General features: G+C 69.7%; 47 protein-coding genes and 5 pseudogenes (1 of these 52 running past the window's edge). 27 read left to right on the plus strand and 25 right to left on the minus strand.

Annotation, left to right across the window (positions count from 1 at the left end):
* Positions 1-978 precede the first annotated feature (978 nt).
* Positions 979-1,554: a TetR family transcriptional regulator gene (locus ACF1DX_RS35330; RefSeq protein ID WP_391795241.1), complete on the minus strand. Its 576-nt coding sequence runs from the start codon at positions 1,552-1,554 to the stop codon at positions 979-981.
* Positions 1,555-1,660: 106 nt separating this feature from the next.
* Between ACF1DX_RS35330 and ACF1DX_RS35335 the strand changes: the two genes are divergently transcribed.
* Complete coding sequence (locus tag ACF1DX_RS35335) at positions 1,661-2,527, plus strand: enoyl-CoA hydratase/isomerase family protein (RefSeq protein WP_391795242.1); 867 nt, start codon at positions 1,661-1,663, stop codon at positions 2,525-2,527.
* Between the two features lie 563 nt (positions 2,528-3,090).
* A pseudogene (locus ACF1DX_RS35340) lies at positions 3,091-3,445 on the plus strand (IS5/IS1182 family transposase); the annotation flags it as partial.
* A 14-nt stretch (positions 3,446-3,459) separates the two neighbouring features.
* On the opposite strand, the gene ACF1DX_RS35345 reads toward ACF1DX_RS35340, so the two are convergent.
* Positions 3,460-3,681 carry a hypothetical protein gene (locus ACF1DX_RS35345; RefSeq protein ID WP_391795243.1) on the minus strand — a complete coding sequence of 74 codons (222 nt, stop codon included), beginning with the start codon at positions 3,679-3,681 and terminating at the stop codon, positions 3,460-3,462.
* A 599-nt stretch (positions 3,682-4,280) separates the two neighbouring features.
* On the opposite strand from ACF1DX_RS35345, the gene ACF1DX_RS35350 reads away from it, so the two are divergent.
* From ACF1DX_RS35350 to ACF1DX_RS35360, 3 genes are all read left to right on the plus strand, one after another.
* The gene (locus tag ACF1DX_RS35350) at positions 4,281-5,087 is read left to right on the plus strand and encodes an alpha/beta fold hydrolase (protein ID WP_391795244.1); all 807 of its coding nucleotides are present in this window, start codon (positions 4,281-4,283) and stop codon (positions 5,085-5,087) included.
* Between the two features lie 61 nt (positions 5,088-5,148).
* On the plus strand, positions 5,149-5,904 hold the full coding sequence (locus ACF1DX_RS35355) for an MBL fold metallo-hydrolase (RefSeq protein ID WP_391795245.1): 756 nt from the start codon (positions 5,149-5,151) through the stop codon (positions 5,902-5,904).
* A 291-nt stretch (positions 5,905-6,195) separates the two neighbouring features.
* Positions 6,196-6,618 carry a MarR family winged helix-turn-helix transcriptional regulator gene (locus ACF1DX_RS35360; RefSeq protein WP_391795246.1) on the plus strand — a complete coding sequence of 141 codons (423 nt, stop codon included), beginning with the start codon at positions 6,196-6,198 and terminating at the stop codon, positions 6,616-6,618.
* Here the strand turns inward: ACF1DX_RS35360 and ACF1DX_RS35365 are convergent.
* Both ACF1DX_RS35365 and ACF1DX_RS35370 read right to left on the minus strand, forming a co-directional pair.
* Positions 6,590-7,426 carry an SDR family oxidoreductase gene (locus ACF1DX_RS35365; RefSeq protein ID WP_391795247.1) on the minus strand — a complete coding sequence of 279 codons (837 nt, stop codon included), beginning with the start codon at positions 7,424-7,426 and terminating at the stop codon, positions 6,590-6,592. The genes ACF1DX_RS35360 and ACF1DX_RS35365 overlap by 29 nt on opposite strands.
* Positions 7,427-7,930: 504 nt before the next feature.
* Positions 7,931-8,653, minus strand: coding sequence for a TetR/AcrR family transcriptional regulator (locus ACF1DX_RS35370; RefSeq protein WP_391795248.1), 723 nt, complete (start codon positions 8,651-8,653; stop codon positions 7,931-7,933).
* On the opposite strand from ACF1DX_RS35370, the gene ACF1DX_RS35375 reads away from it, so the two are divergent.
* The 4 genes and pseudogenes from ACF1DX_RS35375 to ACF1DX_RS35390 form a co-directional block, all read left to right on the plus strand.
* Complete coding sequence (locus ACF1DX_RS35375) at positions 8,637-9,362, plus strand: SDR family oxidoreductase (protein WP_391795249.1); 726 nt, start codon at positions 8,637-8,639, stop codon at positions 9,360-9,362. The two genes, ACF1DX_RS35370 and ACF1DX_RS35375, sit on opposite strands and share 17 nt — an antisense overlap.
* 51 nt (positions 9,363-9,413) lie before the next feature.
* On the plus strand, positions 9,414-10,481 hold the full coding sequence (locus tag ACF1DX_RS35380; RefSeq protein ID WP_391795250.1) for an aldo/keto reductase: 1,068 nt from the start codon (positions 9,414-9,416) through the stop codon (positions 10,479-10,481).
* 66 nt (positions 10,482-10,547) lie between these two features.
* Entirely contained in the window at positions 10,548-11,294 is a 747-nt protein-coding gene (locus tag ACF1DX_RS35385) for an SDR family oxidoreductase (protein ID WP_391795251.1), read from the plus strand.
* A 223-nt stretch (positions 11,295-11,517) separates the two neighbouring features.
* A pseudogene (locus tag ACF1DX_RS35390) lies at positions 11,518-11,676 on the plus strand (transposase); the annotation flags it as partial.
* 171 nt (positions 11,677-11,847) lie between these two features.
* Here the strand turns inward: ACF1DX_RS35390 and ACF1DX_RS35395 are convergent.
* The 13 genes from ACF1DX_RS35395 to ACF1DX_RS35455 all read right to left on the minus strand — a co-directional run bounded on the left by ACF1DX_RS35395 (position 11,848) and on the right by ACF1DX_RS35455 (position 28,656).
* The gene (locus ACF1DX_RS35395) at positions 11,848-12,552 is read right to left on the minus strand and encodes a carbamoyltransferase C-terminal domain-containing protein (RefSeq protein WP_391795252.1); all 705 of its coding nucleotides are present in this window, start codon (positions 12,550-12,552) and stop codon (positions 11,848-11,850) included.
* A 139-nt stretch (positions 12,553-12,691) separates the two neighbouring features.
* Positions 12,692-14,284: a GMC family oxidoreductase gene (locus tag ACF1DX_RS35400; protein WP_391795253.1), complete on the minus strand. Its 1,593-nt coding sequence runs from the start codon at positions 14,282-14,284 to the stop codon at positions 12,692-12,694.
* A 133-nt stretch (positions 14,285-14,417) separates the two neighbouring features.
* On the minus strand, positions 14,418-15,314 hold the full coding sequence (locus ACF1DX_RS35405) for an alpha/beta fold hydrolase (protein WP_391795254.1): 897 nt from the start codon (positions 15,312-15,314) through the stop codon (positions 14,418-14,420).
* 167 nt (positions 15,315-15,481) lie between these two features.
* Positions 15,482-16,921, minus strand: coding sequence for a dihydrolipoyl dehydrogenase family protein (locus ACF1DX_RS35410; protein ID WP_391795255.1), 1,440 nt, complete (start codon positions 16,919-16,921; stop codon positions 15,482-15,484).
* 3 nt (positions 16,922-16,924) lie between these two features.
* Positions 16,925-17,485 carry a hypothetical protein gene (locus ACF1DX_RS35415; RefSeq protein ID WP_391795256.1) on the minus strand — a complete coding sequence of 187 codons (561 nt, stop codon included), beginning with the start codon at positions 17,483-17,485 and terminating at the stop codon, positions 16,925-16,927.
* A 911-nt stretch (positions 17,486-18,396) separates the two neighbouring features.
* Positions 18,397-19,884: an MFS transporter gene (locus ACF1DX_RS35420; protein ID WP_391795257.1), complete on the minus strand. Its 1,488-nt coding sequence runs from the start codon at positions 19,882-19,884 to the stop codon at positions 18,397-18,399.
* Positions 19,881-20,537, minus strand: coding sequence for a TetR/AcrR family transcriptional regulator (locus ACF1DX_RS35425; RefSeq protein WP_391795258.1), 657 nt, complete (start codon positions 20,535-20,537; stop codon positions 19,881-19,883). Before ACF1DX_RS35425 ends, ACF1DX_RS35420 begins: the two co-directional genes overlap by 4 nt.
* Positions 20,538-20,717: 180 nt before the next feature.
* Positions 20,718-21,038 carry an EthD family reductase gene (locus ACF1DX_RS35430; protein ID WP_391795259.1) on the minus strand — a complete coding sequence of 107 codons (321 nt, stop codon included), beginning with the start codon at positions 21,036-21,038 and terminating at the stop codon, positions 20,718-20,720.
* A 45-nt stretch (positions 21,039-21,083) separates the two neighbouring features.
* Positions 21,084-21,857 (minus strand): alpha/beta fold hydrolase, encoded by a 774-nt coding sequence (locus ACF1DX_RS35435; RefSeq protein WP_391795260.1) that lies wholly within the window; start codon positions 21,855-21,857, stop codon positions 21,084-21,086.
* 219 nt (positions 21,858-22,076) lie between these two features.
* The gene (locus ACF1DX_RS35440) at positions 22,077-22,976 is read right to left on the minus strand and encodes an aldo/keto reductase (RefSeq protein ID WP_391795261.1); all 900 of its coding nucleotides are present in this window, start codon (positions 22,974-22,976) and stop codon (positions 22,077-22,079) included.
* A complete protein-coding gene (locus ACF1DX_RS35445) occupies positions 22,973-23,851 on the minus strand; it encodes a helix-turn-helix domain-containing protein (protein WP_391795262.1) in 879 nt (292 codons plus the stop codon). Before ACF1DX_RS35445 ends, ACF1DX_RS35440 begins: the two co-directional genes overlap by 4 nt.
* 86 nt (positions 23,852-23,937) lie before the next feature.
* On the minus strand, positions 23,938-24,669 hold the full coding sequence (locus ACF1DX_RS35450) for an SDR family NAD(P)-dependent oxidoreductase (protein ID WP_391795263.1): 732 nt from the start codon (positions 24,667-24,669) through the stop codon (positions 23,938-23,940).
* Between the two features lie 906 nt (positions 24,670-25,575).
* Complete coding sequence (locus ACF1DX_RS35455; RefSeq protein ID WP_391795264.1) at positions 25,576-28,656, minus strand: alpha-mannosidase; 3,081 nt, start codon at positions 28,654-28,656, stop codon at positions 25,576-25,578.
* A 93-nt stretch (positions 28,657-28,749) separates the two neighbouring features.
* On the opposite strand from ACF1DX_RS35455, the gene ACF1DX_RS35460 reads away from it, so the two are divergent.
* The 3 genes from ACF1DX_RS35460 (at position 28,750) to ACF1DX_RS35470 (ending at position 31,192) form a co-directional block, all read left to right on the plus strand.
* Positions 28,750-29,391, plus strand: coding sequence for a TetR/AcrR family transcriptional regulator (locus ACF1DX_RS35460; protein WP_391795265.1), 642 nt, complete (start codon positions 28,750-28,752; stop codon positions 29,389-29,391).
* Between the two features lie 153 nt (positions 29,392-29,544).
* Positions 29,545-30,834: an MFS transporter gene (locus tag ACF1DX_RS35465; protein ID WP_391795266.1), complete on the plus strand. Its 1,290-nt coding sequence runs from the start codon at positions 29,545-29,547 to the stop codon at positions 30,832-30,834.
* Positions 30,835-31,003: 169 nt separating this feature from the next.
* The gene (locus ACF1DX_RS35470) at positions 31,004-31,192 is read left to right on the plus strand and encodes a hypothetical protein (protein ID WP_391795267.1); all 189 of its coding nucleotides are present in this window, start codon (positions 31,004-31,006) and stop codon (positions 31,190-31,192) included.
* Positions 31,193-31,218: 26 nt separating this feature from the next.
* Here ACF1DX_RS35470 and ACF1DX_RS35475 read toward each other — a convergent pair whose 3' ends face one another.
* Positions 31,219-32,136 (minus strand): LysR family transcriptional regulator, encoded by a 918-nt coding sequence (locus ACF1DX_RS35475; RefSeq protein ID WP_391795268.1) that lies wholly within the window; start codon positions 32,134-32,136, stop codon positions 31,219-31,221.
* 89 nt (positions 32,137-32,225) lie between these two features.
* Here ACF1DX_RS35475 and hisD point away from each other — a divergent pair, with 89 nt between their 5' ends.
* From hisD to ACF1DX_RS35505, 6 genes are all read left to right on the plus strand, one after another.
* Positions 32,226-33,545, plus strand: a complete 1,320-nt coding sequence (gene hisD / locus ACF1DX_RS35480; RefSeq protein WP_391795269.1) for a histidinol dehydrogenase — start codon at positions 32,226-32,228, stop codon at positions 33,543-33,545.
* A gap of 239 nt (positions 33,546-33,784) precedes the next feature.
* Entirely contained in the window at positions 33,785-35,146 is a 1,362-nt protein-coding gene (locus tag ACF1DX_RS35485) for an ABC transporter substrate-binding protein (RefSeq protein WP_391795270.1), read from the plus strand.
* The gene (locus tag ACF1DX_RS35490) at positions 35,143-36,168 is read left to right on the plus strand and encodes a carbohydrate ABC transporter permease (protein WP_391795271.1); all 1,026 of its coding nucleotides are present in this window, start codon (positions 35,143-35,145) and stop codon (positions 36,166-36,168) included. Before ACF1DX_RS35485 ends, ACF1DX_RS35490 begins: the two co-directional genes overlap by 4 nt.
* A complete protein-coding gene (locus ACF1DX_RS35495; RefSeq protein ID WP_391795272.1) occupies positions 36,165-36,974 on the plus strand; it encodes a carbohydrate ABC transporter permease in 810 nt (269 codons plus the stop codon). The genes ACF1DX_RS35490 and ACF1DX_RS35495 overlap by 4 nt, the downstream gene beginning before the upstream one ends.
* A complete protein-coding gene (locus tag ACF1DX_RS35500) occupies positions 36,971-37,828 on the plus strand; it encodes a nitrilase-related carbon-nitrogen hydrolase (RefSeq protein ID WP_391795273.1) in 858 nt (285 codons plus the stop codon). The genes ACF1DX_RS35495 and ACF1DX_RS35500 overlap by 4 nt, the downstream gene beginning before the upstream one ends.
* A complete protein-coding gene (locus ACF1DX_RS35505; protein ID WP_391795274.1) occupies positions 37,825-39,498 on the plus strand; it encodes a glycoside hydrolase family 13 protein in 1,674 nt (557 codons plus the stop codon). Before ACF1DX_RS35500 ends, ACF1DX_RS35505 begins: the two co-directional genes overlap by 4 nt.
* A gap of 330 nt (positions 39,499-39,828) precedes the next feature.
* On the opposite strand, the gene ACF1DX_RS35510 is transcribed toward ACF1DX_RS35505, so the two are convergent.
* Positions 39,829-40,590: an SDR family oxidoreductase gene (locus tag ACF1DX_RS35510; protein WP_391795275.1), complete on the minus strand. Its 762-nt coding sequence runs from the start codon at positions 40,588-40,590 to the stop codon at positions 39,829-39,831.
* A gap of 188 nt (positions 40,591-40,778) precedes the next feature.
* On the opposite strand from ACF1DX_RS35510, the gene ACF1DX_RS35515 reads away from it, so the two are divergent.
* From ACF1DX_RS35515 to ACF1DX_RS35525, 3 genes and pseudogenes are all read left to right on the plus strand, one after another.
* Entirely contained in the window at positions 40,779-41,651 is an 873-nt protein-coding gene (locus ACF1DX_RS35515; RefSeq protein ID WP_391795276.1) for a helix-turn-helix transcriptional regulator, read from the plus strand.
* Between the two features lie 129 nt (positions 41,652-41,780).
* The gene (locus ACF1DX_RS35520) at positions 41,781-42,446 is read left to right on the plus strand and encodes a transcriptional regulator (RefSeq protein WP_391795330.1); all 666 of its coding nucleotides are present in this window, start codon (positions 41,781-41,783) and stop codon (positions 42,444-42,446) included.
* Positions 42,447-42,569: 123 nt separating this feature from the next.
* A pseudogene (locus ACF1DX_RS35525) lies at positions 42,570-44,080 on the plus strand (alanine racemase).
* Here ACF1DX_RS35525 and ACF1DX_RS35530 read toward each other — a convergent pair.
* Positions 43,999-44,490: a hypothetical protein gene (locus ACF1DX_RS35530; protein ID WP_391795277.1), complete on the minus strand. Its 492-nt coding sequence runs from the start codon at positions 44,488-44,490 to the stop codon at positions 43,999-44,001. The pseudogene ACF1DX_RS35525 and the gene ACF1DX_RS35530 sit on opposite strands and share 82 nt — an antisense overlap.
* A gap of 562 nt (positions 44,491-45,052) precedes the next feature.
* Between ACF1DX_RS35530 and ACF1DX_RS35535 the strand changes: the two genes are divergently transcribed.
* Entirely contained in the window at positions 45,053-45,721 is a 669-nt protein-coding gene (locus tag ACF1DX_RS35535) for a DJ-1/PfpI family protein (RefSeq protein WP_391795278.1), read from the plus strand.
* 306 nt (positions 45,722-46,027) lie between these two features.
* On the opposite strand, the gene ACF1DX_RS35540 is transcribed toward ACF1DX_RS35535, so the two are convergent.
* Positions 46,028-48,427 carry a SpoIIE family protein phosphatase gene (locus ACF1DX_RS35540; protein ID WP_391795279.1) on the minus strand — a complete coding sequence of 800 codons (2,400 nt, stop codon included), beginning with the start codon at positions 48,425-48,427 and terminating at the stop codon, positions 46,028-46,030.
* A 57-nt stretch (positions 48,428-48,484) separates the two neighbouring features.
* On the minus strand, positions 48,485-48,928 hold the full coding sequence (locus tag ACF1DX_RS35545; RefSeq protein WP_391795280.1) for a hypothetical protein: 444 nt from the start codon (positions 48,926-48,928) through the stop codon (positions 48,485-48,487).
* Between the two features lie 1,145 nt (positions 48,929-50,073).
* On the opposite strand from ACF1DX_RS35545, the gene ACF1DX_RS35550 reads away from it, so the two are divergent.
* The 3 genes and pseudogenes from ACF1DX_RS35550 to ACF1DX_RS35560 form a co-directional block, all read left to right on the plus strand.
* On the plus strand, positions 50,074-50,439 hold the full coding sequence (locus ACF1DX_RS35550; RefSeq protein ID WP_391795281.1) for a hypothetical protein: 366 nt from the start codon (positions 50,074-50,076) through the stop codon (positions 50,437-50,439).
* A pseudogene (locus tag ACF1DX_RS35555) lies at positions 50,436-51,107 on the plus strand (nucleotidyl transferase AbiEii/AbiGii toxin family protein). The gene ACF1DX_RS35550 and the pseudogene ACF1DX_RS35555 overlap by 4 nt, the downstream one beginning before the upstream one ends.
* 485 nt (positions 51,108-51,592) lie before the next feature.
* Positions 51,593-51,922 (plus strand): annotated as a pseudogene (locus ACF1DX_RS35560) (cytochrome P450); the annotation flags it as partial.
* A gap of 196 nt (positions 51,923-52,118) precedes the next feature.
* Here ACF1DX_RS35560 and ACF1DX_RS35565 read toward each other — a convergent pair.
* Positions 52,119-53,297 carry a GDSL-type esterase/lipase family protein gene (locus ACF1DX_RS35565; RefSeq protein WP_391795282.1) on the minus strand — a complete coding sequence of 393 codons (1,179 nt, stop codon included), beginning with the start codon at positions 53,295-53,297 and terminating at the stop codon, positions 52,119-52,121.
* An 87-nt stretch (positions 53,298-53,384) separates the two neighbouring features.
* Complete coding sequence (locus ACF1DX_RS35570; RefSeq protein ID WP_391795283.1) at positions 53,385-53,954, minus strand: TetR/AcrR family transcriptional regulator; 570 nt, start codon at positions 53,952-53,954, stop codon at positions 53,385-53,387.
* 70 nt (positions 53,955-54,024) lie between these two features.
* Between ACF1DX_RS35570 and ACF1DX_RS35575 the strand changes: the two genes are divergently transcribed.
* Positions 54,025-54,516 carry an FBP domain-containing protein gene (locus ACF1DX_RS35575; protein WP_391795284.1) on the plus strand — a complete coding sequence of 164 codons (492 nt, stop codon included), beginning with the start codon at positions 54,025-54,027 and terminating at the stop codon, positions 54,514-54,516.
* Positions 54,517-55,615: 1,099 nt separating this feature from the next.
* Here ACF1DX_RS35575 and ACF1DX_RS35580 read toward each other — a convergent pair.
* Positions 55,616-56,500: a LysR substrate-binding domain-containing protein gene (locus ACF1DX_RS35580; RefSeq protein WP_391795285.1), complete on the minus strand. Its 885-nt coding sequence runs from the start codon at positions 56,498-56,500 to the stop codon at positions 55,616-55,618.
* A gap of 81 nt (positions 56,501-56,581) precedes the next feature.
* On the opposite strand from ACF1DX_RS35580, the gene ACF1DX_RS35585 reads away from it, so the two are divergent.
* Positions 56,582-57,224, plus strand: the 5' portion of a protein-coding gene (locus ACF1DX_RS35585; protein WP_391795286.1) for a thiolase family protein. 560 nt of this gene lie beyond the right edge of the window; 643 of the gene's 1,203 nt are visible here — the first part of the coding sequence; its start codon is at positions 56,582-56,584; its stop codon lies off the right edge, out of view.

The following is a 57,224-nucleotide window of genomic DNA, read 5'->3' on the forward strand; positions in this document are numbered from 1 at the left end:
GGCCCGCGGGTGTGGCCGTGGCGCCCCCCCCGCAGCGCGGGGGCGCGCCCCCCCCCCCCCCCCCCCCCCCCCCGCCCCCCCCCCCCCCCCCCCCCCCGGCAGAGCGTCGGGCAGCCGCAACACGCGTACGGGCGGCATCGGCAGCGCGAACACCTTGGCCGACGGGATCGAGGTTGATCAGCTCGCGGTGCACGCGACGTATCCGCAGTGCCAGATCGACGTGAAGACGGGGACGCTTGTCGCGAACATCGGCGACAGCGCTGGCGCTGACCCCCAGGCGTAAGTCGAGGATGGTGGCGGGCCACCCCGCGCGAGCCAAGTCGGCCAACAGGACCGATACTTCACCGGAGTCGGTCAGGCCCGGAGAGCCGGGTTCGCGGCGGGCAGAGAGGGGGATGCCGAGTACGGCTTCAGCCGTCGTACGGGCGATGTTGCCCACCGGCTGAGGTTGTGCGGCAGTGCGCAGGAGGCGTCGGACCAGGGTCACTGACAAGCCGGCTCTGTCGGCGATGTCCTGCGCGGACATACCGTGTTGGCGCAGTCGGACGGCGCGCCGGGCGGCGGCATACGGTGGGACGCGCGCGGGCAGACCCCTCAGCCGGTCTTGGACGCGTTGTCGACGGGCCCGGCGTGCCGCCGTGAGGCACTCGTCGCGGGTGCAGCCGTACTCAGCACACGAGGCCTGGCCGTGCCGGACGGCGGACCTCCGGGGCCGACGCTGAGCATGGCCCAGCGCACGAGTAGCAGACGGTTCAGTGGAGAACGGCACGGTGATTCCTGCTGCGAGTACGTGACGCCGGCTTACGGTACGCGGTGGCCGCCGGCGGTACCACTGCCCAACGTGATTGCCCGCACGCCCCCTTCGCTGCCGTCGGCGGGTCCGGCTCGACGGCAACGGCACCCTGCGAGAGGCTCCGGAACGGTCACTCAACCGCGACGCTTCGTGGCGTCCGGGTGTTGCGCAGCGTGCGGAAGGCTCTATCCGAGCACCACGGTCCGCAGCAATTCCGTGGTGCGGTCGATGACTTCCTCCGGGCTCATCGTGGCCAGGAGGCCATCGGCGAGCACGTAGCGGCCGAGAGCGACACCGTTGAGGACGGCCACGATCATTTCGACCTTCGCTTCCGCGTCGTCGTCCGGGGACACCTGCCGGTAGGCGGTCACGCTCTGCTCGCGCATCGCCCGCTGCATTTCTCGTGCCACGGTGCGGTCACTGGTCGAGCTGCGCAGCAACGCGGTGAAGGACTCGGCCAGTTCGCCCGCTTCCATCTGCCGGATGAAGGTGCTCGCGACACGTCGTGGCAGCCCTTCCAGGTCGCCGGCCACGTTCTGGACGATCTGCTGGGGAGCCGCCGCGGCGATGAACAGGTTCTCCTTGTTGGAGAAGTGGAGCATGACCAAGCCGTTCGCCACACCAGCCCGCTTGGCGATCTCCCGGATCGTCGCTCTCTCATAGCCCAGTTCCGCGAAGGTCGCGCGGGCCGCATCGAGGATCGCCGCCCTCTTGGCCTCGGGGTTACGGGTCCTCTTCCTGGTCGTTCCCGGCTGCGGCATAAACCTTACTGTACACCCGTCCATTAATGACCTACTGTAATGAACGTTCGTCCATTAGGGCCTCGCGCAGAGGGCCCGGGCAAGCCACATACAGAGAGAAGTCGCCATGTCGTACCAAGAGCTGGCGGGGTTCAGCCTGACCGTCTCCGAGGGTGTCGCGACCGTCACCATCGACAACCCGCCACTGAACCTGGCCGACGGCACCCTGCTGCCGTCGCTGCGCGCCTTCACCGCCCGAGTACGCCATGACAGCGATGTCCGGGTGATCGTCTTCGACAGCGCGGACCCCGACTTCTTCATAGCGCACGGTGACATGGGCTTCATCATCGATCCGCAAACGGCCGCCGAGGCGGCCGGCGCGGCCATCGCTGCCGTTCCCGACGCAGCCGTGCCGCCGACGATGAACCTCATGCAAGTGGTGCACGAGGAACTCCGCTCGCTGCCGCAAGTCACCATCGGCAAGCTCGCCGGCCTCGCCCGCGGCGGCGGCAACGAGTTCCTCATGGCCCTGGACATGCGGTTCGCCGCGATCGGCACGTCCGGACAGGCGCAGCCGGAGACTCTCATGGGCGTCATCCCCGGCGGGGGCGGTACGCAGTACCTCACCAAGCTCACCGGGCGTGCCCGGGCCCTGGAGCTCATCCTCGGCGGCGAGCTCGTCGACGCCGAACTCGCCGCGGCCTACGGGCTGGTCAACAGGGCGCTACCGGCCGACGAGCTCGACGACTTCGTCGACACTCTGGCCCGCCGCATCGCGCGACTGCGACCGGAGATCGTCGCCGCGGTCAAGACCGCCGTCAACGCCGCAGCCGCGCCGGTCACGCAAGATGGGCTCGGCATCGAGAACGAAATGCTGAGCAGTCTGTTCACACCGGACGCCGCTACGCTCGCTCACAAGCTGCTCGCCGCCGGAGCCCAGACGCGTGAGGGAGAACGTCGTCTGGAGGAGATACTCAACGAGACCCGTGTCTGACGCCACCGCCTGAACCGCGCGGGCCCACAGCACCCGTACCTGGGCACAGCATCGTCGCGGCGCCCGCGTCGGAGAGGACGCACAGGGCTCGGGGCCACAGAAATCCGTCCAGCAAATGCACCATCACCGCAGTGGGCGGTGACTGAGCGCCCGCTCGTCGAGTCTGACGGGAGCGCCTTCCCGCCTGGATCACGGTGGAAGCCGGCCTGTCGTCACTGGGCAAGTCCGCGCCCGAGGACTCGGATGAGGAGTCCTTCGACGTCCTGTGTGACTTCTTCGCCCGGGCCGTGTTCCTACCCGGCTACTCCGACTCCTCCTCGAACGGCACCGAGCCCGACCGCCTTGTGAGACCCAACGACGTGACGCGTGTCTTCGGTCAGCTTTTCATGACTCGTCTCGCCCGTCACCGCTTGAGGCCGACCACCCGGGAGCCGGCGGAGTAGCCAGCTGCCGCCTCCGATCTGCCCGCCGTACACGCTCGGGTCTGGGGACGTCGCGGGCGGCCGGCCAGATGATGAAGCCGTAGCCGTCTTCGGAGAGAACGGCCCAGGGACTCGACGGCCTGCCGACCCCTGGCAGTACTGATCACGTCCGGACAGTGAGGCGACGCACTTCGGATGATCGCGCTTCCGCAGCGCGTGCGAATTCCACGGCCGGGCGGCGGTCACCCGCGCACCCGGCCTGATCACGTCAGCGGCGACAAGGCGTACTCGTCCATCACAACCGCCGCTACCTGCGCAGGCGCCAGATCCAGCAGACCGTTGCCGAACCGAGGAACCAGCGGGCCGACCGGCAACACCGCGGTGGCCGAGGAGGTCCTCGAAGCGTCGGGAGCCGTAGCGACCAGGTACGGCCAGGGCGGACGCCTTCCACGACACCGTCACCCTCGCCGCGATCCGGCTGTGGCTGCGTTCCTGATCACCGGGTGCCCCTCACTCACCGGGATGACTTTGATGCCCGAGCAGGCCGAGCGCCTTCAGTACAGTGACACACAGGGTCGTCCATCCGATGAACGCGCCACCGCCAGACAGCACCGCCCCGGCCACCGGCGCTCCGGCCGCATGTGAAAGTGCCCCCGCCACCACCGCCACGAGCAGCGACGACACGAATGACAAGAGCGTGAGAAGTACCTGAGCGGAAAAGGTCAGCCTCACCAGTCGATCCCTTCACGAGGATGGTCGACCAGTCGGCGGGCAGCCTCAGCTCGACCACCGATCGCGATGGCGCGCTGAGGCTCTGCGACGATGAGAGACTCACGGTGCTCGTCGTCTGTCGAGAGGAGCACTGTCCCCCATCGGACACGTCGCCAGTGCTCTGCCGCTCTCAAGTGAGCAACACGGAGCCTGGCGGGAGGCGTTGAGGATCGCCACCGTCCGCGACGGGGCGGCTGGCCGGTCGGACGCCGCCCAACAGGGTGGTGCCCCCATCGGGCAGACCCCAGTCGCGACGTTCCTGTTCCGATCGGCGCGGCAGGACCGACTCGCGCACCGCCGCGAGGCGTTCCACGTCGGCGACCGCCCGCTCGACCACCGCCACCCGGCCGTCGGGCAGTACCCCGGCCCGCGTTGGTGCGGACCTCGGCGAGGACCTCTTCAGACGTGAACGCCCGGCAACTCCGGCCGTCAGGCGTGAGCAGCGCGGTCGCGCTCTTCGCAGAGGACACCCCTGCACCCCAGGTTGTCTATATAAGGAACCTGATATAAGGTTCCTTATATAGAACCTTCGTGGACTCGCGCGAGAAAGAGAGGGCGCCATGAGCGAACCCATCACAGCCGGCAGCCTCCGGCCCACCCGTACCGGAGCCGCCACGGTCCACGTCGACTCCATCGGCCCGGTCGAAGTGACCGTCCAGGACCGCGACCGCACCCGCCCGTTCCTGCTGCTGCACGGTGGGGGCGGCGCGGCGACCATGGCGGGATTCGCCGACCTGCTGGCCGAACGCACCCACGCCCGGGTTCTGATGCCCACCCACCCCGGATTCGGCGGCACCCCGAAGAACGCCGGCCTCACCGGCGTCTCCGACCTGGCAAGGACCTACGTGGCGCTGCTGGAGGCACTCGATCTGAGTGACGTCACCCTGATCGGCAATTCTTTCGGCGGCTGGCTGGCCGCCGAGATCGCCCTTCTGGGCAGTCCGCGCGTCAGTGGCGCGGTGATCGTCAACGGAATCGGCATCGAGGTCGACGGCAGTCCGATGACCGACGTCAGCGGCCTGACACCCGCCGAACTCCAGGCCCACTCCTTCCACGACCCCCGCAGGGCGCCCAGCCCGCCGCTCGGCGGCGGCAAGGGACCGAGCCCGGACATCCCTGCGCTCATCGGCTACACCGGCCCTACGATGTCCGACCCGACGCTCGCCGAACGGCTCGGCGACGTGCGTCTTCCCTTTCACGTGCTGTGGGGCGAGAGCGACCGCATCGTCACCCCGGAATACGGCAAGGCATACGCGGCCGCGATCCCGATGGCGACGTTCACGCCGCTCCCCCGCACAGGCCACATGCCCCAGGTCGAGACACCCGAGGAGCTGTTGGGCGCGCTGCTCGACCTCGCATGTCGCTGATCGGTGATCGGTCAGCAATGACAACCGCCCGCACACTCACCTCAGCCAAGGAGAACCCCGCGTGAGTACCCCCTTGAAGGTGACCCGGATCGGTCATGCCTGCCAGCTGATCGAGTTCGGTGAGATCCGTGTACTGACCGACCCCTGGTTCACCCAGACCGCGACCTACTATCCGGGGGAGCCGATCCATCTGACCGTCCAGGAACTCGGCCGCGTCGATGCCGTGGTGGTGAGTCACGAGCACTACGACCACTGCGACCTGGACGCCCTCGTCACCGGCGGCTTCGACCTCGACACGCCGCTGATCGGTCCCGGCACTGTCGCGACCATCGCCCGCGGCAAGGGCTTTTGTGACGTCCGGGCCGTCGAGGCCTGGGAGGCCACCACCGTCGCGGGCCTCACCGTGACGGCGACCCCGGGCCGGCACGGAGTCCACGAGGTCACCTTCATCATCCAGGCGGGTGGACGAACGGTCTTCTTCGGAGGAGATTCCCTCCGCGTCCCGGAACTGGACACCATCCCGGAGCGTTTCGGCCACATCGACCTGGCCATCCTGCCGACCAACGGCCTGTGTGTCAGGCCGGCCAACCATCAGCAGGTCGTCATGGACGCCGAACAGGCTGCGGGCCTGACCGCCGTCCTCAGGCCGACCCTCGCCGTGCCTCAGCACTACGCCTTTCACAGCGGTCGACTCGGTGACCAGATCATCACCAAGTCCGATCAGGATCCGCGCCACTACGCCGACGCGGTCGCTCGCATCGCGCCGGAGATCGATGTTCGGGTGGTCCTCCCCGGGGTCGAGGTGACCGTCTCGTGAGCCTCGCCGTCGTGCGGGAATTCATGCCGAGGATCAGCGACGGAGTCGGGTCCGGTGAACGACCGCGAGATCTACCTGGACGCGGAGGCGCCTGCCCGATCCCTTCTCGATGCCGGGATGAGGGGCCACATCGCCTGCACCGCCGCGCTACACCGTGGGCGCGGTATACCTCCGACCGTTCCGCCGCGCCACGCAACCGCCGAGCGCAGACGACGAAGCCTGCTTCGGGGCCGCGTCACCGCATAGGATGCGTCGCGTAGCTAAGGATGCTGAGATCGAGGGGTGCACACCGTGACTGCCTTGGCATTGCAGGACGTCGGACTCGCGGTCAAGCGACTGCAATGGCAGCACCACCGCGCGGCGAACACGCACTTGAGCGAACTCGGCCTGTCCTTGCCCCAGTGGGACGTTCTGAGACACCTGCACGCCCAGCCGGATGCTTCCCTGCACGCGCTCGCGGTGCTGACGTTCCAGACCGATCAGTCCATGGGAACGCTGGCCGGGCGGATGATCGATCGAGGGCTTATCGAGCGGGTCGACGGCCCTGGTCGCGCCGTGCGTCACCGCCTCACCGAGGAAGGGGAACGACTTCGGCTCGAAGGGGCCGGGGTCGTCGACCGTGTCATGAAGCACACCCTCGGCCGATTGACGCCGGACGAGCTGGCAACTCTGCACGAGTTGCTGCTCAAAGCAAATCCCCGCGAGCAGGACTGACTCCTGTCGGCCGCCTTGATGTGGCGGCCTGCTCCGGCACCGCCGCACGGGTGCTGCGGCGGCCCTGGAGCTGAGTGGCTCCGCCGTCGACGGCGAGTTCGGCGCCCGTCGTGTAAGTGGCATCGAAGGCGAGGAACGCGACCGCCTCGGCGATCTCCGCCGAGTCCCCCATGCGTCGCATTGGGTTGCTCTGCATGAACTGTGTGGTCAGTCGCGCCGCGAGATCCGCAGGAAGAGACCGTTCCAGAATTCCCCTGTCGATCGGACCAGGACTGATCGCGTTGGCCCGGATACCCCGGGGCAGCGGCTCGCGAGCCAGAGAGCGGGTGATCGATCGCTCTGCGGCCTTCGTGGCCGAGTAGACGCTGGAGCCCTCCAGGGCCTTGCCGTGTGCCGCGGGGGTGGTCAGAACGATCGCGCCGTTTTCCTCGATGAGCGGCGTGAGTCTCTGCGCCGCGAAGAAGATTCCTTTCACATTCACGGCGAACAGGGAGTCGCAGGTTCGCTCGGAGGTCTCGGAGACGGTGTCGGACGTCGTGATTCCCGCATTGAGGAAGAGCGGGTCCATGCCGCCCAGCTCGGTGCGGATCCTTTCGAAGAGACCATCGTTGTCCTCGAACGAGGTCACATCACTGCGCATGATCGCGGCCCGTTCACCGATTTCCTGATGTGAGCTTCGGATGGAGCGGTCCGAGGCTCCGGTGCCCGGTACAGCAGCTCCGCGATCGGCGAAGTACCGGGCGGTGGCCAGCCCCATACCGCTGGTGCCGCCGACGATGACGATTCTTCTGCCGGCACACTCAGTCATGGCTCGTCTGTCCTTCGTGTGATCAAGCGCGGTAGACGCCGGCGTCGATGTCCGCGATCCGTCCGGGCCACTCGGGTTTCGGTCAGTCCGCCTCGCGCTACGCAGACTCCTGGCGGGCCGTGCATCACCGCGGGGTACTTCGGAGACGCCGACGCCCTCGGAACGGCGGAACAACGCCGAGCACCGCACAGCACAGAAGGGTGGCCAGGCCGAGTGGTACCGGAACCGCGCACTGCATGTGGCCAGAGTGGAGCGGGGTCACGGGCTCAGGCGAGCGTCGGCCCGCGGCGACCGACAGCAGACCGACCAAACAGACGTCACCCCCGCTCCGGCAATCGCCGTCCGCCAGGCTGTCCTGGTGACCCGGCCAGTGCCGCGGTTCCGCCCAAGGCGTGCCGGTGGCGCGGAGCACCGAAGCGGCGGACCTCATCGAGTACGGCCGCACACCGACCGGGAACCCCTGGCTGAAGCGCGCCGACAGGCCGCGTGTTGCCGGATGGCGAACTAGCGCGGCCTCAAGCCGTCGACGACGATGGTGAGCAGGCGGCCGAGCTGGTCCCGCTGCTCGGGGGCACCGGCCACCGAGAGCACGCTGGCGAGGATGCTTCCGACGTCGATCGGATCGATGTCGCTACGCAGTTCTCCCGCTTCGGCGCCGGCCTTGAGCATCATCGCCAGGATTCGCTGGACCTCGTCGCAGACCGGTCCGGTGCCGAAGCGTCCGGAAGCACTCATGGCGACCAGAGCTTCGCAGATGCCGCGCCGTTCGCTGGCCCAGTCGGCGAAGCGGCGCATCCAGGCGTGGAGAGCCTCGGCGGGCCGCTCCGTCTCCAGCAGGACGAGCGCGTCATCGCGCAGCGGGCGGATCTGGTCGCGGTAGACCTCTTCGACCAGATCCTCCCGGGTGGGGAAGTGCCGGTACAGGGTGGCGTTCCCCACGCCCGCGCGTCTGGCGATCGCGTCAAGTGAGATCGCCTGCCCGGAGGCGAAAACCTCGGTTGCGGTGGCGATCAGATGCTGGCGGTTGCGTTGAGCATCGGCACGCAGAGGGCTCCGTCGAGGTGTCATGGCCTTCGCGATCGGGAGGGTCGGGTGACATGCGGCGAACGAATCGGGGACATCTCCGTTTAGTGTACAGTGACGAAAACGGGGACCTCCCCGTTCTTCCGGAGTGCCCGTCCCCCACAGCAAGACGAAAGGCCAGGGCCTCATGCCCACAGCACTCATCACCGGTGGTACGACCGGAATCGGCAGAGCGACCGCCGAACTACTGCACGCCCGTGGTTACCGGGTCGCCGTCACGGGGCAGAACCGCGATTCCCTGGCGCGAGCACGGGCCGAGCTTCCCGGTGATGTACTCGTCCTCCGGTCCGACGCGCGTGTTCCGGCCGACACCGACGCCCTCATGAGGACGGTTTCCGAGCAATTCGGCTCCATCGACCTGCTGTTCCTCAACGCCGGGATCTTCCGGCCGTCACCGGTGGCCGACGTGACGGAGGAATCGTTCGACGAACAGGTCGACATCAACTTCAAGGGTCAGTACTTCACCCTCCAGAAGGCGCTCGCCCTCATGAACGACGGGGGATCGATCGTCCTCACCGTGGGTGTCGGAGCCCGTCGCGGCAGCCCCGGCGCCACCCTGGGGGCGGCGACGCGAGGTGCCCTGCTGGCAATGCTGCCCTCGCTCGCGCTCGAACTCGCCCCGCGCGGCATCCGCGTCAACGCCGTGAGCCCGGGAGCGACCGACACCCCACTGCTCGACAAGTTGGGAGTGCCTTCGAGCGGCCGGGAGGCCATGCGCGCGAAGATCCCCTTCGACCGCTTCGGATCCAGCCAGGAGGTCGCGGAGGTCGTCGCCTTCCTCGCCTCTGACGCTGCGAGTTACGTCACCGGTCAGGACGTCACGGTGGCCGGCGGTTACGGACTCGGCGCCTGAAAACGAACTCATACCCACACACCACACACCACCATGAGCAGGAGAAGCCCGATGCCACTCACCCTTGACACCTACCGGCTGCTGGGTCGTTCCGGCCTGCGCGTCTCACCGCTGGCCCTGGGCGCCGCGACGTTCGGAACGGAATGGGGCTGGGGCGCCGAACGCGAGGAGGCGCGCAAGCTCTTCGACCGCTACACCGAACTCGGCGGCAACTTCTTCGACACCGCCAGCACCTACACCAACGGCAGCTCCGAGCGACTACTGGGTGAATTCGCCCGTGGCGACCGCGACCGTCTGGTGCTGGCGACGAAGTACTCGACCCTGCGCCGGCCCGGTGACCCCAACTCCGGGGGAACGCACCGCAAGAGCATGCTGGCGTCGGTGGAGGCCAGTCTGCGCCAGCTGGACACGGACTACATCGACCTGCTCTACCTGAACATCTGGGACTTCAGGACGCCGGTGGAGGAGATCCTGCGCGGTCTGGACGACCTGGTGAGGCAGGGCAAGGTCCTGTACGTGGGTATCTCCAGCGCCCCGGCCTGGCAGGTGTCGCGCATGCAGGCGATCGCCGACCTGCGCGGCTGGTCGCCACTGGTCGCGCTGGAGAGCGAGTACAGCCTGATCGAGCGGACGGCCGAGCGTGACCTGATCCCGATGGCACGCGAGATGGGCCTCGGCGTGGTCCCCTTCTCCCCGTTGGGCGGCGGGGTGCTCACCGGCAAGTACAGCCGGGAGGACCAGAACCCGGCGGGCTCCGTTGTCGGCGAAACCGCCGGCAGCCGCAAGAGCCTCAACGTCGCCCTGGGATGGGTCACCGACCGCAACCTTGCCATTGCCGATGCGGTGAAGGAGGTGGCCTCGGAGCTGGGCCGCACACCCGCCCAGGTGGCACTCGCCTGGACCCTGAACGCGCCGGGCGTGACGGCACCGATCATCGGGGCCCGCACCATCGCACAGCTGGAGGACAACCTGGGCGCCCTGCGGGTGGACCTCACTCCTTCCCAGCTGGCCCGCCTCGACGAGGTCAGCGCCATCGACCTCGGCAATCCGCACGGCCTCCTCACCAGTGATCACATCCGCACGGTCACCACAGGCGACATGACGATAGAAACCCGCTGATTCACCTCAGGAGAAGCGGAGTCCAGGGTATGGCACCACCCCTACGACAATCGGAGCATCCTCGGCATGAGTCGGTACAGCGACAAGAACGTGGTGATCACGGGTGGCAGCAGCGGCATGGGGCTCGCGCTGGCGGAGCTGCTGGTGCAAGGCGGCGCCCGCGTATTGATCACCGGCCGTTCCCGGGACAAGCTCGACGCGGCGCGCAAGCAGCTCGGTGAGAACGCCGTGACGTTCCAGGGCGATGTGGCCTCACTGTCCGACCTGGACACGCTCGCCGACCGTGTGAGGAGCGAGCTGGGTTCCGTCGAGGCCCTGTTCGTCAACGCCGGCATCTCACCCCTCACGCCCCTCGAGTCGACGACCGAGGAGATGTATGACCACCTGTTCGCGATCAACGTCAAGGGCGCCTTCTTCACCCTGCAAAAGCTCGCCCCGTCGCTGAGCACGAACGCCGGCGTGGTCCTCACCACCTCGATCGCGAACGTCATCGGCAAGACGGACATGAGCGTCTACGCGGCCGGCAAAGCGGCGCTGCGGTCGATGGCCCGCACCTTCTCGGCCGAGCTGCTTCCGCGAGGGATCCGGGTCAACGCGATCAGCCCGGGTCCCATCGATTCGGGAATCCTCGAGACGATGGGTCTGCCCGAAGAGGCCATCGCCGAGTTCAGGGCCGAGCGGATCGCGAGCAATCCCATGGGGCGTTACGGCACCGTCGAGGAGTTCGCCGAGGCCGCCGCGTTCCTCGCTTTCGATGCGACCTACACCACCGGCATCGAGTTGGCCCTGGACGGCGGGGAAACCCAGCTCTGAGAACCAACGGGATCCACCGGGGCGGGCCGACGAGCGCACTTACGGGCTTCACGCGCGTAACGTGAGGTCCCTGCCTGCAGGACACGCGGATCGTGCCGTATGCGGTGACGACCGAGCGGCCAAGCGCCGCCGGCACGTTCCGTATCCGGGCCGGACCACAGAGAGACGTGAGCGGACAGAAGTGGTTGGTCATGTGACTGTCGGCTCGCTCGTTGATGTAGGCATGGTGAAGCGTCAGTGGCGGCCGTGGATCGTGTCGGATGAACTGTGGTCGCTGATCGAGCCGTTGCTGCCCGAGCCGCCACCGAGGCAGGTGGAAGGGCAGCCGCGCGTGCCGGACCGGCAGGCTTTCTGCGGGATTCTGTTCGTCCAGGTGGACGGTCCAGGACCCGCTTTCAGTGTCCCCGCTCGTCATCCCGTCGATCCTGCTGACACGCTCGACTCCGATGGCGTCGCCTGAACGCCGAGGCGACCGCTGCGGGACCCGCACACCCTCGGCTGGCCGCCCGGCGCCGGCCGTGAGACCGGTCCGCGGGCGGCCGACCCGGGCTCCTCACCCCTGGTCCGGGGAAGGCTCCCGCCTCCGGTGGAAGCTGCCGTCGAGCACGAAGCCGTCCAGACCTCGTGTCAGCACGTAGGCGACGAGGTCCGACGTGCGGTTGATGAATCCGGTGCCGTTGAAGTTCAGCGACGTGTTGCACAGCACCGGGACACCGGTCAGCCTCCCGAAGCGCCCCAGGAGGTCATGCGGGGCGGGATTCTCCTGGGCCGTGACCGTCTGGGTCCGTGCCGTACCGTCGACGTGCGTCACCGCGGGCAGACGCTGCCGGTCGAGCACTTGCCGGAAGTGCAGCATGTACGGGCTGGGTCCGGACCACCGGAAGAATGTGTCCACGTCCTCGACCCGGCGGACCGGGGCGATCGGCCGGTAGTCCTCCCGATCCCTGATCCGGTTCAAGCGCTCCTGCACGTCGGGGACACTCGCCGACGCGAGGATCGACCTGTTGCCCAGCGCGCGCGGCCCGATCTCGCACCGTCCCTGGACCCGGGCGATGACCTGCCCGTCGGCCAGCGCCCGGGCCACACCGTCCGGACCGGACGGATCGTGCTCGAATGGAGGGCCGGGGCCATCCACGTCGTGGCGGAACTCCGCGCCCGCGTACGGGTCCCACGGAATGCGGGCGTCGCCGGTGAAGTGGCGCTGACGACCGGCACGGACAAGTCCGTGGTGGTGATCCCTGACAACTGAGCGCAGCATGAAGGCCATGCGGCGGTCAACTGCACCAGCACACTGCCCGCCGCACCGCTGCCGGGCCGGCGGGCACCGCATCAAAGCGCCGGGCCTCGGCCTGCGATGCCCGTGAGTGACGTCAGCGAGGTGTGCACGCGCCAGCGCTCTATCTGCTTCGGGTATTCGCGTTCCGCAGTATGTCGCCGGCGATCCAGCCGACCGCCATGCTCGCCGCCTCCGCGTCACTGGAGGTGAAACCGGGCATCACCGATGCGTCGGCGACCCTCAGCCTGTGTGTACCGCGGACCTGGAGCTCGTCGTCGACGACCCCGCCCGGTCCGAGGGCACAGGTGCCGACCGCGTCCTCGGTGAACCCGTGTTCCAGCACGTACCGCAGTACGGCGTCCGGCTCCACGACGTCTGTCCCCGGGAACGTTTCGGTCATCGCCGACGCGAACGGTTCGGTCGCCAGAATCTCCCGCACCCTGACGAAGGCCGCGACGGTCAGTGCCTTGTCGTGATCGGTGGCCAGGTAGCCGGGCACGAGCAGCGCCGGGTCCCGAAGGGCCGGTCCTGTGATGTGGACCGAACCGATACTGGTGGGCGACCGGGGACAGAAGGCCACAGTCGCCTCATTCGAGCCGGCTTCCCCGGCGTCACCGCAGCGGTCCGCCACCGGGGCGGAGGTGAACAGCAGTTCCGTGTCAGGGCCCGATGCCCCACCGTGCGAGCTGAGTACGGCCGGGACAGATGTGTCACCGCGCGTCGGCACGTCAGGGCGCCTCAGTACTCTGCCGACCTGCGCCTTCCATCGCGCGGCCAGGGGGAGCGGTTCCGGGTCGCGGCGGTCTCTTACGCCGTCGGTCCGCAGGGTGAACCCGGCTCCTCGGCGTTGCCTGAGATTACTGCCTACGGCCGGGTTCGCCGCGACGAGATGCACGCCGGCGGCGGTGAGCACCTCCGGGTCCCCGACGCCGCTTCGCTCGAGCAGCAGGGGATTGCCCACCGTTCCCGCACAGAGGATGACCTCGCGCCGGGCAGTGAACCGTATGGTGCGCCTGGGAGTCTCGGCCTCGACCCCGACGGCGGTCGTGCCGTCGAAAAGGATGCGCCGGGCCGTGCAGTGCAAGCGGACACGGACGTTGCGGCGCCGCGCGTGTCCGTGCGTAGACGAGCGGGCCGTACTCCTGCGGGCGCCGGTCGGCATCAACTGCAACGGATGCGCCGCCTGTTCACGACCTCCGCCGAGGTCCTCCACCGTTTCGATCCCCTGGCGCGTCAGCGCCTGGATCCACAGCTCACTCACCGCGTCGGGCGGACTCACGGTTTCGGCCGGCTGACGGCCGCCGTCGTCGTGCAGTCCGGCGGCATGCCGCTCCATGGCCGTGAAGGCTTCCAGAAAACGAGCCGAGTTCCAGCTGGTCACGCCGGCCGCCTCCCACGTCTCGTAGTCCGTCTCCCCTCCCCTGCCCCGTACCGTCCCGCTCGCCGTCGTCGATCCACCGGAGATGAAGCCCGTGCGCCTGTGTCCCAGCCGTCTCACCGTGAGCGGCTGGGGTGCGTGCTGATTGCGATGCGGCGGAGAAGTCGGTGTCTGGGCGAACCGCGCCGGCATGTGGTGCCGCTGATGCGCCTCAGGGCCACCGGCTTCGATCACCAGAACCCGGTTCTGGGGGTTCGCGCCGAGCCGGTGAGCCAACGCCGATCCCGCGGCCCCGGCTCCGACAATGATGTAGTCCACGACTTTGTTGGATGACACGCCAGCTCCATACGCGCTTGGAATCGGGGAAACGCCACGGTGACGCCCCGCCCCAGGACACGGCTCACAGGTGGCGGGACGATCCGGGTACTTGTCGCGACCGCGTGACTCATCACCGTCGAGTCGTGTGTGGTCAGGACGTCCTCGACCTGAGCCGGTCGAGCTTGTCGCCGAGGCTTCCGACGGCGATCGAGAGGTGGCCGTGTCCGCTCTCGAAGTGGGCACGGGCGGTCGGCAGACGTCCGGCCAGCCACCGGCCGTGTGCGACCGGCACCATCCGATCGAGGTCTCCGTGCCACAGCTCGACGGGAGCGGCGGTCACGTGCCCCGGGGCGAAGCCCCATGGTCCGGTCAGTGCCTGCAGGTCCTGCAACCACCCCTCGTCACCGGCGGCGAGACCGTGATTCAGGTGCACGGCACTGTCCGCGCCGTAGGCACCGGTGACCTCGGCGACATCCGGCGCGGGCAGCAGGCTGGCGACCCCGGAGGCGAGATCCGCCGGGGCGTCCCGGACGAGCGCGGCCATGCGCGATACGACCACACGCTGCTCACGCTCTCCCTGGGATTCGCTGCCGAACTGCACGATGTTCTGCGCCCCCATGCCTTCGACGAAGTCGAGACCTTCGGCATCGTGTGGTGCGAACGAGGCGATGAGCAGCACTCCGGATACACCCCGCGCGTCCGCCACCGCGGAGGCCAGCGCGTGCGGACCGCCCGCGGACCACCCCACCACCAGGTACCCATCGACCTGCAGGTGGTCCATCAGCATGCGGCAGTCCTCGGCAGTGCCGAGGAGCGTACGTCCAGGGAGCGGAGTGGACAGGCCATATCCGGCCCGGGAGTAGGTGACGACGCGGTATCCCCTGTCAGTGACCGAGTCGAGGATCGAGTCCATGGGAATCGCCGAGCCCGGCATGCCGTGGTGAAACAGAACGACCGGTCCGTGCTCGGGCCCCCGGACGGCGAACTCGAGCACACGGCCGTCTTGCAGGTACATCGACTGCAACCCCATCGACTCAATCCTGTTCATCAGATGTTCTGTGGCCCGTCCGGTACGTCATGAGGTCGGGCAAGAACGCGTCGTGCGCCGTGGCGCGCTGCCGGCCGATGCGCGAGCAATCGCCGGCTACGGACGCCGCTCCTGCCTCCCTCGTGTCCTCTTCTCCCTCGGCAGCCGCCTCGGGACGAGGGGCGCGATCAGCGTCCGTACGCTTCCAGCAGCCGCAGCCATACTTCGCTCACCGTGGGGTACGCCGGAACGGCATGCCACAGTCGGTCGATGGGGATCTCTCCGACCACCGCGATCGTCGCGGCATGCAGCAGTTCGGCGACGTCCGGCCCGACGAGCGTGAAGCCGACGATCACCTTGCGGTCCTCGTCGACGACCATGCGGGCGTGTCCCTCGTACCCGTCGGCGTGCAGTGCCGATCCGGCGACGGCACCCAGGTCGTAGTCGACCACGCGGGTCCGGAGACCTGCGGCCTCTGCAGCGGCGGCGGTCAGGCCCACCGACGCGATCTCCGGCTCGGTGAAGACCACCTGCGGCACGGCGCGCTCGTCCGCCGTGGAGGCGTGGCGGCCCCACGGACTGTCGTCGACCGCTTCTCCCTCGGCGCGCGCCACGATGACGTCGCCCACGGCGCGGGCCTGGTACTTGCCTTGATGAGTCAGCAGAACACGTCGGTTGACGTCGCCGGCGGCGTAGAGCCACCCGCCGTCGAGCGGCGCCTTGTCGGTTCCCACGACCCGCAGGGTGTCGTCCACCGTGAGCCAGGCTCCGGGTGTCAGTCCTACGGCCTCGAGCCCGAGGTCCTGGGTGTTCGGGGTACGGCCGATCGCGACGAGGACCTCGTCGGCTTCGATGTCCTCGCCGTTGGTGAGCGTGAGGTGCACGGTGCCGTCGCCGTCCCGCTTCACGGCTCCGGCCTCTGCGCCGAGAAGCACCGTGACTCCGGCTTCCCGCAATGACTTGGTGACCCGTTCTCCGACGAACGGCTCCGCGAGCGGCAGGACACCGTCGCGGGCCAGCATGGTCACGGAAGCGCCCAGCGCGGTGAACGCCGTCGCCATCTCCGAGGCCACGACGCCGCCGCCGATGACGGCGAGCCGGCGGGGAATCGTACGCGCGGCAGCGGCCTCCCGGCTGCTCCACGGCTTCGACTCGAGCAGACCGGGGATGTCCGGGAGCAGCGCGGAGCTGCCGGTCGCCACCACGACCGCGTGACGTGCGGTCAGCTCGGTCGCGGTACCGGACTCGTCGGTGACTTCCACGACCCGGTCGGCGCTGAGCCGCCCCTGCCCGCGGTACAGGGTGATCCCGACCGAGTCGAGCCAGGACACCTGCCCGTCGTCCTTCCAGTCCGAGGCGAAGGAGTCACGACGACGCAGCACCGCCGCGACGTCGAGGTCACCGGAGACCGCCTCCCGCGATCCCGGCAGCCGCCGGGCCGCGCGCAGCGCGGCCGTGCTGCGCAACAACGCCTTGGTCGGCATGCAGGCCCAGTAGGAGCACTCACCACCGACCAGTTCCCGCTCCACGATGGCGGCCGTCAGCCCGCCCTGCACGACCCGGTCGGCGACGTTCTCTCCGACAGGACCGGCGCCGATGACGATGACGTCGTAGGTGTGGTTGCTCATGGGTCAGGCCTCCTTGGCCGTGCGGCCCAGGCGCAGGGCCGAGATGAGGAAGAAGATGCCGCCCGGGACGGCATAGCCGATCGCGCCGGCGAGCGTGGGGTTGTCCGCACCGGCGGACGCGACGAACGAGCCGCCGGCCAGCACCGAGATGCCGCCGCTGAGGATCATCGCCCACTGGCCACCCAACTTGCGACGGGGAACCGCCACGATCAGCTGGACCAGTCCGGACACGATCGCCCAGGCTCCCCACACCCGCAGCACCGCGGGAATGCCGGACGTGGCGGCGATGGCCACGCCGACGGCGGCGATGAGGCTGACCGCCATGTTGACGTAGAGCAGGACCGGTGACCGGGTCTCGCTGGTGGCGTTCGCGTCGACGATGGCCGCGCCCACGTCGAACAGCGGATACACGACCAGCAGCACGGCCGCGACCGGGCTGATCTCCTTGGCCATGGTGAACATCACCAGGGCCCAGGCGATGGCGAACCCGAACCGGACGAAGTACAGCCTGCGCAGGGCGGAGGCTGTTCCGGTGGTGGTTGGCGGAGCAGCGAGGGTGGTCACGGCGATCCTTTGGTGGGAAACGAGGAAGGGCGTAGTTCGGAAGTCGCTCTCCGGTCGGGCTGGCCCCGCCCCAGAGAGACTGAACGTTCTGTCCATCAAGGCTGGCAGGAGTGGCGCGACTTGTCAATACCGAACGTTCTACCCATCGACGACACACCCTCCCGGCAAGACGGAACATCCTCCATTGACCGCACGGGAGAACGTCTGCGACAGTTGCAGATAGAACGTTCGTTACCTCACATTCCCCGGTGGTAGGCACTGCGACGGCGCCCATCCGGAAACCGGTCCGCTCGAACGTCACAGCCACCATCTCCGAGAGGCAGGACGCGTCATGAGACTCCGTTCCCTGTGGCGCACCGCCGTCACCACCGGCGCCTTCCTCCTGCTCGGAGCCACAACGGCCCCTGGCAGGGCCTGGGGACCGGGAAGCGATCTTCGTTTTCGCGATCGGGTCCCCTCCCTCTGCGCGGCACGTGGACGGACTCCTCCTGCCGGCCCGTGAAAGGTCGTCACGATGGCCTCGATTCGCCCCTCGTCACCAGCGTGCCGAGGGGCGACGAAACCGGTCGCCGGGCTGAAGGGTGCCGGCGCGAAGGCCCCGCCCATCCGGGTCTGCCGCTCGCGTGCGAAGTCACCGAAGGCGTTCGCGCCGCTCCAAGCCCTCGCGACCGAGCCCTTCCTGTGGCCGCCGACTTCGGGGCACGGTCCCAGCGGCTTCGGCTGCGGGACGTGGTGTTCAACCGCTTCGAGAGCACGGCCTCCCTCCGGACGGCCGGCCCACGGGTCGGTGCCGACGATCACGTACGCCTGTGAATCATTCACCGGGACGTGGCCGCGGTGTCGTCCTCGACGTCTGATCGTCTCGGGCAGGCTCTGATTCGGCCGGCGTCTCACCCATGGCGAGACCGCCTCTACTGCTCTCGCACCTGGGAAAGTGCCTTTCCTTCCTGGGTCTCAGGTGTCTCGGGATCGTGTGCGCCGACGATCTTCGAGGGGGTCTCCAGGGAGAGGACGCGTTCAGCCCGCAGCGACAGGAGGGACGAGACGAACAGGAGCACGGCGATGAGGATCGACACCGCGGTGATGGCTTCGGTCGACCCGTACGTGTCGGCTGCCGCGTAGAAGATGCCGCCGATGATCGCGACCGACAGGGCGGCGCTGATCTGGAGGGTCGCGCTGACCAGACCGCTGGCCAGACCGGCGAACGCGCGCGGAATGTGAGTCACCGTGATGCGGATCAGGGACGGCAGGGCGAGCCCTTGACCGAAGCCGATGAGCGCCAGGGGTGCGGCGGCCCACGGTGTCTGGTCGAACGCGGCGACGAGTCCGGCGAAGGCGAGGAAGCCGATGGTCTCCAGGCACAGGCCGAGAGCGGCGATCCGGCGCGGCATGATCCGCATGAGGTGCGGCACGGTCAGCGGCCCGATCAGGAAGCCGATGCCCAGCGGCAGGATGTCCAGGCTCGCCTCGAGCGGGGTGCGGCCGACGGCCTGCTCGTGCTCGGAGAAGATGAGGAAGAACGCGGCGATCGAGTAGAACAGGGCGACCGCCACCAGGGAGATCCGAACGCCGGGTGCGGTGACGGCCCGGGGCGGCACCAGAGGCATGACGTGTCGGCCGCGCGACCGGTTGCCGTCGAAGGCGGACTCATACCGCCAGAACCCGTGCAGCACGCCGGCCGCGACGACGAACAGGACGAAGCACCACCAGGGCCAGCCCAGGGCCTGTCCCTCGAGCAGCGGGATCACGATTCCGGCGAGACCGGTGAAGAGCAGGACGGCGCCGACCCAGTCGAGTTTGTCCGCGCCCCGGGTGTGCGGGTCGTGCAGGAACAGGCTGCCCAGCAGGCCCAGGGCGGCGACGGGCAGGTTGATGAAGAAGATCGACCGCCAGCCCAGGCCCCAGATGTCGGCGGTGACGAGGAGCCCGCCCAGCGACTGGCCGATGACCGCGGCGAGTCCGAAGGTCGCGCCGTGGAAGCCGAGGGCGATCGTCTGGTCCCGGCCGTCGAGGCTCGCGCGGATGAGGGCCAGCGACTGCGGCGCCATCAGCGCGGCGGTCAGGCCCTGCAGGACGCGCCCGACGACAAGGAGCCAGGGTTCGCCGGCCGCTCCGCACAGCAGCGAGGCGAGGGCGAACCCGACGAGGCCGATGAGAAAGACCCGTCGCCGCCCGTACAGATCGCCGAGACGGCCACCGAGCGTGAGCATCACGGCGTAGGTGGCGGCGTAACTGGCCACGATCTGCTGGCCCAGGATGTCGCCGCCACCGAGGTCGTCCTGAATCGAGGGGATGGCGAGGTTGACGATGAAGAAGTCGAGTGGCGGCAGCAGCGTGCCGGCCAGCAGTGTGAGGACGCCCACCCATGTCCGGGCGGACGTACTTGATGTCGAAGTCATCGCTTGGCCCTGTTGTCGGCAACCATCGTCCCGGCCCGCTCTCCCCAGAGGGCCAGCAGAGCGTCGGCGGAACGTTGCATCGTTTCGGCGGGCACGCCGTCGCGTGCCTGAGTGGAGATGCCCATGAGGAACCCGTAGACGAGACCGGCCATGGCTTCCGCGTCCGTCCCCGGCGGCAGCACGCCTTCCGCGATCGCCTGCCGGGCCCTGTCCAGGACGCGGGAGCGGGTGATGTCGCGACGCTCGGCCACCATCCGGTAGACCGGGTCGTCGGAGTCCGAGATCGGGGCGGCCAGCACCATCATGCAGCCCAGCGGGTGTTCCTTGTCGGTCTGCATCGCGATCGACCGGCTCAGGGTCTGTCTGACGGCCTCCTTCGGATCCAGCGTCTCGTCGGTCAGCGGGTCCAGCGCGCGCCCGTAGGTCGCGCGGTAGTGCGCGATCGCTTCGGCGAACAACTCGGCCTTGCTGCCGAACAGCTGGTAAAAGCTCGCCGACGGCATGCCGCCCATCGCCTCACGCAGTTCCGCGACGCCGGTCGCCTCATAACCCCGCTGCCAGAAGACACGCACGGCGATCTCCAGCGCTGGTTCCCGCTCGAACTTGCGGGGCCGCCCCCTGCCGCGTCGCACAGTCTCATGGGGTGTGTCCATAATTGAAGACTACTCGATCTAAAAATAGGAGTCAACGGGCGAACACCGATCGGACGAGCGCGGAGCTTGGGATGATGGAGCGTCAAGTCCCTTCACAAAACGTGTAGTTGGGCATCAGATGTGCCAAATGAGGAACCGACACCGCCGCAAAGCGGCGGTGTCGGCGTGATACTTGCAACCTCAGTACGTGAAGGAGACACCCCGGAGCCGGGAGGGGGTGAGGTCGGTGTAACGAACGATGTCGTTCATCACCTCCTCGGTCTCCGGCGAGCCGAACGCCGCGATGGCGGCCCGCTGGTCGCGGAATTCGTTCACCGCGACGACCACGATGTCCCCCTCACCCTTCGGATAGACAGCGGTGCTCGACACCAGGCCGTACTTCTCCCATGCCTTGCGCACCATCGGCATGTGCACGGACTCGAAGTAGTCATGATCGAATCGGAAGTTCTCACCGTTCGACCTGTAGGTCACGTAGACGGTTTCCACGGGTTCCTCTCTCATCACTTCTTTTCGGAACGGCCGGCGCATCCACCGGCCGGGAGCTGACTAGGCGGGCAGGCGGCCCACGAACTCGAGCAACAAGGCACGGAAGGCCTCGGGCTGTTCCAGCGGGGCGAGGTGTCCGGCGTCCGGGAGGACGGCGACCTCACCGGCGCCGAGCTCGTCGCTCAGGCCGGCTCCGCCTTCGAAGAAGTCGGGCATGTCGAGTTCACCGACGCCGACCAGCGTCGGGACGGTCAGGGCGCGCAAGGCGTCCGCGTCCTTGCCCAACGGATCCGCCGCCACTCTCGGTTCGCCGTAGGCGACGCGCGCGACCAGTTGGTTGCGCATCATGACGGCCGCCTGCGCGCGGACGTCGTCCGATGCCTTCGGCGACGTCCACGCCTCGACACCGGCCCGCACGGCGGCGTCGATGTCCCCGGCCTCCAGCGCGGCCCGCTCCCTGTCCCACGCGGTCCGCAGACGGGAGGAGGGCGGCAGGTCGTGCGGTCGGTAGCCGATGGACACCAGGCCCTGAACGCGCTGGGGCTCCGTGACGGCGATCTGAAGCGCCACCAGGGCACCGAGCGAGTTCCCGGCGAGGACGAAACGGTCGACACCGAGGTGGTCGAGGGTGTCCAGCACATCGGTCCAGGGAGTCGTCTCGTCGCGCAGAACCGAAGCGGCGTCGCCATGGCCGGGCAGGTCCACGGCGATGGCCCGGACACCGGCATCGGCGAGCGGGCGCAGGTGTGCCCGCCACATGGTGCGGTCGGTGGGCCGGGCGTGCAGCAGGACGATCGGCCGGCCCAGGCCGGCTTCGTCGAACGGGAGTATCACGGTTGTCTGGTTCTCTCGGACACAGTGGATGGCACCGGCCAGTCGGTCGATGCGGAAAGAGGGCTCGCGTGGAGCCGGAGATCGTCCTGTTGCGCTCCGCACGACGGTCCCTCGGACGGGGTGCGGGCGGCAGCACTTCGCAGTCGGACCGCCTCGACCGGGCGCGTCCGTGCCTGCCGCCGACCGGGCCCCGGCCGCAGAGCTCCGGTCGGGCGCCGGCTATACGGCCGCGTCGAGTTCCGCCAGTTCCGCTTCGCTGAGGCGCAGTCGGGAGGCGGCCAGGTTCTCTTCCAGGTGGGCGACCTTGGACGTGCCGGGAATGGGCAGGACGACGTCGGAGCGGTGCAGCAGCCAGGAGAGCGCCACATTGGACGGGGTGGAGCGGTGTGCCGCGGCGATGTGGTCGACCGGCCCCCCGGGGCGTGCCAACTGGCCCGCGTCGACGGGCGCCCAGGGGATGAACCCGATGCCGTGCCGGGTGCAGTGGTCCAGGACGTCGGCGGAGCTGCGGTCGGCGAGGTTGTACCGGTTCTGAACCGTGGAGATGTCCGCGATCCGTCGCGCCTGCTCGATCTGGTCGACCGTGACCTGCGACAGTCCGATCGCGACGATCTTGCCTTCGTCCTGGAGGTTCTTCAACTCGCCGACCTGTTCCTCCAGCGGGACCTTGGGGTCCACACGGTGGAGCTGGAACAGGTCGATCTGGTCGAGGCCGAGCCGCCGCAGACTCATCAGCGCCTCCTGGCGGAGGTACTCCGGGCGGCCGACCGGCGGCCAGGCCTTGGACGCGAGGCGCACCAGCTCGTTTCCCCGCCTGATGACGTCCGGGCCGTTGCGCGTGAGGCCCGCCTTGGTCGCGATCAGTACATCGTCCGGATAAGGATGGACGGCCTCCCGGATGATCTCCTCGCTGATGTAGGGCCCGTACGAGTTGGCGGTGTCGATGAGCTGCACGCCGAGTTCGACGGCACGCCGGACGACACGCACGCACTCGGCGCGGTCCTCGGGCTCGCCCCAGATGCCGAGTCCGGTCAGCCGCATGGCACCGAAGCCCAGGCGAGCGATCTTCTTCCCGGCGATCTCGTAGGTGCCCACGCTGTCGGCGAGGGAGGTGTTCATGATCGGGTGTCACCCTTCTCCGGAGTTGTGTCCTCGCCGGCGTCCTCCGGATCGGTGGCCGCCTGCTCGGCCAGACTGCGCAGGAGGACCAGACCGTCGTGACTGGCGCTGCCGGGTTCGGCGCTGTAGACGGACAGATGCTGTCCGGGGGCGCTCGTGACCGCGAAGGTCTCGAAGTGCAGCCGCAGTTCCCCTGCGCGCGGGTGCACGAAGTGCTTCTTCTCGCGGGTCCGCGGACGCACCTCGTAACGAGCCCAGAGGTTCGAGAACGCCGGGCTGTGCAAGGTCAGTTCACCGACGACCCGCTCGATGCGCTCGTCCGCGGGGAATTGTGAGGACGACGCCCGCAGATTGCTCACCGCGAGACGCGACGCGGCGTCCCAGTCACCGTAGAAGGACTTCGCGTACGGGTCCAGGAAGATCATGCGCAGCAGGTTGTCGTACCGGGCGAACCCGCCGTAGAGCTCGCGCGCCATCGCGTTCGCGCCCAGGATGTCCTGCGCCGCGCCGACCAGGAAGGCCGGCACGTCCGGCATGCCGTCCATCAGCCGGACCAGCTCCGGGGCGGCGGTCGGCGAAGCGGCCGCCCGCGCCCCGAACACCGGCAGGCCGAGCCGGAACAGATGCACGGCGGCGTCGTCGTCCAGTCGCAGGGCGCCGGCGATCGACCGCAGCACCTGGTCGGAGGGATGCCGTTCCCGGCCCTGCTCCAGCCGGATGTAGTAGTCCGTGCTCACTCCGGCGAGCAGGGCCACCTCGTCGCGCCGGAGGCCCGGCACCCGTCGGGGACCGTCGTCGGGCAGACCGACGTCCTGCGGCAGGATCAGTGCTCGACGGGCTCGCAGGTACTCACCGAGCTTGTTCTCGCTGTCCACCCTGACGACAGTAATCCGGACCGGCTCCCGGGGCGTGGGTGCGGTGCACCCACTCTGGCCGAGCCGGGGCTGCGTCCTCGCGCCCGTCATTCCTGCTGCTCCGTCGGCCGGACCAGGATCTCGTTCACCGCGACGTGGCGCGGCCTGGTGACGATGAAGGCGATGGTGTCCGCCACGTCCGTGGGACGCAGGCATTCCATCGCGGTGTAGCGCTGGTACATCCGGTCCCGGACGTCGGGACGGTTCTGGAGGGGCAGCTCGGTCTCCACCGCGCCGGGCTCGACGAGCGAGACCCGCAGGTGGCGCTGTGTGACCTCCTTGCGGAAGGCCTCGCCGAAGGCGGTCACCGCGTACTTGCTCGCGTTGTAGGCACCACCCCCGCCGCGGACCATCCGCCCCGCGGTGCTGCTGACCAGGACGATGTCGCTGACTCCGCGGGGACCGTCGGCCGCCGCTTCGAGCAGGTGGGGAGCGGCCGCGTGGGCCGTGTACATGAGCCCGAGGGTGTTGAGTTCGATCATGCGGCGCCAGTCGGCGGTGTCCGCGCCCGTGATCGGTCCGAGGATCATGACGCCCGCGTTGGCCACCACGGTGTCGAGGCGGCCGTACGTGTCGACGGCGCGGGCGACGGCGGCGCGGGCCTGCTCTTCGTCGGTGATGTCGGCATCCACGGCCAAGGCCTGGCCACCGGCGCTTTCGATCTTCTCGACGAGTGCGTCGAGCCGGTCCGCGCGACGGGCCACGACGGTCACACGTGCGCCGAGCGCGGCGAGGGTGAGCGCGGTGCCCTCGCCGATTCCGCTACTGGCTCCGGTCACGAGAGCGACGGTGTCGGAGAGGGGACGGCCACTGGCCGAGGCCGGACCCGGGGCCGCGGCCTCGGTCACCGGGAACGGTGGGCGTGTGTGTACCGCGTCCAGGTCGTGAGAATGACTGGTCATGAGGTCGACGGTAGGAGTGTTCCGGCCCGCGTGGGAGGGAGCGGTACCCCCACCCGGGGAGATCGAGACGATCCGTGACCACACCGACCAGGCCGGCGACTGCGCGCATGCGGCTGTGCGGCGGCCAGCCGATCACCACCGTCACAGGCGGGCGTCCCGGACCGGTACCGCGGCCAGGTCGTGACACATGTCGGCGACGGCCGCATCGGGAACGACCACGGTGGTCGGCCGAGCGCGCTCAGCCGGAGGAGCTGCGCCAGGTTCCGTATCTGCGCGCCCGGTCCTTCCGGCCGTCTGCCGTCGGGTTCCGGCCGGCAGATGCCATGGGAAGCCCTGGCAGCGTGGTGATGTCGGCCCATTCGGATACGGGTAGAGCTCGGGTGAGGCCGGCGGCCCCGCACGCCAGTCTCGATCAGGAGATCGCCCTCGAGCCGATCGGGCACAGAGCCTGCAGGGCGTGCGGCACGTCCCTCACCGGGCTACCGCGCCCAGCCGCGTGGGGCCCGGCCACCACCGCTGTCCCGTGCTCGCAGCCTTGTCGAACGCCGAGGGCAGGTCACCGGCGAGCCATCCAGCACCGGAATGGCACCAGACCATCCACCTCATCGCACAGCCTGTCCCCGAGGAGACTGCCAGGGTCCGCACCGTCCCTGAGCAGGTCGGGCCGGAGCGCCCCGGGCGCCCCGGTCCAGCCCCCCCCCCGCAGGTCCCTCCCTTCCGGTGATCCGCCCCGCCCGGCCGAGACGGAGATCCGCCCAGTCCGCCCAGGGCCTCAGCGACGGCCTAGCGGCCCCTGCTGACGCGCAGCGTGGCGATCTCGAAGGGGCGCAGATCGAGTTCGATGGCTCCTTCCGGACTCCACTTCCGCTGGTCAACCGCGCGTTCGAGCAGATCGGTCAGCCAAGCCGCCTCGAAGTCGAAGTCGAGCTGGATCGTCGTACGGGCACGCGCTCCGGACGCCTCGTAGAAACGGATGATCACGTCGCCGGAACGGTCTTCGGCGAGTTTGACCGCTTCCACGAAGACGGACGCCGCGGAGACCGTCACCACGGGCTCCACGCCCTGGCGGGCACCGGTCACGGCTCGCGCCGGCAGATTCGTACGGTAACCGGCGGACGCGGCGTCGACGACGCCGCCGGCCACACCGAGGACGGTGCGCAGGACGTGGACGCCTTGGTCGGCTTCGGGGTCGGGGTACTTCGGTGCGCGGAGCAGGGACTCACGCACCAGCGTCGTGGTTCCGCCGTCCTCACGGACGGTGCGGGTGATGTCGTGGCCGTAGGTGGAGGTGTTGGCGACCACGGCTCCGAAGTCGCCCTCCGCCACGTGCACCCACCGATGCGCGACCGTCTCGAACCGGGCGTGGTCCCAGGAGGTGTTGACGAAGGTGGGGCGCCGGACATGGCCGAACTGGATCTCCGAGGCCGCCTCGTCGGCGCGGAGGTCCAGCGGGAAGGCGAGCTTGAGGAGCTTCTCCTGTTCGTGCCAGTCGACGACCGTCTCGATCTGCAGCTCGCTGTCGCTCTCCGCCAGCCGGTACCGCTGGACGATCGACGACTTTCCGTAGGTGTGACTCACCACGAGCGTGCGGTCGACGATCTCGACGGCGTCCGGGGTGCGCAGCTCGGTCATCGACCGTTGATAGGCGCGGTCGATGTCCCAGGCCTCGAACATGTTGGGGATGTCGCGGAAGATCTGCAGGACGGACGCCGCCTCCCCCGGGGCGACGAGGTCCCGGCCGGTTGCCCGGTCGACGAACGAGGTCAAGCGGCCGTTGCCGTCGAAGCGAGCGGTGACCTGCCCGTTCTGCAACACGTACCCGGCGTCGGCCCGGACCGGAGGGACCGCGGGGTCGTCCGGGGCGGAGTCCACGATCACGGCGCCCAGGGCCGGGCTGGGACCGGCAGCCACCGGCGCGGCGTTGAAGACGACCCGGGCATCGCCGCGGCCGGCCAGGGCACGCTGGGCGGTGTCGATGAGAGCCTCCAGGCGGACCGCCACGTCCTGGTAGAGCTCCTCGGCCTCGTCGTGCACCCAGGCGATGGCGGATCCGGGGAGGATGTCGTGGAACTGCTGCAGCAGGACCGTCTGCCAGATCGACTCGAGTTCGTCGTACGGGTAGTCGATGAGCCCCTTCACCGCGGCGGTCGCGCTCCACAGTTCGGCCTCGCGCAGGAGGTGCTCACTGCGCCGGTTGCCCTGCTTCGTCTTGGCCTGGCTCGTGTAGGTGCCGCGATGCGTCTCCAGGTACATCTCGCCGTACCAGACGGCGGGATCGGCCAGCGTCCGCTTCGCCTCGTCGAAGAACTGCGTCGGTGAGCCGAGCGTGACGCGGGGGGCGCCTTCGAGGTCGCGGTTGCGGTGGGCCGCGGCCAGCATCTCGGGGGTGGGGCCACCGCCGCCGTCGGACCAGCCGAAGAGGGTGAGGGACGTGTTCGCGGCGCCCTGTTCCGAGTACTGCCGTTGTGCCTTCGCCAGGTCACCCGCGCTGAGGTCCGAACCGTAGGTGTCGTTCGGCGGGAAGTGGGTGAAGATCCGGGTGCCGTCGATCCCCTCCCAGAGGAAGGTGTGGTGCGGCATCCGGTTGGTGTCGTTCCACGAGAGCTTCTGCGTCAGGAAGCTGTCCGTGCCGGCACCGCGCGCGATCTGCGGCAGCGCCGCGGTGAAACCGAACGAGTCCGGCAGCCACGTCTCGCGGGACAGGACGCCGAACTCCCGGAGGAAGAAGTTCTGGCCGTACAGGAATTGGCGTACGAGGGCTTCGCCGCCGGGCATGTTGGTGTCGCTCTCGACCCACATGCCGCCGACCGGGATGAACCGTCCTTCGTGGACCCGGGCCCGGATGCGCTCGAACAGCTCCGGGTAGAACTGCTTCACCCAGGCGAACTGCTGGGCGCTGGTGGCGGCGAAGACGAAGCCGGGATCGGCGTCCATCAGGGTCAGCACGTTCGAGAAGGTGCGTGCCGCCTTGCGGACCGTCTCCCGGGTCGGCCACAGCCAGGCCGAGTCCAGGTGTGCGTGCCCCACCGCCACGATCGCGTGCGCACTCGAGTGGGCGGGTGAGTCGAGGACCCCGTTCAGTTCGCGGGCGGCCGCCGCGGTCGTGTTGCTGACGTCGTCGGGGTCGAGGGCGTCGCACATCCGCTCAAGGGCGTGGCGGATCGCCGCTCTGCGCGGGGAGGCGGGGTCGAGCTGACCCATCAGCCCCATGAGCACGGAGACGTCCTGGAGCAGCGAGTCCACGGCCGGGTCGCGTTCGACCAGGGCGAGTTGGCGCAGCGTGTAGATCGGGTCGGTGCCCGCCGTGGCCTTGTCCCCGAGGTGGACCGTGCGGGACCGGGTGGGCGCGGCGAATCCCGAGGGCAGCGGCGCGCCCCCGGCCGCCGAAGCCAGGGTCGTCACGAAGAAGTGCTCGAGCAGGTTGGGGTTGGACGCGGCTTCGACATAGAAGTCGATCCCCGTGCCGCGGACCGGGTCGATGTCGACCACGTGGTTGAAGGGTTCGATGCCCTTCACGATCGAGCCGTCGGGGCGGTAGACCATGCCTTCGGCCTGGAAGGCCGGCAGCAGACCGCTGAAGCCGAGGTCCACGAGCATCTGGACGGTCGTGCCGTCACGTCCCCAGTCCGCGGGCACCTCTCCGGTGACGTGGAACCAGGTCGTGCCCCAGGGCTTGCTCCACCGCTGCCCGACCGAGAACGGCTCGAAGGTCTGGGCGACGGCCTCACTGAAGGGGACGGGTTCGTCGGGTACTTCCCACGCCGTCACCGTCAGCGGCGAGGTCCGACGGTAGAGGTGCGGGGCCAGCCGGGAGCTGACCACATTGCCGATGCGGAGCTGCGCCTGGGTGTCGTCGTCAAACATGTCCGCACGGTAACAGCAAAAAGCTCCGAGTGGAACTTTTTGTTTCGCTAGGGTTGGGGCGGTTGCACGCCGAGCCGCGGAGGGGCCGCCGAGATGACGAAGAACGCCGAGGGCAAGGCATCGCCGGTGTCGGGCCAGGGGTCCCGCGGGCGCTACCCGAAGGGGATCCTCCGCCGCCAGCAGATCCTCGACCGCACGGTCGAGGTCTTCGCCGACCTCGGGTTCGAGGGCACGTCGCTGCGGGCGATCGGTGAGGCCATCGGAGTCAGCCATGCCGCACTCCGGCGCTACTTCGAGACGCGCGAAGAGCTCTTCCTGGAGGTGCTGCGGGAGAAGGACCGCCAGGCGCTGGCCGCGGCCCACGACAGCGGCACCGCGCCGGGATTCGCCGCCATGTCCGCCAACTACGTGCTCAAGACGCCGGGGCTCATGGCCCTGCGGCACAGCATGGTCGCACGCGCACTCGAACCGGGGCACGGACGCTCACGCGAGTTCTTCCGCGACCGCTACCGGTCGGTCCGGCAGGAGGCCCGGCTCGTCCTGCAGTCCGCCCGGGAACAAGGAACCGTACGCAGCGACATCCCCCTCGACACCGCGGCCTCCCTTCTGGTCGCGGCGATGGACGGCCTCTCCACGCAGACGCTCCTCGACACCGAGGCGGACATGTCGGCCGGCATGGCCCTGCTGGAGCAGCTCCTGGCACCGGCGGCCACCGAGGCTCCGCACGGAACCTGACCGCCCGCGGACCCCGTCCGCACGGCACTCCCTCCCACCGGAAGCTCACCGCACGCACCCGCAAAGGAAAAGTTCCAACCGGAACAATTCGGTGTTACGGTTCGCCCACGTTGACGCACCTTCCGCGTCTACCTCAGTTCAGAGGACCTTGATGTGGACGAATCAATCGGCACACCCGTCACTGTCGGTACCGGCCGGAGACAGCCGGTAGCGGACGCTCCCGCACTCGAAACCGGGGACCAACCGTCCAAGTACGCCGCCGTCGCGATACCGCTCGCGCTCCTCGGCTGGTCGATCGCCCTCGTGCCGCCCCTGGCGGTCACGATCGCCCTTCGGCTGCGCGAGCTCGATCTCGCCGGCTCGGCAGGAAACCTCGGGCTCGTCCTCGGCGTGGGCGCCTTCTTCTCGTTCATCACCAACCCGCTGGCCGGGCGCCTGTCCGACCGGACCATGAGCCGCCACGGCATGCGGAAGCCGTGGATCCTCGCCGGGGCCCTCATCGGCTACGCCGGCATCGCCATCATCGCGTACGCGCCGGACGTGCTGTTCGTCCTGATCGGATGGAGCGTCGCCCAGGTCGGTCTCAACTTCGCCCTCGCCGCTCTCATAGCGATGCTGCCCGACCAGGTCGCACCCCGCCGTCGCGGACGTGTCGCGTCCTTCATCAGCCTCGCCCAGAACGTCGGAGGCGTCGGTGCGACGTTCCTGGTGCAGCTCTTCCCGATCGGAACCTTGCAGGTCCTCGTCCCGAGCCTCTTCGGCGTCGTCCTCATGCTCGGCGCGGTCGCCCCGGTCAAGGACCGCATCCGGACCGAACGCCCGGCCGAACGACTCGATGTGAGGGCTCTGTTCGGCTCCTTCGTCTTCAATCCGCGCCGGTATCCCGACCTGGGATGGGCGTGGCTGACGCGGTTCTTCCTCAACACGACGCAGTTCACCGCCACCAGCTACCTCACGTACTTCCTCATCGAGAACCTCGACGTGAGCGACGCCGAAGCACCGACCATGGTCTTCCAGGCCGTGCTCGCCAACGCGGTCGGCCTGCTCCTCGTCACCCCGGTGCTCGGCTGGCTCTCCGACAAGGTCGGTCGCCGCAAGCCGTTCGTCATCACCTCGTCGCTGATAGCGACCGCCGGCCTCGCCCTCATCGCCGTGTCCACGTCGATACCCCTGCTGCTGCTCGGGCAGCTCATCCTGGGCGCGGGAACGGGAGCCTTCTTCGCCGTCGAACTCGCCCTCCTCGCCGACGTGCTGCCGAACGAGGAAACCGCCGGCAAGGACCTCGGCGTCGCCAACCTGGCCCAGTCGCTGCCCCAGTCGATCATCCCCGTCGCGGCCCCCGGCATCATCGGCGCATTCGGCTACCCGGGCCTGTTCCTGGGCGGAGCCCTGTTCGGACTCCTCGGAGCGTTCAGCGTCACACGTGTACGGAAGGTACGCTGACCGCCGCTTGGACCTGCCCTGTCCCGGCGTCCAGGCTCCGGACCGTATTCCGAGGGCACCGGCTCCGCTGCGCGGTCCGGGTGGCGTCCCACAGCCGCGCGTCGTCCTCCCCGCCGGAGGCCGGCGTGCGGCCGTCCGGCGCGAACGCCTCCGCGCGCACCCCGCCGTCGTGGGCCGGCACGGGGTCGCCGAGGGACGCCGGCCGGTCGACCAGCGCTCCGTCCGGATCGGCGGCAGCGATTGCCCGCGGGCGCTGCGCGACGAGTACCACACCTACGACCTGGGCCCGGGCGATCGGTGCGTGTCCACGTCGACGTCCGCCGTGCGGGACGCGTTCCGCGCGGTGCCGAACCGGTGACGAGAGTCGTCGCCTCGGGCTCGGAATCAGTGCGCCAGCAACATCCGCCGTGCCAAGCGGGTGATCTCCCGCGTCGCCGGTGACAGCACCGAACCCTGTCTGCGGACCACCGCGATCGTGTCGTAGAGGGGCTCCGCGAAGCCGACGGTATGGAGGGTGTCGGGGAAGGCGCGGCTGCGGGCGACCGCGCGGGAGACGATCGTGTCGCCGGCTCCCCGGGCCACGATGTGCAGCGCGGATTCGACGTGCTCGACCTCGATGGCCGCGGACAGGGTGACGCCCTCCACCTGGGCGCGTTCGGCCAGTTGGCGGCGGGTGGGGTCCCGCCAGCCGTAGTGGGCGTCGTAGAGGATGAGGTTCGCCTTCGCGATGTCGGTCATGGTGACGGGCCGTGCGGTGCGGCCGGGGTCGGCGGAGGTGTAGACGACCTCGTCACGCATGAGGGGGGTGACGTCGAGGCCGTCGGCGTCGATGGGCAGGACGACGAGCCCGGCTTCCAGGTCCCCGGCGCTGACGGCTTCGGCGACCTCGACGGAGTTCAGGCCGACGATCCGCAGCCGCACCTTGGGGTGACGGGCGTGGAAGGTCTCCAGCAGTTCGGACAGGAAGTAGTAGTTGGCGTTGCGCAGCAGCCCGAAGGTGGCGACGCCGCCGTCGAGGGAGGTCAGGGAGCGCAGAGCGCGGTCGGCGCCGTCGGCCGCCTCGATCGCCTGCTGGGCATAGGGCAGGAGTTCCTCACCCGCGGCTGTCAGGACCAGTCGGCGCGGACCGCGGGTGAACAGGGGCACCCGGTAGTACTCCTCCATGCGTTTGATCAGTTCCGACACCGAGGGCTGGGTCGTGCGCAGCTCGGCCGCCGCGGCGGAGAACGTGCCCAGCCGTGCGGAGGTGAGGAAGGCGCGCAACTGGTTGAGGGTGATCGCCGCGGTGGAGGAGGGAGGCATGTCGAGGATCATGCCATAGGGTCGCCCTATGTGAGGTCGAGGACAATCCGGGGTTGTCCTTGAGGAGGTGCTGCCTCAGGCTCAGCGGTATGAAATTGAGCCACCGCTTCACCACCGCCTTCGCCGACCGTTTCACCCTGCTCAAGGCTCCCGGTGTGGACGCTCCCCCGGCCCAGCGCGACCCCGAGGTGATCGAGACCGTCAGCCGCATGCTGTCGGACATCGAGCGCCACGGCATGGACGCGATCCGCCGCTACGCGAGCTCCCTCGACGGCCAGTCCGACGGCCCGGTCGAACTCGGTGCGGCGGAGGTGGCCCGCAGCGGCGACCGGCTGCCCAAGGACCTGCGGGAGGCGATCGAACTCGGTGCCGAGCGCACCCGGCGGTTCGCCGGGCTCCAGCGCGCGCACCTGACGGACTTCGAGGAGGAGATCGCCTCCGGGCTGCTGGTCGGGCAGCGCTACGTACCCGTCGGCGCGGTCGGGGCGTATCTGCCGGCCGGGCGCTTCCCGCTCACGGCCAGCGCGTTCATGACCGTGGGCGTCGCCAAGGTCGCGGGTGTCCCCACGGTGGTGGGATGCACTCCGCCGCAGCCGGACGGTCGCGCCAACGACGCCGTCACCTATGCCGCCCACGTGTCCGGGATCGACCACCTCTACGTCCTCGGCGGCGTGCAGGCGCTGGCCGCCATGGCGTTCGGCCTGCTGGATCGGGCGCCCGTCGACATGATCGTCGGCGCGGGCAACGCCTATGTGGCCGAGGCCAAGCGCCAGCTGTTCGGCACGGTCGCCATCGACCTGCTCGCGGGCCCCTCCGAGGTCGCCGTCATCGCGGACGAAACGGCCGACGCCGAGGCCGTCGCGGCGGACCTGCTCGGTCAGGCCGAGCACGGTCCGACGTCCCCGGCCGCCCTCGTCACCACTTCCGAACGGCTGGGGCGGGAGGTTCTCGCGGCGGTCGAACGACAGCTGTCGGCCCTGTCGACGCGGGACATCTGCGGCCCCGCCTGGCGCGACCACGGCTCGGTCGTCCTGGTAGGCAGCCGGGAGGACGCCGTGGCGGTCATGGACGAGTTCGCGCCCGAGCACCTGGAGGTGCACACGGCCGAGGACGACTGGTACCACGACGCGCTGCGCAACTACGGTTCCCTCTTCCTCGGTCACTGGAGCACGGTGGCCTACTCGGACAAGGGCATGGCCGGCACGAACCACACCCTGCCGACCGCGGGCGGTGCCAAGCACAGCGCCGGGCTGTCCGTCTCCCGTTACCTCAAGCCGCTCACCTACCAGCGCGTCGCCCGGGAGGCGACCCCGCTCCTCGCCGAGGCCGTCCAGGTCATCTCCGCCAGCGAAGGCATGTCCGCCCACGAGGCCACGGCCACCCTGCGGCTGCGCACCTACGCGGGCTGACCCCGCCCGCTCCCCCGGCACCGAGGTGCCGCCCCTTGCGGGCCGCGCCGTCGCGCCCCGGACCACGACACTCCGTATCAGGGTGCCGGCGGGCCACCGGGCGCTCCGTCCACAGCAGTGAACTCCAGTGGTTCGTCCCGCCCCGGCCCTCCGGGCTCTCGCCGCCCCGGGACGGTCCGGGCCCCCTCGTCCCCCCCACCTCACGACCCAGCCATCCCGTACAGAGAACCGGTGCACCCATGAAATCCGTACGTCGTGAAGGGGCGGGCCCGCCCCGGTTCGTCCCGGTCGCCGCCGCGGTCACCGCGCTGGCCGCCCTGCTGGCCTGCGCCGGATGCAGTCCGCCCGGGGCGGGCAAGAGCCCAGCCGGGGCGAACCAGCTCGCCGTCACCGACCCGGTGACCCCCGCGCAGGTCGCCGAGCTGGGCGAGGTCACGCTGCGGATGTGGGCGGACCAGGCGGAGAGACCCCTGATGAAGTCCGTGGTGCCGGCCTTCGAGAAGCGGTATCCGAATGTCGAGGTCGACATCACCTACAAGAGCTTCGACGACCTCGTCGCCACCGTCGTCAACGCCGCCTCCGGCACCAACCCGCCCGACCTGTTCCAGGGCAACATCGGCTACGCGGTCGACGGGGCGCTGGTCAAGGCCAAGCTGGTCCGGCCGCTGGACGACGTGGCGGCCGCCTACGGCTGGATCACGGGCACCGGTGCCAGCACCCTCGCCCCCGCCCGCTGGAACGGCTCGGGCACCGCGTTCGGCAACGGCAACCTCTACGGCATGTCGCCCGTCAGCGAGGTCCAGGGCATCTACTACAACAAGGCCCAACTCGAGGAACTCGGTCTGCGGCCGCCTCGGTCCCTCGCCGACCTGGAGAAGGACCTGCCGCTCGTCAAGAAGGCCGGCAAGCAGCCGATCATGCTGGGCAACAGCGACCAGTACGCCGCCACCCACATCTTCTCCGACCTCGCCGTCACCGAGCAGTCCCCTGCCTCGATCCGGGACTGGATCGGCGGCAAGGCGGGCACCACCTTCGTCACCCCGGGCAACGCGAAGGCGGCCGGCACGCTGGCCGACTGGGCGAAGAAGGGGTACTTCGGCTCCGGCTACGACGGCCTGAGCAACGAGGACGCCATCTCCCGCTTCGCCAAGGGCTCGGGCGTCTTCTTCGTCGGCGGATCGTGGAACGGCGCCACGCTCGACCCCGAGAAGTTCGGCTTCGGCGCCCTGACCACCGGTGGCGCCGGCGCCACCGCCTCGCCCTGGCACATCTCCGCCTCCTCCGAGGTCACCCCCGCCGCGGTCGCCTTCCTCGCCGCCCTGCACACCCCGCGGACCGGCCAGGAGATCCTCGACACCGGCCGGCTTCCCGTCGTCACCGACGGCGTGAAAGGCGGCAACAGCCTGCAGAGCCAGACCCTCGACGCGCTCAAGCGCACCATCACCGCCGGAACCCAGGTCGGCTACTACGACTGGACCGCCACCGACATGCTCGACGTCATGGGCGGCAAGCTCCAGGAGGTCATGTCCGGCCGCACGAGCAGTTCGGAGTTCATGACGGCGGTCCAGGCCTCCTGGCGGACGGCGAGGCAGGCGCGATGAGCACCGCGGCCCCCACCACCGGACCGGGCACCGCCACCTCCGCACCGCCCGCCAGGGGCGGCGCCGGCCGCCGGCGCCGCCGCCCCTCCTCCGTCACCCGCCTGTCCTCCCTGTCCTGGACCTCGCTGCTGTACGTCGCCCCGGCCCTGGCCTTCTTCGGCGTCTTCGTGCTCTACCCCATCGGCATCTCCGTCTGGTACTCGTTCTACGCCTACGACGGTCTGACCGTGGGCACGCCGGTCGGATGGGGCAACTACACGGCCGTCTTCACCGACGGCCGGCTGCGCGCCGCACTGCTGCACTCACTGGTCCTGCTGTTCTTCTACGCCGCCCTGCCGGTGTGTGTCGGCCTGCTGCTGGCCGGGGCGATGTCCCGGATCCGGGTGTACGGACTGACGGTGTTCCGGGCGGTGCTGTTCCTGCCGCAGATCCTGTCCAGCGTCGTCGTCGCCGTCGCCTGGCGGAACCTGCTCGCCGAGGACGGCCCCGTCAACGCGGTGCTCCGGGCCGTGGGACTGGGCCGGTTCGCCACCAGCTGGCTGGGCGACTTCGACACCGCCCTGCCGTCGATCGGCGTGATCGGCACCTGGGTGGAGTACGGGCTGTGCATGGTGCTCTTCCTCAGCGGCATCGTCGCCATCGACCGCTCCACCTACGAGGCGGCCCGCCTCGACGGCGCCGGGCCGGTGCGGGAGTTCTTCGCGATCACCCTGCCCGCCCTGCGCCCGCAGATCTCGATCGCGCTGATCCTCACCATCACCTTCGCGCTGCGCAACTTCGACCTGATCTGGAACACCACCCGGGGCGGCCCCGGCACCACCACGACCGTGCCCAGCCTGTACGTGTACCAGGACGCGTTCCAGAACCGCATGCTCGGCCGCGCCTCCGCCCTGGCCATCGTGCTGACGCTGGTGATCCTCCTCGTCGTGGTGGTCGTCCAGCTGGCGCTGCGCGAACGCGAGGGCCCGCGGCGCCGGTTCACCGGGCCACGCACGCCGGACAGGAAGGTGCAGTCGTCATGAGGATCGCCCGGAGCGAGAGCATCGCCACCCACGCGCTGCTCGTCCTCGCGTCCGTCGTCGCCGTCTTCCCGCTGGCGTCGATCATCGTCTCGTCCCTGCGGGGGGTGGCCGGCTCGTCCGGCGGGCTGTCGTTCGCCGGCTACTCCACGGCCTGGACCCAGGGCCGGTTCGGCTCCGCCCTGCTGTCGAGCGCGCTGGTGTCGGTCACCGTCGTGGTGGTCACCGTCGTGCTGGCCGCCCTGGCCGGCTACGCGCTCGCCACCATGCGGGTGCCCGGCGGCAAGGTCATCGTGGCGCTGCTGCTGGTGGGGCTGGTCCTGCCCTACGAGGTGACCGTGCTGCCGCTGTACGAGCTGCTCACCGGATGGCGTCTCATCGACACCTACTGGGCGCTGATCCTGCCGCAGATCGCGCTGTCGGTGCCGCTGGGCGTGCTGTGGATGCGGTCGTTCTTCGCCTCCGTCCCGGTGGAGCTGCTGGAAGCGGCGCGCATCGACGGCACCAGCCGCCTGCAGAGCCTGCGCCTGGTCGTCCTGCCCATCGCCGGGCCCGCGATCACCACCTTGAGCACCGTGCTGTTCCTGTTCACGTGGAACGAGTTCCTCCTCGCGCTCATCCTCGTCCCCGACAACCCGTCGGTGCAGACCGTGCCGCTGGCGCTGTCCTTCTTCTCCGGGGCCGCCCGTTCCAGTGATCCGGCCGTGACAGCGGCCGCCGCCGTCCTGGTCGCCCTGCCGGTGCTGCTGGCCTATGTCTTCCTCCAGCGGCGCCTGATCAGCGGCCTGACCGAAGGAGCCGTCAAATGACCGCGCCCGCCCCGAACCCGGACAGTGGCGTCGCTCGTGTGGTGTGCGAGCAACTCGCGCCACGGGTCGGCGATCTGGCCCACAACAAGGAACTGGCGATCGACGCCGTCCGGCGCGCCCTCTCCGAACGGGCCGACATCGTCGTCCTGCCCGAACTCGCCACATCGGGTTACGTGTTCGCCGACACGGACGAGGCACGGCGTACGTCGATCACACCCGGCGACGCCTTCTTCACCGACCTCGCCCGTCTGCTGGCCGGCACCCGTACCGTCGTCGTGCTCGGCTTCTGCGAGGACGGCGGCCCCACGCTGTACAACAGCGCCGCCGTCCTCGACGCCGATGGCGTACGCGCCGTGTACCGCAAGACCCACCTGTGGGACCGCGAGACGCTGTTCTTCACTCCCGGCGAGCAGATGGCCCCCGTCGTCACCACGGCGCACGGCCGTATCGGCGTACTGATCTGTTACGACCTGGAATTCCCGGAGATGCCCCGCCGACTGGCCACGGCGGGCGCCGATCTGATCGCCGTACCGACCAACTGGCCCCTGGAGGAGCACCCGGTCGGCGAACGCCCCGCCGAGATCGTGCAGGCCCAGGCCGCCGCACGCGCCAACGGCGTCTACATCGCCTGCGCGGACCGCGGCGGCACCGAACGCGGGCAGGCCTGGACGCAGGGGACGGCCGTCATCAACCAGTACGGCTGGATCACCGCCACCGCGACCGCCGCGACACGGCACCGGGCCGTCACCGACGTCTTCCTCCACCTCTCCCGGGACAAGTCCCTCTCCCCGCACAACGACCTGCTCCGCGACCGCCGAACCGACCTCTACGCCCAGGAGAGCCCTCAGCTATGACGTCAGCCGACACCACGCCCGCGCCGGCAGCCACCGGCCCCGCGGCGGACGACGCCTGGTGGCGCACGGCCGTCATCTACCAGATCTACCCGCGCTCCTTCGCCGACAGCGACGGCGACGGCACCGGCGACCTGCCCGGCATCACCGCCCGCCTGGACCATCTGGCCGATCTCGGCGTCGACGCCCTGTGGCTCTCGCCGTTCTACCCCTCCCCGCAGGTGGACGGCGGCTACGACGTCGCCGACTACCGCGACGTCGACCCGCGCTACGGCACCCTCCGCGACTTCGACGCCCTGCTGGCCCGCGCCCACGCGGTGGGCATCCGCGTCGTCGTCGACCTCGTCCCGAACCACTGCTCCGCACAGCACCCCTCCTTCCAGGCGGCATTGGCGGCGCCGCCCGGCAGCGCGGAACGGGCCCTGTTCCACTTCCGCGACGGCCGCGGCCCTGACGGCAACCTGCCGCCCAACGACTGGACGTCGATGTTCGAGGGCCCCGCCTGGACCCGCGTCACCGAGGCCGACGGCAGCCCCGGGCAGTGGTACCTCCACCTGTTCGACCCCGGCCAGCCCGACTGGAACTGGGACAACCCCGCCGTGCGCGAGGACTTCGAGACGACGCTCAGGTTCTGGCTCGACCGCGGCGTCGACGGCTTCCGTGTCGACGTCTGCGACGCCCTCGTCAAAGCCCCCGGCCTGCCGGACTGGCCGCACCCCACCCACGGGGTCATCGAACCGGTCGACGGTGTGATGCCGCCCATGTGGGACCAGGACGGCATCCACGACATCTTCCGCGCCTGGCGCCGACTGCTGGACGGCTACGACGGCCACCGCATCCTGTGCGCAGAAGCCTGGCTGCCCCCGGAGCGCGCCGCGCGCATCATCCGCGCCGACGAGATGCACCAGGCCTTCAACTTCCGCTTCCTGGAGACTCCGTGGCAGCCGGCGGCCCTGCGCCGCGTCATCGACGAGTCCCTGGCCGCCAACGACGCCGTGGGCGCCCCCACCACCTGGGTGCTGTCCAACCATGACGTCATGCGCCACGCCAGCCGCTTCGGCTACGACGGCCCCGTCGCCCTGGAGCACGGCGTCGGCGCCGACGACCCCCAGCCCGACCACGCGCTCGGCCTGCGCCGTGCTCGCGCCGCGACCGCGCTGATGCTGGCCCTGCCCGGCTCCGCCTACCTCTACCAGGGGGAGGAACTCGGCCTGCCCGAAGTCACCGACCTGCCCGACTCCGCCCGGCAGGACCCCGTATGGGAGCGCTCCGGACACCGTATCCGCGGCCGTGACGGCTGCCGGGTCCCCTTGCCCTGGACCGCCGACGGCCCCGCCCTGGGCTTCAGCAGCACTTCCGACACCTGGCTGCCTCAGCCCTCCTCCTACGCCTCCTACGCGGCCGACACCCAACGCGACGATCCCGACTCGACCCTCAGCCTCTACCGCCGCCTGCTGTCACTGCGCCGCCGGTACGGGCTGGGTGCGGGAGAGCTCCGCTGGCTGCCGTCGCCGCCCGGGCTGCTGCGCTTCGCCAACGGCTCCGTCGAGGTCCTGGCCAACCTCACCGCCGAGCCGGTGCCCCTTCCGTCCGGGGTCCGGATACTGACCGCCTCGACGGCAGTGAGCGACCGACTGCCGGCCGAGGGGACGGTCTGGTTCGTCAGGGAGTAGCCGCGAAAGATTCCCAGCCGTCCAAAATGCCTGGTCGCGAGGGGGGTGCCTTCTTCTCCCCTTGTGGAGTGAACGATGGTTACAGCGACGGAAGCGACCGAACGGCGGCGATACCGCGCCGTCGGCCGAGTCGGTCGACAGCCGAGTCGGTCGACAGCCGGGCCGGCGCGGGGCGACCGGACCGCCGCCGTCGGCCCCGCGCGGGAGGTGCGCGTACCCGCGGACACCGAAGCGGCCGACGGACGCGGCAAGTCCGCCGTCCGGGGTTTCATCGACTCCTCCATGCACGGCAGCGGACAGGAGGACATCGACCGCTAAGGAAGGGGCGCCTCAGCCCCGGCGGCCGGGAAGCATGGCCAGGGCCTTGGAGCGCTGTGCGACAAGGTCGCCGTAGGTGCCGTCGCGCTCGGCCCAGCGGTGCATCAGGACGCCCTTCACGAGGATTTCGCGAGGGGTGGGAGTTTGCGAGAGCAACTGCATGACCTCGGCGGCGAAGTCTTCGAGCCGCAGTGCGTGCGGGTTGACCTTCTCCTGGCCCGCCGTGGCGACGGCCGGGGGGACCAGTTCGACGACGCCTACGCCGGTGCCGTCGAGTTGCGCGCGCAGCGCCTCGGAGTAGGCGTGCACCGCGGCTTTCGACGCGGCGTAGCTGGGCATGGGCGGGAACGGCAGGAAGCCGATGCCGGAGGTAACGGTGACGAAGGTGCCGGCGCCCTGCCGGACCAGGTGCGGAGTGAAGGCGTCGATGACCCGGATCGTGCCGAGCAGATTGGTGTCGATCGTCGTCGCGGCCACCTCGAAGTGCCCGGGGTCGCGCAGGTCCTCCATGTGCATGACGCCTGCCATCGTGATCACGGTGTCCAGCCCGGGGTACCGGGCGAGCACGGCGTCACGAGCAGAGGTGACCGAGGCCCCGTCGGTGACGTCGACGCTGATCGTGCCGATGCCCTCCGCGGCCTGTTCCGTCAGTGCCTCCGTGCTGCGGCCGCCGACGATCACGGTGCTGCCCGCCGCGGTGAACCGCCGGGCCAGCTCCCGCCCGATACCCGAAGTTCCGCCGACGATGAGAACGGTGCGACTGGAGAGATCCACGAAATCGTCCCTTCGATGCAGAGCGCCCTCGGCGTACCGGCCCTCGGCGCGAACAGTGCTCTTCCCGTCGCTTCCGCAACGGTGCTGTTGCAGTCTCGACGGCTTCTGCCGCGTGTGGCAGGGCTCCCGTTTTCCCTGGTCCTGTCAGGGCCCCCTCTCATGCGGGTGGACCGCATTACGGTGTCGGTATGAAGGATGGGGAATCCGGCAACCGGCTCGGCAGCTACCTTCGTGCCCGGCGCGAGCTGGTCTCACCGGCACAGGCGGGCCTCCCGCCCGGCGGCAACCGCCGTGTCCCCGGACTGCGCCGCGAAGAAGTCGCCCTGCTCGCAGGAATCAGTCCCGATTACTACCTGCGCCTGGAGCGAGGCCGTGACAGGAACCCCTCGCCACAGGTGCTCGAATCACTCGCGCGTGTCCTGCGGCTCGACGACGTCGAGCGGGCGTATCTGCTCGGCCTGGCTACGGCACGTCCTGGGGCGCCGCGCCGCAAGCGGCCCGAGCAGGTGCCGACGCGGGTGCACGAGCTGCTCGCCCACCTTCAGATTCCCGCGTTCGTCGAAGGGCGTGCGTTCGACGTCCTGGCCTCCAACCCCATGGCCGTCGCGCTTTCCCCGCGCCTTCAGCCCGGCCGGAACCGGCTTCGTTCTCTCCTCCTCGATCCCGAGGAACGAGCCTTCCACCAGGACTGGGCGAAGGCCACAGCGGATTTCGTCGCCGCCCTTCGCACCACCATCGGGGACGACACCGACAACCCCCGATATGTCGAACTCGTCGGAGAGCTCGCTCTGTCCAGTCAGCGGTTCCGCACCCTGTGGGCCCGCCACGACGTCCGCAGGCTCGACGGGGGCGCCACCACGGTCCACCACCCGGTCGTGGGTGAACTGCGCCTCTACCGGGACAAACTCCCCATCGACGACGTCATCCTCGTCGTCTATTACCCGGACAAGGACAGCGACAGCGACGAGAAGCTGCGACTCCTCGCCGCGCTGTCGTACACCGAGTCCTCCGGCACGGCACAGGACGCACCGGCGGCCGACCCGCGTCCAGGGGCCTCCTGACGCCGGCCGCGCCCCCCAGCCGCCTGCTGGACAATGCCCGAGACCATTCATGGACTCAATATCCAGATTTAGACATTGCGTCTACGAGAGCTGAGTGAGGGCGGTCAGGTGACAGACGTCGTCGACGGTGTGGAGAAAGGCGACTCCAGGGACGTCGTCACCTCGAACGCGGCCGGGGCGGACGAGCACCTCATCCGCGAGGCGGAGAGGATCGCCATTGCACTGGGCCGCATGTTCCCCGGCCTGTGCGAGGTGGTCCTGCACGACCTGCGTGATCCGCGCCACGCGATCCGGGTGATCGAGAACAACCTCTCCGGCCGCGAGGTCGGGGACTCCGTCACCGAGCTGGGTCTGGCCCGCATCGAGGATCCCGGCTACCCCAGCGTGATCCAGAACTACCCCAATCAGTTCCCCGACGGCCGCCCGGCGAAGAGCACGTCCATCGGGATCAAGAACGCCTCCGGCGAGTACATCGCGGCGCTCTGCCTGAACCTGGACGTGTCGGTGCTGTCCCCGGTGACGCTCGCGTTGTCCAATCTCGTGGCGACGGACACCGAGCACCGCGAGCAGGCTCTGGAGTCCTTGCGGGATCGCAGCGCGCGCGAACTACGCCGGACCGTGGAGGAGCTGGCGGCGGAGCGGGGCGCGACACCCAGGTCGCTGGGCCGGGAGGACAAGAAGGCGCTGGTGCGACAGCTGCGCCAGGACGGCTATTTCGACTCGCGTGATGCCGCACAAGCCATCGCGGATCTGCTGGGCGTGTCCCGGGCGACCGTCTACAACTACGCCAAGTAAGGGGCACTCGTGGATGCAGCACGCTCGGCCACGGGTCCGGGGCCCGCCGCCCCGTCCGCCCCTGGCCTGCGGCCGGCCGCCCGCCCTCTTCTGCACATCACCGAGGAGCGGACAGCCACGGTCGTGGACGAGGCTCCGGCCTTGGAAGCGGCCCGCTCCGCATTCACCGCCACGGTCGAGAGCGCGGCCTTTCCCGCTCTCGCCGTACACGGGTCCGATCCGCGCAATCGGTTCACCCTCAAGCCGGCCGCGTCCGCGACCCACGCTGGGGTGAAGATCGGCACCTACTGGCCGGGCAACACCGATCACGGACTACCACGGCATCATTCCACCCTGCTGCTGTTCGACCAGACGATCGGCAGGGTCGCGGCCGTGTTGGAGCTCGGTACCGCGAACGCCTACCGGACCGCCGCCGCCGACGCTCTGGCCGTCGACCTGCCGGCCCGCGCCGGCACCACCACGCTGGCCGTCTTCGGCACCGGTCATCAGGCCGGCTACGAGATCGCGGCCGTCAGCCGTGTCCGGCCCATCGCCGAGGTCCTGGTCGTGGGACGCACAGCCGAGCGAGCCGAGCGGATGGCCGCGGTGCAGACGGCCCGGGGGCACAATGCGCGCAGCGTGAACGCCGAGGAAGCCTGTGCCCGGGCCGACGTGATCGTCACCGCCACGACCGCCCGGGCCGGCACTCCCCCGCTGTTCGAGGCCGCGTGGGTCCGGCCCGGCACGCACATCTCGTGCATGGGCGCCGACGCCCCCCCAAACTTCCGCGCATCGTCCAACTGCTGCGCCGCGGCGTCACCCTGCGCATCCTGCTGGACAGCACGGAGCAGGCACAGTTCGTCGCCCGAGCCTCCCGGGAGGCCGGCCTGTCCCTTCCCGCCCAGATCGAGATCGACTGCGACGGCCACCGCGGTGGTCTCACGGCCGACGCGCCGCAACTCGTCCAGATCGGACGCGTCTTGCACGGGGCGGGATGTCTGGACGGAGTGCTGACGCACGCGGGCGAGTCCTACTTCGCCAACAGCGCCGAGGAACAACGCCTCGCGGCGAAGAACGAACGCGACACCGCCGTCGTCGCGGCGGAGCGACTGCGCGCTGCCGGCCTGCCCGTGGCCACCGTCAGCGTCGGCTCCACCCCCACCGCTCACGCGGCCGAGGATCTCACCGGCGTCACCGAACTACGCGCCGGCAACTACGTCTTCTTCGACCTGGTGATGGCCGGCCTCGGTGTCTGCCACGTCGAGGACATCGCCCTGTCGGTCGTCGTCACCGTCATCGGCCATCGCCCCGAATACGGCTGGATCGTCACCGACGGCGGCTGGATGGCCATGTCCCGCGACCGCGGCACCGCCGCCCAGGCGCAGGACCAGGGCTACGGCCTGGTCACCGACCTGGACGGCAACCTCATTCCCGACCTGGTCATGACCGCGGCCGGCCAGGAACACGGCACCCTCACCACCCGCGACGGCGGTCGCCTTCCCGACCTGCCCGTCGGCACCCGCCTGCGGGTCCTGCCCAACCACGCCTGCGCCACCGCCGCCCAGCACCAGACCTACCACGTCATCGACGGCATCCGGCCCACGAGTACCGCACCGGAGATCCACAGCGTCTGGCCGCGGGTCACCGGCTGGTGACCGATACGCACACCGGCTCGTTCGGTGGAGCGCGGCGAGTACAGCATGATCCAGTGGTCCCGTTCGGGGTCGTGGAGCATCTCGATGTCGAACCCCAGCCGGCCGCGCGTGGGGTGGCGCATGCGCTTCACCGCTGAGCGCCAGGCGCCGACCTCTCCCCGCTCCCAGCGGTCGCGGAAGCGCGTGCTGGTCGCCGCCAGTTCGGCGACCAGGGAGCGGAGGTAGGCATCGTCGGGACAGCGGCTGGGCGCCGTGCGGAGTTCCGCTGCGGCCACCCCGGTGACCTGTTCGGCTCCGTCCTCGCCGAGCAGGTCGGGGAGTGCGGTGGCGGTGAAGGCCTGGTGGGCGATGTTGTGTCCGTATCGGCCCGTGGCCGACAGCGCTCGCCATCCGGCAGGAGGAAAGCGCACGCGAGGCCGCGGGAGCCTTCGGCGAACAGACGTGGTTCACCGGCCCGGTCGCCATGATCCAGGACGCCGCGATCGACGTCGTCACGGTCTCGGTCAAGGTCCCGGCCACCGTGCCTGGTCCTCGCAGCCCTTCAAGCGGGTGAAGCCGTCCACCGCCAGACGCCACTGGGGACTTCTCCCGCCGAGACCCGTATGCGCGCGCAGGCGGCCCGGGTGACGAAGGGCGGGCCCACTCCGTCCGGAGCCGGCCAACGCCGGCCACCTCGAATCCGCGCTGCGTGCGGAGTGCACTGCTCGACTACCCACTGTCACGTTCGCGGGCCCACTCGCGACGCTCACAGGGTTTGTCGACTCGCATCGGATCCGGGTCCGCGTCGAGCTGCTCCCGTCGGCGCGGGAACTCGAACCCCGCCTGGAACGACTCCTGTTCTGTCAGCGGCCCCAAGTACCACCTCCCGGTTCTCAAGACCGGATGACAGCCACACACAGGAGGCACCTCGTGAAGCGCAGGCACTTTCTACGCCGGACGACAACGGCAGGGGCGGCAGCCCTGGGAGCGGGGATGCTCACAGTCACGGCTTCAGGCGTCGAAGCAGCGGGAGGTGCCTCGCGAAGGACGAGACCACTGCGTGTCGACATCATCATGTTCGACGGAGTCGAGGAACTGGACTGCATCGCTCCGTACGAGGTCTTCTCGGCTGCCGCCATGCACAGCGCGAGCGGGGTCGAAGTCCGCTACGTCACGACCGGTCGGCCGAGACTGATCCGCTGCGCGTACGGAACGGGAATCCACGTGAAACACCGTTGGGCTCCGCAGGATACGGATCTGGTCGTGGTTCCGGGTGGCGGCTACGCACGTCGCGAAGGCCCCGGCATCTGGGCCGAGATCGAAAGCGGCGCGATCCCGCGAGCACTTGCCGCCGCTCCCCGCAGCGGGCTGACGATCAGCTCGCTCTGCACTGGGGCGGTGCTGCTGGCAGCGGCCGGACTGACCAAGGGACGCCCGTGCACCACGCACCACGGCGCGAAGGCGTACCTGGAAGGACAGGGCGGTGTCTTCAAGAACGCCCGCGTGGTCGACGACGGGGATCTCGTCACCGCCGGAGGTATCACCTCAGGGTTGGACCTGAGCCTGTGGCTGGTCGGACGCGAACTGGGGTCGGACGCCGCGACAGGCGTCGAGGTCATGCTGGAGTACGAGGCCCGCGGAACAGTCTGGCAACGGCCCTGATCGCAGAGCCCCTCGACGAGCGCCGAGGGCTGCGGGCGAGACACCGTGTTCCCTCACCTTCCTTCTCACGGACCGCGGAGAAGGGACGAGTCGGTTGCTCACCGGGGCCTTCCCGCTTCGAATGCGCGGTGCCCGTACGCGGTTCGCGGCGACCGCAACGGGCACCACCGGCCAGACGACACCGCCAACGCGGCCTGGCCGGCTGCCCGTCCCCGCGCCTGTCCGCCCGTAGGGCACATGGCTGGAATGAACGGGCACGGGGAACCCTCCGGGCGGCCGCGACCGGCATGTGCGGAGGCATACGGCTCAGACGTCGGCAGGAAGCGTCTGCTCACACCAGATGACCTTGCCGTACGGCGTCTGCTGTGTGCCCCAGCGCTGAGTGAGCTGCGCGACGAGCATCAGGCCACGGCCGCCCTCGTCGAACACTCGGGCTCTGCGCAGATGCGGCGCTGTGCTGCTGCCGTCGATCACCTCGCAGATCAGCGACCGGTCGCGGATGAGGCGTAGTTGGATGGGAGTGCCGCCGTAGCGGATGGCGTTCGTCACCAGCTCGCTGACCACGAGCTCGGTGACGAACCCGGCCGCCTCACACCCCCAGTCGTGCAATTGGCGGACGACGTGTGCGCGGGTTCCCGACACCGCTTCGGGGTCGGCGGGCACATCCCAGGTGGCGACCCGGTCGGCGTCGAGCTGCCGAACCCGTGCCAGCAGCAGCGCGGCGTCGTCGGTTCGATGGTCCGGCAAGAGCGCTTCGACGACCTGGTCGCACAGGGCGTCCGGCGGGGCGTGGCCGCCCGACAGTTCGCGCAGCAGCCGTTCAAGTCCTGTGCCCACGTCCTGCTGCCGGGACTCGATCAGACCGTCGGTGTAGAGCGCGAGGAGGCTGCCCTCCGGCAGCTCCACCTCGGTGGACTCGAACGGCAGTCCGCCCAGACCGAGGGGAGGGCCGGCCGGCAGGTCCAGGAGAGCGGACGTCCCGTCCGGCCGCACCACGGCCGGGAGGGGGTGGCCGGCGCGGGCAAGGCAGCAGCGACCGGATGCCGGGTCGTAGACGGCGTACAGACAGGTGGCTCCGATCTCGCTCGCGGCCAAGCCCTCCGCACCTGTCTCGGACTCGGACGCCAGTCGGATGACGAGGTCGTCCAAGTGGGTCAGCAGTTCGTCCGGAGGCAGGTCGACGTCTGCGAGGGTGCGCACCGCGGTGCGCAACCGGCCCATGGTCGCCGAGGCTTGGAGGCCGTGACCGACCACGTCGCCGACCACGAGGGCCACCCGCGCCCCGGACAGGGGAATGACGTCGATCCAGTCGCCGCCCACACCGAGCTCGGGAGCGCCCGGTAGATAGCGAAAGGCCGCCTGCACGGCGGACTGCTCGGGAAGTCGCTGAGGCAGCAGACTCCGCTGCAAGGTCAGGGCCGCCGCGCGCTCCCGTGTGAAACGCCGGGCGTTGTCCAGGCAGACCGCGGCTCGGGCCACCACTTCCTCCGCCAGGGACAGGTCCTCGTCGTCGAAGGACTTGGAGTGCCGCGACCGGAGGAACATCGCCACACCCAGCGTCGTACCGCGGGCATCCACGGGCACGGTCATCCAGGAATGGAATCCGTACTCCCGCACCTTGGCCGTGCGCAGCGGGTCCTCCAGCACCCAGGCCGCCTCGCTCGGGGTCCGGTACAGCACGGAACGCCCGGTGGCCAGGCAGTGGGCTTGCGCCGAGTTCGCCGGGTAGAAGTCCACGTCGCCCACGGGGACCACGGCTTCGGGTGTGCCTTCGTGAATGGACCGGTTGGCCACCCGGCGCAGCTCGGCCCCCGCGGCCGGACCGTGCGGGGGCTCCTCACCCGTGAGGAGCGCGTCCACCAGGTCGACACACACGAAGTCGGCAAGCCGCGGGACCGCCAGATCGGCCAGTTCCTGCCCGGTGCGCATCACATCCAAGGTGCGGCCGATGCTGATGCTGGCTTCGTTCAGCAGCGCCAGTCGCTCCTGAGCGCTGCGCCGCTCGGCCGTGTCGGTCACCGTGACGCACACGCCGACCACTCGGTCCGCCGGGCCACGCAGGGGGGCCAAGGAGGCGGTGAGACGCCGTTCACGAACGAGGTCGGGCGTGGTCGTGCCCCGCACGAGGGGGCCCTCATCCGACCGCCCGGTCTCCAGCACCCGGCGCATCCGTGCTTCCCACTCCTTGGCTCCGGCCCCGATCAGGGCTGCGGACAAGCGCTGACCGACGTGCTCCTCATCGGATACGCCCAGCAATCGCCGCATCTCCCCGTTCTGCAGTACGCAGTGCAAGTGGACGTCGTAGATCGCCACCGCGACGGGGCACTCGGTCTGGAACCAGTGCGTCAGCGTCTGGCCCGTCGGAAACGTCTCCTCCGTCTCCCGGGCCAGCAGCCACAGCGGTTCCTCACCGATGGCGCCGCCCAGGCGAGACGCCCGTACGGGCACCTGCCGGCTGTCACTCTCCGGGCGCCGGATCCCGAGCGTGCCGTGCCATTCGTCCGGGCCGGTCAACCATTGGGGCTGTGTCCCCAGCAGGTCAGCCACCGGGCGGCCGACGGCCTCGGTGGAGTCGAGACCGACCAAGAGGGACGCACTGGTGCTCCAGGCCACGACACGGCCGCGAGCATCCGTCACGGCGAGGGGCGCACCCGGGTCCCCGGAGCACATGTGCACTCCGGGAGACGCGATGACACCGTCATCCATGCCTTCCAGAGTGGCCCCGGGGCAGTGAACAATCAACCGGCGGGTGGCGACGTGGCCTCACAGCACTGCCGACCAGCAGGGGCGGCGAGTGCCCCTGTGATCACGCGCAGCCGGTTCGAGGCATCGCGCGGTCGCCGCAGCCGCCGCACTTCCGCGCAGGTGTGATCGTCCCTGAGCCGGACTGCGCCAGCCGTCACCGAAGAGGCGCGCGACGGCCATCACGATCGGGGTGGCGGCGATGCCCAGCGGCGCCACCCGGGGCGACCCCTGGGTGATGTCCTCCAGGTGGAGCGCGGACCAGTCGTTCATGGAGCCTTCGACGAGCTCCGCGAAGACCATGGCGCAGCCGAGCCAGAGCACTGCCTGGGTCGGTCGGGTGAACCCGCGACGGCGCTTGCCCTCCTTCTGCTCGGCGACCGGCCCGGACGAGGCGGCGGGGACGTCGTCGGTCCAGTGCCGTCGGCCAGTCGGGGGCCTCGGACAGCACGGGGGTGTGGCCACCAGGCTGAGCCGGGACGCAGGGCGACGCGGCGTGCCCCGGGGCGCTGCGTCAGGAACGTGATGAGCGGAAGGGAAGCCGTCACGCTCGCCCCGGTGGCCACGAGCAGCAGGCCCACCTCGCCGGTGCCCGGATGGAGGTCCTTGAGGGCGAGGATCCGGGAGGCCCGGGCGGCGTACTGGATCCCGAGGAAGCAGAACAGCGCGATGGCCAACCGTGTTCTCGCCGTAGCGCTCCGGGAGCCGGACCCGCGGGTGGGCCCGACAGCCGTGCGCGGCCCCTCCCCCTTCACGACCTGAGCTGCGCCGGCTGCTCGCCGCCCGGGCTGCTGCGCTTCGCCAACGGCTCCGTCGAGGTCCTGGCCGATCTCACCGCCGAGCCGGTGCCCCTTCCGTCCGGGGTCCGGGTACTGACCGCCTCGACGACCGTGAGCGACCGACTGCCGACCGAGGGAACGGTCTGGCTCGTCAGGCAGTAGCCCCGAAGGAGCCCCGGCGCGTCCGTCATGCCTGGTCGCAAGGGGTGCACTCCCTGCCCGCTCCAGTGGAGTGAACGATGGTTACAGCGACGGAAGCGACCGAACGGCGACAATACCGCGCCGTCGGCCGAGCCGGTCGACAGCCGGGCCGGCGCGAGGCGACCGGACCGCCGCCGTCGGTCCCGCTCGAAAAGTGCGCATACCCGCGGACGCCCAACCGGTCGACGAACGCGGCAAGTTCGTCGTCCCGGGCTTCATCGACTCCCACGCGCACGGCAGCGGACAGGCAGAGATCGACCTGCCGCTGCTCCCCGCGAACGGTGTCACCACCGCGCGCGACCTGAACGGTCAGGCACCGCTGTACGCAGGGCGTGAGCCGATCGCCGCCGCATCACCGTCTGTGCACGCACCCCGCGCGTCCAGCCGCCTGCTCTGCCCCGTGGCACCCGCGACCGAAACCGCTCGCGGGTGCCGGCCAACCGGCCTGGTCAACTCCGCTTGTCTCCGCGTCAGATACCCTTTCACGCGTCGTGCGGCCGGTCTGCGGAGACCGCCCGGGGGTGCCGGAGGCGGCGACCCACCGCTCGGCCTGGTCGCCAGGCGCCACATGGTCGGCCGGGGGCTCGGGTTGTGTGGTCACGCCGATGCTCGGGGGTGATACTGGGAGGCATGTCCGCGTCCCCTTCATCCCCGGCACCGAGCGCATACGAGTTGCTGCGCCGGCAGTGCTCCCTGCGGCTTCCCGCGTCATTGGACGAGCACACCGGTCCGGTGGCCGGCACGGTGGACCTGCCGTTGCACGTCGCCTGGTCCGGCCGCCGCACCTACGGGCTCGGCCAGCCCCGCTCCCGGATGAGCCTGTACCGCACGGTGCTGGCCGAAGGGCAGTCTCAGGACCTGATCGCCCTCCTCAACCGCGACCTGCTCGTCGCCCAGTGGCCGGTCCTACGGACGCTGATCAGCCGTCCGCTCCGCGAGGCGTGGGAGGACCGCTTCCCCGAACTGCCCACGGACAGGGCAGCCACTGCCGCGTGAAGCTCTCCGCGCTGCATCGTCGTCTCCTCGCCGACATTCTCGACATCGGAACCCCCTTCCCTCTCGCGCTCACCGGCGGCTGCGCCGTGCAGGTCCACGGCTTGGTGGACCGCCTCTCCCAGGATGTCGACGTGGCCACCGAGAATCCTGCGCCGATCGGCGACATCGTCCGCTCGGTGAGCGACGGGCTCACGGAGCGTGGCTGACAGGTCGAACAGATCGAGATCAGGGCGCTGACCGGTCGGCTCCTCGCCACCGCCCCCGGCACGGGGGAGCAGTGTGAGATCGACGTCCTGAAGGAGGTCCTCTGGCATCCACCGACGTCGAGCGAGTACGGCCCGGTGCTGTCACTGGACGATGTCATCGGGACCAAGGTGCGGGCACTCGCCGACAGAGGCGCGGTGCGCGACCTGATCGATGTCCACGCCGCCTCTCGACGCCGGTCCAGAGCGGACCTCGAGAACCTCGGTCGGCGCCATGCGGGGTACGCCTTCAGCCTCGAGGACCTTCGCGACCGCCTCGTCGGAGCGGAGTGGTGGGGTGATCAGGATTACGCCGACTACGGCCTTCGGCCCGAGGAGATCGACGCCCTGCGGGCCTGGGCTCTGCAGTGGGCCACCGACATCGGCGCACGCCTGCAGGCGGAGGAAGAACCCGAGGATCTTTGATCCCGCTCCGGGTCAGCGCGGCGGTTCATGTCCGCGCGAGCGCGCCGCGCCCCGCGGGCCGGCCCCGAGTGTGTTTCCTCAGCCCCGATCCGACGACAGGCCCTGACCGCCGTTCGCACGGTGTGGCGCGACCCGTCGCACGGCGTCGGTTGCGACACACCGGCGGCCTGTGCGACGACGCCCACGCCTGTGGCGCCAAGGCCCCGGCTGCAGAAGACCTGCTCGCGCCCTCGACGAGCCGTTTCCGGCACTCCTGCAAGGCCTCTTGACTTACCAGGTGACAAGGGCGGCGTGTTCCGGCCACCGGGCCCCCGGGGCGAAACGGCGGGCGCGGGTACGGCCGACCGCGCACTGCTTGGTTCGCGGTGCTGAAGGTCGTCGCTATCAGCCCGTTCCTGACGCCCGGCGTCCACGGCGACCCCCGGTGTCGTCCAGCACGAGCCGGGCAGGCATCGCGAACCGGTGGCGTCCAGTGACCCAGAACGGGCGTACGGATACCCGCCGGCGTCGACATCTCCGCCAGCCCCTGGGTCACCCACCGGCACCCCGACCACTGGCCGGATGCCGACCGCTTCGACCCGGCCCGCTTCACGCCCGAGGCGGAGGCGGGTCGCCCGCGCTACGCGTGGTTCCCCTTCGGCGGCGGCCCGAGGGCGTGCATCGGCCGGCATGTGTCGATGCTGGAGTCGGTGCTCGGACTGGCCGTCCTGCTACGGGAGTTCGAGTTCACGGACACGCAGGCGGGAGAGGTGCCACCGGGAGCGGGTATCACGCTGATGGCCGTGGGACCCGCACCGGTCCGAATCACGGCACGCTCCCGACGAACGCCGCGGCAGTGGTCGCTCGGCCGCTGGTCCCGGTCCCGCACCTGGTTTCCGGCGCCCCGATCGGCCGGCCGGAGGCGCCGTCTCTTCAGCCGGCTCGCTTCAAGCGCCACACCCTGGCCGCTGTCGGCCGCGTCGTAGTGCCACGCGTCGGCGCTGCCTACCGGGACACAGTGGCCGTGACAGGTCAGGCGTTGTCGGCGGTGAAGGGGCCGCCCTCGCCGAAGGCGAGTCGTGCGAAGTTCTCGCCGATGCGTCGGTGCCCATCGGGGTCGGGGTGGACCTCGTCGGGGAGCGGGAACTCGTCGTAGTCCTTCTCCCCGTAGAGGTCACGGCCGTCGAGGTAGTGCAGATTCGGGTCCTCGGCGGCCCGCTGGGTGACGATCCGGGCGAGTTCCTCCCGGATGACGGTGAGCGTCAGGCGCCCTGCGGCCCGTTCGGCAGGGTCGCCCGTCGCCTTGAACTTCAGGGTGCCGTCGGAGAAGTCGGGCATGAGAGGGCCGGGGGTGTCCTCCTGGACCGGGCACCAGACGGGCGAGACGACCAGAAGCGGTGTGGTCGGATGACCCTCACGGAGGGTGTCGAGGAATCCGTGGACGGCGGGGCCGAAGGCGCGCAGGCGCATCGCGTCGGTGTTGACGATGTTGATGCCGATCTTCACGCTGATCAGGTCCGCCGGGGTGTCACGCATCGCGCGGGCAGTGAACGGATCGAGCAGCGCGCTGCCACCGAATCCGAGGTTGACCAGCTCCACATCGCCCAGGGCCGCGGCCAGTGCCGGCCATACGGCGGTCGGATGGGCGGCGTTGGAGCCGTGGCTGATGGAACTGCCGTGATGCAGCCACACTCTGCGTCCGCCGTCCGATGCGGGTGCGACGGGAGCGTTGGTGCGCAGGGCGATCAATTCGGTGATCTCCGTGTGCGGGAGCCAGATCTCGATGTGCTTGTCGTGCGCCGGCAGGTCGGTGAAGCGTGCGGTGCCGGCGGGTCCCTCGTGCAGTTCGGAGGTCTGGGTGATCATGTCGGTGATCACCCGGACATTGCCGCCGGGCACGGTGGCCTGGCCCGCCAGGCGGCCGTCGACCCGCAGGTCGTAGACACCGTCCGCGGGGGCCGGGAAACCCTGGTAGGCGCGTTTGGTGGGCAGGGTGTCCAGTTCGACGGCAGTGGCCCTGGTGCGGAAGACGAGCCGTACCCCGGACGGCTGAGCTTCGGCCAGCGTCAGCTGCTCGTCGGGGATCTGCCGGCGCGCCCAGGCAGGCAGCCGGTGCGGAAGAAGACCACGCGCGGTCGGTTCGAGATCGAGGAAGCCGCGCAGGACGTCAGCGGTGATGGGGGTGACGGTCCAGCCGTACTCGGTACTCATGAATTCCGGTCCTATCGTCGAAGATGCATGGATCACGGGCACTCGGCGCGGTGGAACCCGCACGTCCCGTGATGTGTGATCCGGCGGTCAGGAGCCGCCCTGGTTGCGCAGCAGAGCGTCGAGCGAGTCCAGCGTCCAGAGCCAGGACTCCTGCGAATCGACTTCGGTGTGGCTGAAACCTCCGGCCAGTTCCAGGCTGATGTAGCCGTGGAAAACGCTCCCCAGCATGCGTACCGCGTGCGTCTGCTCCGGCTCCGCCAGGTGGTAGGCACGCAGGAGGGCGCGTGTCATCTGGGCGTGCCGGACACCGGCGCTGGCGGCCGCCATCTCGGAGTCGAGTCTGAGCCGGGTGGCGTCGTAGCGTCCGGGGTGCTCCCGGGCGTAATCGCGGTAGGCGCCCGCGAACGCGACCAAGGCGTCCTTGCCGGCCCGGCCGGCCAGGACGTCGGAGACCCGGTCGGCCAGTTCCTCCAGCGCGAACAGCGTGATCCGCGTCTTGAGGTCCCGCGAGCTCTTGACGTGCGAGTACAGACTCGCCGCCTTCACGTCGAACCGCCGAGCGAGCGCGGAGACGGTCACCTGGTCGAACCCGACCTCGTCGGCGAGTTCCGCCCCCGCCCGGATCAGGCGCTCCGGAGTAAGCCCTGCTCGTGCCATAACCACCCTTCCGTTGATCTATAGTCATTATGGATTTGCCTATGAGCTTTAGGCAAATTAGCCTGCCGTTATGAAGGCACTCACCGAGCAAGAGATCCGCAGGGCGTTCGTGAACTGCACCAAAGGCGAGGCCAAGCGCCTGTCCGTGCCCCGCGATCTGGCCGAGCGTCCGTGGGACGATCTGGACTTCCTCGGCTGGCGGGATCCTCAGGCTCCCGACCGGGCCTACCTCGTCACCGAACTCGAGGGCCGGCCGACGGCCCTCGCCCTGCGCAGCACCGGTGCCACCGCCTGGCAGACTCGACGCAGCATGTGCTCGATCTGCATGACCACGCACTCCGGAGGCGTCTCCCTCATGGTCGCGGCGAAGACCGGCAAGGCCGGGCAACAGGGCAACACGGTGGGCGTCTACATATGCAGCGACCTGGCCTGCTCGCTGTATCTGCGAGGCAAGAAGGAGATGGGCATGGGCGCACAGCTCCACGAGACGCTCACCCTGGAGGAAAAGATCCAGCGGACCACCGGGAACCTCGCCGCGTTCATCACCAGGGTCAGTTCCTGAGACGATCAGGCGCGCACGCGCGGTCAACACGTCGGACGACGAGTACCCGGGGTGGCGGCGCGGTGGCCTGGCGGTCCGGGTCGGCCGCGGTGCTGGGCCGGCCGGGCGGCCAGCGGCAGGGGGCCGGGTCGGGACGCGATCGGTTCGGGCTGGCAAGACACGGGCCCGGTGAGCACAGCGCGCCTCGTTCTGCCGTCGGCCGGCGACGGGGGCCCGCGCCGGTGTCCGAAGAGACCGTCGAGGAGGGTGCGGGTCCGAGGTTCCCTTCCCGGCCGGGGACGCACGCCGAGTGACCAGCGGATTCGCACCCTCGCCCACCGGCATGCCACGACTGAGGGCCCGCGGGGCCGCACTCGTCCGGCACCGGTGCAGACCCGCGGGGCACCATGTCGTCAGGGTGAGGACATCGCGCCTCAATACGGCCGGTCGCCGACGATGGTGACTCGCCCCATCAGCCGGAAGTCGGGGTGGTAGTCGCTGACCGTTCACCCATGCCCTCGCCGACCGGGAAGCCCGGCTCACGACAGCAGGCGCGGATGTGCCGAGCCGCCAGGAGCACGTGGAGCACGTGATCAGCCTGGGCGCAGCCATGCTGGCCGTCGACGGCAGCCCGTCGACCGACACCGCAGGTGATCAGGGCGGCCAGGAGCACCCAAAGGGTGGGAGTGCGGGACGTGCGGTGAGGCGCAGCGCTCGGCCGGCGGACTGAACCTGCCCCGGCGGCTGCCACGAAGTGACTGCGGACCGGCTCGGGGAGCGCGCAGGTGGAGGCCACAGACGCACGATCGCCTCACGGGACGCGGGCACCTACGGTGACGGTTCAACACGTGGATCAGTGCGGGCACCGCTCAGGACACGCCGGCCACACAGAACAGCCGGCGAAGACGTCACCGACGCCGAAGGCCCGGACGGCAGCCTCTGGTGGTTGCCGCTTCACCTGCGAACACCCCGCCGGGGCATGAGTTCGTACGACTCGGGCCCCGGTCGGAGGTGTCGGATCCCCACAGGTGCCGGCCGGTCCCTGCGGCGGCCAGGGGGCAAGGCGTCATCGAGGTGGCTTTATCCGAAGCGTCGCCGCGCGAAGTCGAGTTCGGCGTCGTCAGCCGCGCACGCACTGCTCGATCACCGCGGCGACGTGGGCCGTGGCAGGGGAATTGCGACCGGCCCGGCGTACCAGGAGAAGGTCGACCGTTTCGGGATCCGCCAATGACACGTACGTAACGCCCTCCAGGCTGAGACTTCGCACCGACTGGGGAACGAGGGCCACGCCATGCCCCGCCGCCACGAACACCACCAACGTCGCCGTCTCACTGACCTCCACCAGGGGCGAGGGTTCGAAGCCGGCGCGGCGGCACGCCGCCAGCACCCGGTCGTACATGGAGGAGCGTGCCTGGGAGGGATGGATCACGAACGGTTCGCCGGCCAGCTCCTCCAGAGCCACGACGCGGCGGCTCGCGAGCGGATGAGGGGACGGGAGCACCGCCACGAGAGGCTCGGAACGCAGCGCGGTGACGTGGACGCCTTCGCCGGGCGCAGCCTGCCGGACCACCACCAGGTCGTAGGTGTGGTCGAGCAGCCCCTCGATGAGCCGAGGGGCGAGGACCTCCCCCCGCAGGTCCATGGCCACCGCCGGGAGCTGTGCCCTCACGGTCCGCGCGACCCGCGGCAGGAGGTCGTAGGTCGCCGTCCCGATGAACCCGACGGAGACACGGCCCGCCCGCCCTGCCGCCAGCTCGTGCATGTGGGCGCGCGCGCGTTCCTCCCCTCCGACGAGGGTCCGGGCGTGATCGGCGAGTTGCCGGCCGGCTTCCGTCAGTGCGACGTGCCGTGTGGTCCGGTCGAACAGGAGGACGCCCAGCTCGCCCTCCAACTGTTTGATCTGCTGGGACAGGGCCGGTTGCGCCACGTGCAGGCGGGTTGCCGCGCGTCCGAAATGGCACTCCTCGGCGACGGCGAGAAAGTACCGGAGCTGACGAATCTCCATCAAATTTTTATAACACGGTCTTATCAATCCATAAGAATTGAGTGTTGGACGCGATGGAGTGCGCATCCCTACGGTGACGGAATGACCGAAAGCTATGTATACGCGGCAGCGAGAACGCCCTTCGGACGGTACGCCGGCGCCCTGGCGGAGGTGAGGCCCGACGACCTCGCCGCGCAGGCCATCGGCGGGGTCCTCGCCAAGACACCCGAGCTGGATCCCGCTGAGATCGGCGACGTCGTCTGGGGCAACGCCAACGGCGCCGGTGAGGACAACCGCAACCTGGGGCGGATGGCCGCCCTGCTGGCGGGTCTCCCCACCTCCGTTCCGGCCACGACGGTGAACCGCCTGTGCGGATCCTCGCTCGACGCGGCCATCATCGCCTCACGTGCCATCGAGACGGGCGACGTCGACATCGTGCTCTGCGGCGGAGCCGAGTCGATGAGCCGGGCACCCTGGGTCCTCCCCAAGCCCGCGCGCGGATTCCCCGCGGGGGACGTCACCGCGGTGTCGACCACGCTGGGCTGGCGGCTGGTCAACGAGCGGATGCCGAAGGAGTGGACCGTTTCCCTGGGGGAGGCGAACGAACAGCTCGGCGACCGTTTCGGCATTCCTCGCGAACGCCAGGACGCCTTCGCGGTCCGCTCCCACACCCTGGCCGACCAGGCATGGAACGCGGGTTTCTACGACGATCTGGTCGTGCCGGTCGAGACGGGAACCGCCGGCA

The organism is Streptomyces sp. NPDC014676 (assembly GCF_043084105.1).
Classification (GTDB): Bacteria; Actinomycetota; Actinomycetes; order Streptomycetales; family Streptomycetaceae; genus Streptomyces.

What these genes read in the sequence shown, in the direction of transcription:
- ACF1DX_RS35330 (WP_391795241.1), bottom strand. Translation starts at nt 1,554, where the DNA reads ATGCCGCAGCCGGGAACGACCAGGAAGAGGACCCGTAACCCCGAGGCC.
- ACF1DX_RS35335 (WP_391795242.1), top strand. Translation starts at nt 1,661, where the DNA reads ATGTCGTACCAAGAGCTGGCGGGGTTCAGCCTGACCGTCTCCGAGGGT.
- ACF1DX_RS35350 (WP_391795244.1), top strand. Translation starts at nt 4,281, where the DNA reads ATGAGCGAACCCATCACAGCCGGCAGCCTCCGGCCCACCCGTACCGGA.
- ACF1DX_RS35365 (WP_391795247.1), bottom strand. Translation starts at nt 7,426, where the DNA reads ATGACTGAGTGTGCCGGCAGAAGAATCGTCATCGTCGGCGGCACCAGC.
- ACF1DX_RS35375 (WP_391795249.1), top strand. Translation starts at nt 8,637, where the DNA reads ATGCCCACAGCACTCATCACCGGTGGTACGACCGGAATCGGCAGAGCG.
- ACF1DX_RS35370 (WP_391795248.1), bottom strand. Translation starts at nt 8,653, where the DNA reads ATGAGTGCTGTGGGCATGAGGCCCTGGCCTTTCGTCTTGCTGTGGGGG.
- ACF1DX_RS35380 (WP_391795250.1), top strand. Translation starts at nt 9,414, where the DNA reads ATGCCACTCACCCTTGACACCTACCGGCTGCTGGGTCGTTCCGGCCTG.
- ACF1DX_RS35385 (WP_391795251.1), top strand. Translation starts at nt 10,548, where the DNA reads ATGAGTCGGTACAGCGACAAGAACGTGGTGATCACGGGTGGCAGCAGC.
- ACF1DX_RS35395 (WP_391795252.1), bottom strand. Translation starts at nt 12,552, where the DNA reads ATGCTGCGCTCAGTTGTCAGGGATCACCACCACGGACTTGTCCGTGCC.
- ACF1DX_RS35405 (WP_391795254.1), bottom strand. Translation starts at nt 15,314, where the DNA reads ATGAACAGGATTGAGTCGATGGGGTTGCAGTCGATGTACCTGCAAGAC.
- ACF1DX_RS35410 (WP_391795255.1), bottom strand. Translation starts at nt 16,921, where the DNA reads ATGAGCAACCACACCTACGACGTCATCGTCATCGGCGCCGGTCCTGTC.
- ACF1DX_RS35420 (WP_391795257.1), bottom strand. Translation starts at nt 19,884, where the DNA reads ATGACTTCGACATCAAGTACGTCCGCCCGGACATGGGTGGGCGTCCTC.
- ACF1DX_RS35425 (WP_391795258.1), bottom strand. Translation starts at nt 20,537, where the DNA reads ATGGACACACCCCATGAGACTGTGCGACGCGGCAGGGGGCGGCCCCGC.
- ACF1DX_RS35430 (WP_391795259.1), bottom strand. Translation starts at nt 21,038, where the DNA reads ATGAGAGAGGAACCCGTGGAAACCGTCTACGTGACCTACAGGTCGAAC.
- ACF1DX_RS35440 (WP_391795261.1), bottom strand. Translation starts at nt 22,976, where the DNA reads ATGAACACCTCCCTCGCCGACAGCGTGGGCACCTACGAGATCGCCGGG.
- ACF1DX_RS35455 (WP_391795264.1), bottom strand. Translation starts at nt 28,656, where the DNA reads ATGTTTGACGACGACACCCAGGCGCAGCTCCGCATCGGCAATGTGGTC.
- ACF1DX_RS35460 (WP_391795265.1), top strand. Translation starts at nt 28,750, where the DNA reads ATGACGAAGAACGCCGAGGGCAAGGCATCGCCGGTGTCGGGCCAGGGG.
- ACF1DX_RS35475 (WP_391795268.1), bottom strand. Translation starts at nt 32,136, where the DNA reads ATGCCTCCCTCCTCCACCGCGGCGATCACCCTCAACCAGTTGCGCGCC.
- hisD (WP_391795269.1), top strand. Translation starts at nt 32,226, where the DNA reads ATGAAATTGAGCCACCGCTTCACCACCGCCTTCGCCGACCGTTTCACC.
- ACF1DX_RS35485 (WP_391795270.1), top strand. Translation starts at nt 33,785, where the DNA reads ATGAAATCCGTACGTCGTGAAGGGGCGGGCCCGCCCCGGTTCGTCCCG.
- ACF1DX_RS35490 (WP_391795271.1), top strand. Translation starts at nt 35,143, where the DNA reads ATGAGCACCGCGGCCCCCACCACCGGACCGGGCACCGCCACCTCCGCA.
- ACF1DX_RS35495 (WP_391795272.1), top strand. Translation starts at nt 36,165, where the DNA reads ATGAGGATCGCCCGGAGCGAGAGCATCGCCACCCACGCGCTGCTCGTC.
- ACF1DX_RS35500 (WP_391795273.1), top strand. Translation starts at nt 36,971, where the DNA reads ATGACCGCGCCCGCCCCGAACCCGGACAGTGGCGTCGCTCGTGTGGTG.
- ACF1DX_RS35505 (WP_391795274.1), top strand. Translation starts at nt 37,825, where the DNA reads ATGACGTCAGCCGACACCACGCCCGCGCCGGCAGCCACCGGCCCCGCG.
- ACF1DX_RS35515 (WP_391795276.1), top strand. Translation starts at nt 40,779, where the DNA reads ATGAAGGATGGGGAATCCGGCAACCGGCTCGGCAGCTACCTTCGTGCC.
- ACF1DX_RS35535 (WP_391795278.1), top strand. Translation starts at nt 45,053, where the DNA reads ATGCTCACAGTCACGGCTTCAGGCGTCGAAGCAGCGGGAGGTGCCTCG.
- ACF1DX_RS35540 (WP_391795279.1), bottom strand. Translation starts at nt 48,427, where the DNA reads ATGGATGACGGTGTCATCGCGTCTCCCGGAGTGCACATGTGCTCCGGG.
- ACF1DX_RS35550 (WP_391795281.1), top strand. Translation starts at nt 50,074, where the DNA reads ATGTCCGCGTCCCCTTCATCCCCGGCACCGAGCGCATACGAGTTGCTG.
- ACF1DX_RS35565 (WP_391795282.1), bottom strand. Translation starts at nt 53,297, where the DNA reads ATGAGTACCGAGTACGGCTGGACCGTCACCCCCATCACCGCTGACGTC.
- ACF1DX_RS35570 (WP_391795283.1), bottom strand. Translation starts at nt 53,954, where the DNA reads ATGGCACGAGCAGGGCTTACTCCGGAGCGCCTGATCCGGGCGGGGGCG.
- ACF1DX_RS35575 (WP_391795284.1), top strand. Translation starts at nt 54,025, where the DNA reads ATGAAGGCACTCACCGAGCAAGAGATCCGCAGGGCGTTCGTGAACTGC.
- ACF1DX_RS35580 (WP_391795285.1), bottom strand. Translation starts at nt 56,500, where the DNA reads ATGGAGATTCGTCAGCTCCGGTACTTTCTCGCCGTCGCCGAGGAGTGC.